This is a genomic window from Proteus sp. TSJ240517 (assembly GCF_047921575.1).
Taxonomy (GTDB): Bacteria; Pseudomonadota; Gammaproteobacteria; order Enterobacterales; family Enterobacteriaceae; genus Proteus.
In genome coordinates this window covers 173015-230685 of the sequence record NZ_JBLRMH010000003.1, presented here as the reverse complement: position 1 = coordinate 230685, position 57671 = coordinate 173015, and the positions used below count along the sequence as shown (strand labels likewise).

The window sequence follows — 57671 nt, the reverse complement described above, 5'->3', positions numbered from 1 at the left end:
AACAGAGCCAATTTCAATTAATTTATCCTGATGATGCTTCACTTAGTCAAAAAATCGAGATTGTTGCCAAAGAAGTTTATGGTGCAGGTAGTGTGACTTATAGCCAACATGCTCGTAAGATGTTAGAAAAGATAGAAAGTATGGGGTTTGCTCATTTCCCTGTTTGCATGGCAAAAACTCAATATTCACTCTCAGATGATCCCTCGTTATTAGGCCGACCGACTGACTTTACAATAAACGTTCGTGAAGTGTATGTTTCTGCTGGCGCAGGCTTTGTTGTCGCCTTAACAGGCTCTATCACAACGATGCCCGGATTACCGAAAACACCTGCTGCTATCGCTGTTAATGTTGATAATCAAGGCAAAATAGATGGGCTTATTTAAGTTCTAAAATAGGATATCTCTCTATTTTATTGAGTATAAAAAAATCCGTAATCGTTAAAAAATTACGGATTATTTATATAATAATAACAGCTAGTCTTTCTTTTTGGGTGAAAAACTCAGTAACGCTTTGATAGATCCATTATTGGTGAATTAACCAAAAATAGCATTAAACCAACCAGATACTGTTTTAACAACAAAATCCCAAATACGACTAAAGAAACCGCCTTCCTCAACCGCTTCTTTTACAACTAATGGGCGTTGTTCAATCACTTCATCATTTAATAAAAAGTTAACTGTACCTACAACCTGATTTTGCGTTAACGGCGCTTCTAATACAGGATTAGTTAAAGTAAAAGAGGCTTTCAGATTTTTCAATTCACCTTTAGGAATGGTAATTGAAGCATCGTTAGCAACCCCTAATGCTACTTCACCTTTATCGCCATACCACACTTTTTGAGTTGTCAGTGGTGTATCTGCTTTTACAGGTGTTACCGTTTCAAAAAAGCGGAAACCCCAGTCTAATAATTTTTCACTTTCAGCAAAACGCACTTTATCTGATGGTGTTCCTAAAACAACAGCAATTAAGCGCATATCACCTTCAGTTGCCGAAGAAACAAGATTGTACCCTGCTCCATTAGTGTGACCCGTTTTCACACCATCGACATTCATATTTTTATTCCACAATAAACGGTTACGGTTTGGCTGACGAATATTGTTGAATGTAAATTCTTTTTCTTTATGAATTTCATACTCAGAAGGAACATCGCGGATCATGGCTGCTGTCAGTAATGCCATATCTTGTGCGGTTGTATATTGTCCATCAGAATCTAACCCATGAACGGTTTTAAAGTGTGTATTTTTTAAACCGAGATTCTTAGCATAAGAATTCATTAAATCAACAAAGGTTTCCTGACTACCCGCAACATGTTCTGCTAATGCAATACTGGCATCATTACCAGATTGAATAACCATACCGCGGTTTAAATCAATCACTTTGACCTGATCCCCCGGTTTCAAGAACATCAATGATGATCCCTTCAATACCGGATTTCCCGTTGCCCACGCATTACGCCCAACAATAACCATATCGTCAGGAGACATACGACCTTCTTTGATAGCTTGCCCAACAACGTAGCTACTCATAATTTTTGTCAGGCTGGCGGGATCTAAACGCTCATCAGGTTTCTCTGATGCCAGAATTTTTCCGCTGTTGTAATCCATTAATACATAAGATTTTGCCTCTATTTGAGGAGGTACCGGATTATTTACTGCAAATGAAGGACTAGAAATAATTAGCAGTAAACCCATTCCCGCGGTAACCTTACCCAGAACAGATGGAATATTTTTTTTCATTACCGATCACCCTTTTATATCAATTTGTTAAAGCTTTCCTACTATATGGCTTTCTGGAATAAGACGCCAACATTGATATATAGAGATTTATCTTATATTCATATTTAGCGCCCTATAGAGGGAAATTTTATTACTTATCGTGGTTTAGGAGACCTTTATGTTAAAAGTCTGGGGTAGAAAAAACTCATCTAACGTTAAAAAAGTTCTTTGGTGCTTAAAAGAATTAAATGTTCCTTATGAACAAATCGACGTTGGTGGCCCTTTTGGTGGACTCAATGAAGCAAATTATTTAGCGATGAATCCCAACGCTTCTATTCCAACCTTACAAGATGATGACTTTGCTTTATGGGAGTCTAATACCATTATTCGTTATTTATGTACAAAATATGAAAATAATACCCTCTATCCCATTGATCCGAAACAACGAGCAAATGTAGAAAAATGGATGGATTGGTCAAATGGCAGCCTATTTTCTCCCATTCAACAAATGATGATCATGATTGTTCGCACGCCTAAAGAGCAGCAAAATCCTGAGATTGTTAACGCGTTGAAAGAGAAACTGAATAAATTAATCAAAATAGCTGACGACCAACTTGCAAAAACAACTTATTTCGCAGGAGATGCATTCTCTCTTGCCGATATGGCGATCGCACCATTGGTCTACCCGTGGCTTGAAGTTTGCAAAGATAGACCTAACTTCCCTCACATTGAGCGCTGGTTTGCACAATTAAGTGAAAGACCTATTTTCCGTGATATCGTGTTATTGCCTGTAAATTAAGTTAATTCATTGGCATTTTGTCGGGATCTGGATAATGGTAATGAAATCCAAGATCTCGACAGATCTCCTGACCATCAATTTCTCGTATTAAAGGCTTCTCTTCTTCAACAAATTCTGGCGGAATAAGATCGAGTTGATTCGACACTCTTGAGTAAAATTCTTTCTTTTTAGGGTGAATTGGAGCACATAAATTATATAAATGGCCACCTTCATTCTGCGCAAGAAGTTGTTCGACTGCAAAAATTACATCGTCTAAGTGGACTAAGTTAACGCATTGATGAGCGCCTTTTACCTGTTTTTTACCTGATAAAAAACGTCCTGCATGACGACCCGGCCCGACTAATCCTGCTAATCGAAGAATATCAACTGTAGTCAACGGTAAACGGTGTAGCCAGTTCTCAACTTCTGCTAACATTTTTGCTGATTGTGTTTCTGGTCGAATATCCATTTCTTCCGTGATATTACCTGTTTGATTGCCATATACAGAAGTAGAGCTAATGTAAATGACTCTCGTAACATGGCGAGACATTGCGCTATCCACCAGCGTCTGAATGGCTTCAACATAATCATAACCTCCACCAGCAGCACTGGGTGGTAACGTGATAATGAGAACGTCAGTTTCCATTAAGTAATCAAAATCATCTCTATCACATTCAATTGCGGGTGTTAAATTCACTAAACAGCAGTCAATGCCACTCATTCTTGCTGCTTCTACACCATCTTCAGTGGTTTTAGTCCCTTTAACTTGATAGCCTGCATCACGCAACGCAACGGCAAGTGGTAAACCTAACCAACCTAATCCTACGATGGTTATTCGTTTCATTTTGCTCCCCTACTTAAATGGCTTAGTCAAAGTATGCTATAAAATTTTAGTTTCGCCATTACTTATAAATACTACTTATATTTCGTGAACGTTTAGCATCTCCCTATATACTCGCCTACTTGTTCCATTAAGTAAATAAGAGAAATATTAAAATTACATTAAAAACAAAAGGTTACAAAATAATTAAATTATTATTAAAAAATAGGTTGCTTTCTGCTTTGTAAATCATGTAGGTTGAAAGGCAGACAAATTCTAAATGCAGGTTACTCAATATTGGTTACTAAATATTGGTTACTAAATACAGATTAACAGTAACGGGCATTATTAAATAACAAATAGTGTTATTAGCTAGGAAAATAATTATGTATAGCATTCAACTAAACCACCATCATCACCATCACCCTGACTAGTCTTTCAGGCGATGAGTGCTGGAAGACGTTTAAGAAACGCTTCCGGTGGTCTGAATGCAGATAACAACTAAAACCCCGGAAGGCAACTTCCGGGGTTTTTTTATAGCTAATTTTCATAACAAAAATATGGACAATGATAGGGTAATAATATGTTAGATAAAGCAAGATTAAGGATCGCAATGCAAAAATCAGGGCGTTTAAGCGATGATTCTCGTGCTCTTTTAGCACGTTGTGGCATCAAAATTAACTTAAATCAACAGCGCCTGATTGCTTACGCTGAAAATATGCCAATCGATATTTTGCGTGTTAGAGATGACGATATTCCAGGATTGGTAATGGATGGCGTTGTTGATTTAGGGATCATTGGTGAAAACGTTTTAGAAGAAGAGCTATTAAAGCGTCGTTCACAAGGTGAAAACCCAAATTATCTGACACTACGTCGTCTTGATTTCGGTGGCTGTCGCTTATCTCTCGCAACCCCTGTTGATTTCGATTATCAAGGTGTGGAATGCTTAAATAATACTCGTATCGCGACCTCCTATCCAAATCTGCTCAAACGCTATTTAGACCAAAAGGGCATCAAGTTTAAATCCTGTTTATTAAATGGCTCTGTTGAAGTCGCCCCTCGTGCAGGTCTTGCTGACTCTATCTGCGACTTAGTTTCTACTGGTGCAACATTAGAAGCCAACGGTTTAAAAGAAGTCGAAGTGATTTATCGCTCAAAAGCCTGTTTGATCCAACGCGATGGTGACATGGAAACCGATAAACAAGCACTTATCGACCGCTTATTAACGCGTATTCAAGGCGTTATTCAAGCTCGAGAATCAAAATACATTATGTTACACGCACCAAGTGATTGTCTTGAAGATGTCATTGCATTACTTCCGGGAGCTGAAAGACCGACTATTTTACCTCTGGCAGGTGACCAAAATCGCGTTGCAATGCACATGGTTAGTAGCGAAACCCTATTCTGGGAAACAATGGAAAAACTTAAAGCATTAGGTGCAAGTTCAATTCTTGTTTTACCAATTGAAAAAATGATGGAATAAGGTGAAATGATGAAAACGGGTTTTAATACATTAACTTACTGGAATAAATGCACTAAAGAACAGCAACAAGTGCTATTAACTCGCCCTGCTATTTCTGCATCAGGTTCAATTACAGAACAAGTTTCTAGCATCATTTCACAGGTACGCAATGATGGAGATAAAGCGCTTAAAGCACTCAGCCAAAAATTCGATAAGGCAGCGCCAGAAAGTGTTTTGGTGTCAAAATCGCAAATTGATGCAGCCTCATCAAGACTTGATAGCAAAATAAAACAGGCAATAGCACAGGCGATGAATAATATTCGTCGCTTTCATGAGGCTCAAATTCCTAACACTATCAACGTGGAAACTCAGCCGGGTGTATTTTGCCAACAAGTAAGCAGACCCATTGATGCGGTAGGGCTTTATATTCCCGGAGGTTCGGCACCATTACTCTCAACAGTAATGATGTTAGGTATTCCCGCCCGTATTGCAGGTTGTCGCAAAGTTATTCTTTGCTCACCGCCCCCTATTGCTGATGAAATTTTATATATTGCTCAACAAATTGGTATTGATGAAATTTTCCAAGTAGGTGGTGCACAGGCGATTGCAGCTATGGCATTTGGTACTGAATCTATTCCTAAGGTTGATAAAATTTTTGGCCCTGGTAATGCCTATGTCACTGAAGCCAAACGCCAAGCAAGTCAATCACTACAAGGTGCTGCAATCGATATGCCAGCAGGCCCTTCTGAAGTATTAGTGATTGCTGATGCGGATGCCAATCCTGCATTTATTGCCGCTGACTTACTTTCACAAGCTGAACACGGCCCTGATTCACAAGTTGTATTATTAACACCTGATGAAACACTCGCTAAAGCCGTTATTGCTGAAACAGAAACACAACTGGCGCTATTAAGCCGCGCTGAAATCGCTAAACAAGCACTTGCAGAAAGCCGCGTCATTATTACTCGTGATCTCGACCAGTGTATTGAAATTAGTAATAGCTATGGTCCAGAACACTTAATTATTCAAACTAATGATGCTGATAGTCGTGTTGATAGCATTACCAGCGCTGGATCTGTTTTTCTTGGTGCTTGGTCGCCTGAATCTGCGGGAGATTATGCTTCTGGTACTAATCACGTTCTACCGACTTATGGCTATACAGCAACCTACTCAAGCTTAGGTTTAGCTGATTTTATGAAACGTATGACAGTACAGAAACTCACAGCACAAGGTTTATCTGATTTAGCACAGACTATTGAAATATTAGCGCAAGCAGAACAACTCACCGCACACAAAAATGCTGTCACACTTCGCGTTAACGCTTTAGCTCAGGGGAAAAAGAGTGATGAAAACAGAATTTGATATCAATACACTTGCAAGAAAAAATGTACGAGAATTAACACCTTATCAATCTGCTCGACGCTTAGGCGGAAATGGTTCTGTGTGGTTAAATGCCAATGAATACCCTATCGCGCCTGACTTTACTTTTAATGAAAAAAACTTAAATCGTTACCCTGAATGCCAGCCTGTTAATGTGATCAATCGTTATGCTGCATACGTAGGTGTGAATGCGAATCAAGTCTTAGTTAGCCGTGGTGCAGATGAAGCGATTGAACTACTTATTCGCGCTTTTTGTGAGCCAGATAAAGATGCTGTACTTTATTGCCCTCCTACTTACGGTATGTATAGCGTTAGTGCTGAAACCTTTGGTATAGAGCAGCGTGTTGTCCCTACACTTGCTGATTGGAGCCCTGATGTTAAAGCAATAGCGTCACAGCTTGATAATGTAAAACTTATCTACCTATGCAGCCCAAATAATCCAACTGGAAATATTGTTAATCCTTCTCTTATTCGGGATGTATTAGCGTTGGCGAAAGACAAAGCGATTGTTGCAGTCGATGAAGCTTATATTGAATTTTGCCCACAAGCGTCAATTGTTTCATGGCTTGAAGATTATCCGAATTTAGTTATTTTGCGAACCTTATCGAAAGCTTTTGCTTTAGCAGGGCTTCGTTGTGGCTTTACGCTTGCCAACCCGCCGGTCATTGAATTATTACTAAAGGTGATCGCACCGTACCCACTTTCAACACCTGTTGCAGATATTGCTGCGCAAGCATTAACAGAAGCAAATATTGAGATAATGAAAAAGCGAGTGGCAGAAATTACACGTAACAGAAGCATTTTATCTGATAGGTTAAAAAAATTGCCTAATGTAGAACAGGTTTATAACAGTGAAACCAACTATATTTTAGTGAAATTCACTGATGCTAATCTGGTTTTCCGTACTTTATGGGAACAAGGGATTATTTTACGCGATCAACAGCGTCAATATGGGCTTAATGGCTGTTTGCGTATTTCTATCGGTACAGCAGAAGAATGTGATAGCGTGATTAATGCCATAAAAAATATTCAAACTGCAAACGTATAAAACATTAAAAACGATAACAACAAAAAATCGCAACTGAGGGATCTCAACCATGAGCAAAAAAATTCTTTTTATCGACCGTGATGGTACTTTAATCACGGAACCACCCACAGATTACCAAGTTGATAAACTCGATAAACTTGCCTTTGAAAACGGCGTGATCCCCGCACTGACTGCGCTACAAAAAGCAGGTTATAAACTCATTATGATCACAAATCAGGATGGGTTAGGCACAGAAAGTTTTCCTCAAGCAGATTTCGATCCTCCTCATAATTTAATGATGCAGATTTTTTCATCACAAGGGATCTCATTTGATGATGTTTTAATTTGTCCTCATAAACCTGAAGACAACTGCCCTTGTCGCAAACCAGAAACAGGACTTGTTACTCAGTATTTAGTTGATGGCGCACTAGATAAAGATAACAGTTATGTCATTGGTGATAGACAAACTGATATTCAGCTAGCTGAAAATATGGGTATCAAAGGCATGCTTTATAATGCCGATAAACTCAATTGGGCGGGCATTACAGAACAACTGACGAAAAAAGATCGCTACGCTCACGTTGAGCGAAAAACAAAAGAGACACAAATCGCCATTGATATCTGGCTAGATCGCGAAGGTGATAGTCAGATCAGCACTGGTGTTGGTTTCTTTGATCACATGCTTGATCAAATTGCCACACACGGCGGTTTTCGCATGAATATCAATGTAAAAGGTGATTTAGTTATTGATGATCACCACACAGTGGAAGATACCGGTCTTGCTTTGGGTGAAGCATTACGTGAAGCATTAGGTGATAAGCGAGGTATTGCTCGCTTTGGTTTTACATTACCAATGGATGAGTGCCTTGCAAGTTGTGCGTTAGATATTTCTGGTCGTCCACACCTTGAGTACAAAGCCGAATTTAAATATCAACGCGTCGGTGATTTAAGTACAGAGATGATTGAACACTTTTTCCGTTCCCTCTCTTACACCATGGGTTGCACGTTGCACCTGAAATCAAAAGGCAAAAACGATCACCACAAAGCTGAAAGCTTATTTAAAGTCTTTGGTCGTACATTGCGCCAAGCCATTCGTGTTGAAGGAAATACGTTACCAAGCTCAAAAGGTGTTCTGTGATGAAAGTGGTTATTCTTGATACGGGTTGTGCCAATTTAGCCTCTGTCGCTTACGCCGTTAAGCGACTCGGTTATGATCCAATTGTGTCCTATGAAAAAAACGTGGTGTTATCTGCGGATAAACTGTTTTTACCCGGAGTAGGAACGGCTAGAGCGGCAATGGAACAACTCAAAGCTCGTGAGTTAATTCCTTTAATTAAAGCCTTAACACAACCTGTTTTAGGGATTTGTTTAGGTATGCAAATATTGGCTTCACTAAGCGAAGAAGGTAAAGATATTCCTTTATTAGGTTTAGTTGATGGCACCATAGATAAGCTTGATACAGCGGGTTTACCATTACCCCATATGGGTTGGAACCAAGTATTAGCAAAACCAGGACATCCTCTTTTTCGTTCACTTGATGACAATGCTTGGTTCTATTTTGTTCATAGCTACGCTCTAGCGCTCAATGAATCGACGATTGCGGAAACTGAATACGGCTCTCGCTTTAGTAGCGCAATTCAAAAAGATAATTTTTATGGAGTGCAATTTCACCCAGAACGTTCAGGGAAAGCGGGCGCTCAACTTATCAAGAATTTTTTGGAGATGTAACCCGTTATGATTATTCCAGCATTAGATTTAATTGATGGGAAAGTGGTTCGTCTTCATCAGGGTGATTATGCAAAACAGCGTGATTATGATGATAATCCGCTGACACGCTACCAACAATATGAAAAAGATGGCGCAAAGCTACTTCACCTAGTGGATTTAACGGGTGCAAAAGATCCGTCTGCTCGCCAAATTCCACTGTTAAAAAAGCTTGTTGCTTGTGTCAATGTGCCTGTACAAGTGGGTGGAGGTATTCGCACTGAAGATGATGTGAAATCACTATTAGAAGCAGGTGCAAGCCGTGTTGTTATTGGCTCTACCGCAGTCAGTCAGCCTGAAATGGTGAAAACATGGTTTGAGCGCTATGGTGCAGATGCCATTGTATTAGCTCTCGATGTTCGCATTGATAAACAAGGCAAAAAGTGGGTAGCTGTCAGTGGGTGGCAAGAGAACTCTCCCTATACTCTTGAAGATATCATCAAGCTTTATCAAAGTGTGGGTTTAAAGCATGTGTTGTGTACCGACATTTCTCGTGATGGCACATTAGCAGGTTCTAACGTTGAACTGTATAAAGAAATTAGCCAGCGTTTCCCTGATATTTTATTCCAAGCTTCGGGCGGTATTGGTGATTTACAAGATATCGCAGATCTTCCAGCATCTGGTGTTGCCGGTATTATTGTTGGTAGAGCATTATTAGAAGGCAAATTTACATTAAAAGAGGCGATATCATGTTGGCAAAACGCATAATTCCTTGTCTTGATGTTCGTGATGGGCAAGTCGTTAAAGGTGTTCAATTTCGTAATCATGAAATCATTGGTGATATTGTCCCTCTTGCTGAACGCTATGCCAAAGAAGGCGCTGATGAACTGGTATTTTACGATATTACCGCCTCTTCTGATGGCCGTGTGGTTGATAAAAGCTGGGTGTCACGCGTTGCTGAAGTGATTGATATTCCATTTTGTGTTGCTGGTGGTATTCGCTCTATTGAAGATGCTGGGAAAATTCTCTCTTTTGGTGCAGATAAAATATCAATTAATTCACCTGCACTTTCAGATCCCTCTCTTATTTCGCGTCTTGCTGAACGTTATGGTGTGCAATGTGTTGTTGTGGGTATTGACACTTGGTTTGATGAAAAAACAGGTGAATATTTAGTTTATCAATTCACAGGTGATGAAAAACGTACTCAGCAAACACACTGGAAAACCCTTGATTGGGTACGTGAAGTTCAGCGATTAGGTGCAGGTGAAATTGTTTTAAATATGATGAATCAAGATGGTGTCAGACAAGGTTATGACTTGAAACAATTAGCTCAAGTACGCCAAGTTGCAGATGTTCCTCTTATTGCCTCTGGCGGTGCGGGTGAAATGTCACACTTTCTTGATGCATTTAAATTAGCCAATGTTGATGGCGCTCTTGCAGCCTCTGTTTTTCATAAACAAATAATTAATATCAACGAATTAAAACAGTATCTTGCAAAGAATGACGTTAAGGTAAGAATATAATGAATAGTGAAACATTAGCGCAACTAGATTGGAAAAAAGTCGATAATCTCATGCCTGTGGTTATCCAAAATGCCATTTCAGGTGATGTATTAATGCTAGGTTACATGAACAAAGAAGCATTAAATGTCACTCTAGAAAGTGGGAATGTTACCTTCTATTCACGCACTAAACAGCGTTTATGGACAAAAGGTGAAACCTCAGGCAACTTTCTCAAATTAGTCAATATTTATCCTGACTGTGATAACGATACTTTACTTATTTTAGCCAATCCGATTGGCCCAACTTGCCATAATGGCACTGAGAGTTGCTTTGCGCCTGCACAAAGCCAGTGGGGATTCCTCTACGAGCTTGAAAATTTATTACGTGAACGTAAAAATGCCTCACCAGATAGCTCTTATACTGCCCGCCTTTATGCCAGTGGTACAAAACGAATAGCGCAAAAAGTGGGCGAAGAAGGTGTAGAAACAGCGCTGGCCGCAACTGTTAATGACAGAAAAGAGCTAAAAAATGAAGCCTCAGACTTGCTCTATCACTTAATGGTATTACTGCAAGACCAATCATTATCACTCACTGATGTTATCGGTTGCCTACAAGAACGCCATAAAAAAGCAGAGTAATTGATATCACCTTAATAAAGATGAAAAAAGCCGATACAAAATAAAGTATCGGCTTCATTTTTAAGAAAAATAAAAAGTAATAGCTTAATTAGCTTTTTATTTTCTAAGCATTACATTGCTTGGCGGAATAACTCGATAACATCACTTTCAGAACCCTGAACTGGGTTAGTGATTGCACAAGCGTCTTTCAGCGCATTTTCAGCTAATGTTTTGAAATCTTCTTCTTTCACGCCTAATTCTTTCAGACCAGCTGGAATACCAACATCTTTAGCCATTTTACGAATTTCTTCGATACACGCTTTCGCGCCTTGCTCATCGCTCATTGCAGAAACATCAACACCCATAGCTTGTGCGATATCTTTTAAACGACCTGCTGCTGCTTGAATGTTATAAGCTTGAACATGTGGTAATAAAACCGCATTACACACACCATGAGGTAAGTTATAGAAACCACCTAATTGGTGAGCCATAGCATGTACATAACCTAAAGAAGCGTTATTAAATGCCATACCTGCTAAGAATTGAGCATAAGCCATGTTTTCACGCGCTGTTGCATCACCACCATTATCAACAACTTTACGTAAAGATTCGCTGATCATAGCAACTGCTTTTAATGCACACGCATCAGTGATTGGATTTGCAGCAATTGATACATACGCTTCAACAGCATGAGTTAATGCATCCATACCTGTTGCAGCGGTCAAACCTTTTGGCATACCAATCATTAACTCTGAATCATTTACAGATAAGATTGGTGTCACGTTTTTATCAACGATAGCCATTTTGATATGACGCGCAGTATCTGTGATGATACAAAAACGTGTCATTTCTGATGCTGTACCTGCTGTGGTATTAATTGAAATCAGTGGTAATTGCGGTTTAGCTGAACGGTCAACACCTTCATAATCTGCAATTTTTCCACCATTAGAAGCCACTAACGCGATACCTTTAGCACAATCATGTGGTGAACCACCACCTAAAGAAATCACACAGTCACATTGATGTTCTTTCAGCAGAGCTAAACCCGCTTCTACGTTTTCAACAGTAGGGTTCGGTGCAGTACCATCATAAGTAACGCTAGAAATACCAGCCTCTGTCAGTAACTTACTTACTTTATCAACAACACCTAGTTGATTTAAAATGCTATCAGTGACGATCAACGCTTTATGAAAACCGAAGTCTTTCATTGAATTTACAGCATCAGCAAGGCAACCAGCACCAATTTTATTTACAGAAGGGATATAGAATGTTGAAACTGCCATTATTGACTTCCTTTTTAGTAATTAAATCTACGTTTTAATATGTTCTATTCTTTTTGTTCTTAAATTGATCATCATCAAAATAATGAATAAATATCAATTTGTTTATCATTTTATTACAGGTAATTAAATAAAGAAGCCCAATTACCCTATTAATTCAATAGGATAATACTATTAACATATTATCATTTGTAACAAAATAATTTGAAAAGCTTATCAAAATAATCAAAACCAGCCGTGAACATCACAGCAGAATATTTTTTTTAAAGTCGTATAATGACATCAAAGAAATAACTTATTAAATTCAGGAGTCATTGATGTCTTTGACTATTTTTGAGCAACTTACTGCTTTATTAGATAAAAACCACGCTACTTACCGTGTTATGGAACACCCTACCGCAGGTCGTTCTGAAGAAGTTGCAAAAATCAGAGGAACACAATTAGGACAGGGAGCAAAAGGACTTGTTTGCCATATAAAAGGTAACGGCGTTAAACAACATGTTCTTGCAATATTACCCGCCGATAAACAGGCTGATCTGTCAAAACTCGCTCACCAAATTGGTGGAACAAGAGCATCGCTGGCAAGCCCTAAAGAAGTGGATGATCTTACTCAATGCGTATTTGGTGCAATTCCCCCTTTTAGTTTTCATCCTGCGTTGAAGCTTGTCGCTGACCCTTTGCTTTTTGAACGCTTTGATGAGCTAGCTTTTAATGCGGGCACATTAGAGCGTTCTATTATTCTGAATACGCAAGATTACAAACGCATTGCACAACCTGAATTAATCTCTTTTATTCGTGATGAAGAAAACGAATAATAAAAACAGCTAACTTATATTTAACAATTACCCTAGAGATAAATTTAGCCAAGGGTAATTGTTAGTATGATAACAATTCTTGCTGTATGTATATATTTACACACTTAAAAGTAATATTAGATAATCTAATCCAAAGCGCAAGTAGCACTTAACACCAAAAATAATCAAAAAGTCAGAATAACCCCCATAAATTCCACATTACCTTAGCTATAACACTATAAAATGTACCAAGCAGAAAATTTAAATTATTTTTTTCGATTCAGCACTCAATAATTAACTAAATAGATTTTATTTTATTGACCTGATTTAGTAGTACATTTAAGTTAGCATCAATAAAAATACAATAATGTAAAATTTTATTTACAACTCAGTTATTTTCTAACATACAAATAAATATATAAACAATGTACCAATAGGTGCAGGGAAATCTTCATGCAAACTTCAACTAAAAAACAACCGCTTTATAAAGTGCTTTATGTGCAAGTTATCGTTGCCATCTTACTTGGTATCTTGCTCGGGCATTTTTACCCTGATTTGGGTGAATCCTTTAAACCACTTGGTGATGGATTTATCAAAATTGTAAAAATGATCATCGCACCTGTTATCTTCTTAACAGTAGTAACGGGTATTGCAGGTATGAATAATATGAAAGCGGTAGGTACAGTTGCGGGTAAATCCATGGCTTACTTCCTGACTTTCTCTACGATTGCATTAATTATTGGGTTAATCGTTGCAAATGTTATTCGCCCAGGTGATGGTTTAAATATCTCTCCTGCTTCATTAGATGCGAGCAAAGTAGAAAGTTATGTCGCAAAAGCCCATGATTCTTCTATTGTTGGTTTCTTAATGAATATCATCCCTGATACTGTTGTCAGCCCATTAGTTAACGGCAATATTCTGCAAGTACTGTTTGTTTCTGTGGTCTTTGGTATCGCATTAGCCTCTATAGGGGCTCGTGGCGAGCCAGTTCTTAAGTTCTTACAAAACTTCTCAGAGCCAGTATTCAAAATGGTCGGTATGCTAATGAAATTAGCACCTATCGGCGCTTTTGGTGCCATGGCCTTTACCATTGGAAAATACGGTATTTCATCAATCAGTAACTTAGTATTGCTTGTTCTGACTTTCTACATTACTTCATTATTGTTTGTTCTTGTCGTGTTAGGCGCTGTTGCAAAATATAATGGCTTCTCTATTCTCTCTTTAATTAAATATATTAAAGATGAACTTTGGTTAGTATTAGGTACTTCTTCTTCAGAAGCAGCTTTACCTAGCTTAATGCGTAAAATGGAAAATGTAGGCTGTAAAAAATCAGTCGTCGGCTTAGTTATTCCAACGGGTTACTCCTTTAACTTAGATGGTACTAACATCTATATGACCATGGCTGCTCTATTTATTGCACAAGCCACAGGTATTGAGCTTTCATTAACAGAACAAATCACTCTACTCTTAGTCGCAATGATAAGTTCAAAAGGTGCTGCGGGTGTTACTGGCGCTGGCTTTATTACTTTAGCGGCAACCTTATCCGTTGTACCTAGTGTTCCCGTTGCAGGTATGGCATTAATTCTAGGGATTGACCGCTTTATGTCAGAGTGTCGCGCATTGACCAATCTTGTTGGTAATGCTTGTGCCTGTATTGTTGTTGCTCGCTGGGAAAATGCCTTAGATAAAGAAAGAATGAATGATGTCTTTAGTGGTAGAGCATCAAGCGAATTTGTTGAAGATGCTCCATTAGCTCCTATTAACATTGAGTCTGATAACTCAATTAAGATCCCAGTAAAATAAAAATCATTTTCTACAATCCATAAAAGAGCGCTTATGCGCTCTTTTATTTTCAAAATAATTCAATAAAAACAATCCATTGCCTTATATTTCTTTTCTCACCACTTACCTTTCATATTTTTTTACATTTAAACTATTTTATTCACCAAAAAACAAAGCTAAATACACATATTGTTAAATAAATACAATAAATTAAAACAAAATATAATTTCATTAACTTATTGATTTAAGAAAAATAAATTCTACAAATAGTAATAAATTGAAATTAAATCTAATTTTTTAGATGAAGAGCACAATATTTGATAAAATCAACTTTATTTTATTGACCTGATTTACTCATACCTTTAAGTTACCTGTCACAACAAAATAAATGTAAATAATAATTTACATCATAATTTCTTTTTTATTTAGTCAATATCTTTCAGTTACAGGGAAATTTTATGCAGATTTCATCCCGCAAGCTCCCCTTTTATCGTGTGTTATATGTCCAAGTGATTATCGCTATCATTCTAGGTATTTTGCTTGGTCATTTTTATCCTGATGTGGGTGAATCCTTCAAACCGCTAGGTGATGGTTTTATCAAAATCGTCAAAATGATTATTGCACCTGTGATTTTCTTAACCGTCGTCACCGGTATTGCTGGCATGAACAATATGAAAACAGTAGGAAAAGTAGCGGGTAAATCAATGATTTACTTCTTAACTTTTTCAACTATTGCGCTGGTTATTGGATTAATAACCGCTAATATTATTCGCCCTGGTGATGGCTTAAATATCTCTCCTGAATCATTAGATAGTAGTCGAGTAGAAATGTATGTCACACAAGCACACAGCTCTTCTCTTGTTAGTTTTCTAATGAATATCATCCCAGATACTATCGTTAGCCCATTAGTTAACGGTAATATCTTGCAAGTATTGTTTGTTTCTGTGATTTTTGGTCTAGCATTAGCATCAATAGGCTCACAGGGTGAACCTGTATTAAAATTCTTACAGCATCTTTGCGACCCCATCTTTAAGATGGTTGGTATGCTAATGAAGTTAGCACCTATTGGTGCCTTTGGTGCCATGGCTTTTACCATAGGTAAATATGGTATTTCTTCTATTGGCAATTTAATGTTGTTAGTGATTACTTTTTATCTTACTGCATTACTTTTTGTTCTCGTGGTATTAGGTGCGGTTGCCAAATATAACGGCTTCTCCATTATCTCTTTAATTAAATACATTAAAGACGAGTTATGGTTAGTATTAGGTACCTCTTCATCTGAAGCTGCACTCCCCACATTAATGAGTAAAATGGAGCAACTGGGCTGTAAAAAATCTGTCGTGGGTTTAGTTATTCCTACAGGTTATTCCTTTAATTTAGATGGCACCAATATCTATATGACTATGGCAGCTTTATTTATCGCTCAAGCAACAGGCGTTGATTTGTCGTTAACAGAACAAATTACGTTACTGTTTGTTGCCATGATCAGCTCAAAAGGTGCAGCGGGTGTCACTGGCGCGGGCTTTATTACCTTAGCAGCAACGCTATCGGTTGTACCTAGTGTTCCAGTCGCAGGTATGGCGCTTATCTTAGGTATAGATCGCTTTATGTCAGAATGCCGTGCATTGACCAATATTGTCGGTAATGCTTGTGCTTGCATTGTTGTCGCTCGTTGGGAAAATGCATTAGACAAAGAGAGAATGAATGATATTTTTAGTGGCAAAATATCCAGAGAAGACTTTGCTAATGATAATTTAGTCTCTGATAATGTAAATGAAGAACCTCATTATGTGAAAGGCTCTGAGCAATAGATTGGAAAAATCTCGACCTTATTTAGGGTGGGTCACTTCTATAAAAAAGGTGCTCTATTTGAGCACCTTTTATTTGTTATATTTCGATTAAAATAACCGAATATTTAATCTTATTTATTCCATCCACTCGGTATGGAATACGCCATCTTTATCAGTACGTTTATAAGTATGCGCACCAAAGTAGTCACGTTGAGCTTGGATTAAGTTTGCTGGTAACACTTCTGCACGATAGCTATCGTAGTAAGAAATAGCCGCAGAGAATGTTGGAGTAGGAATACCTGCTTGTACACCATAACAAACAACATCACGCAGAGCTTGTTGGTAATCGTCAGCGATTTGTTTAAAGTATGGTGCTAACAGCAGATTTGCAATACTTGCATCTTCGTTATAGGCATCTGTAATTTTTTGCAGGAATTGAGCACGGATGATACAACCCGCACGGAAAATCTTCGCGATTTCACCGTAGTTTAAATCCCAGTTATATTCGTCTGATGCTGCTTTCAGTTGCTGGAAGCCTTGAGCATAAGAGACAATTTTACCTAAATACAGTGCACGGCGAACATTTTCAATAAAGGCTTTTTTATCACCTGAGAATGCTTTAGGTGTTGGGCCTGATAATACTTTAGATGCAGCAACGCGTTGATCTTTTAATGAAGAGATATAACGAGCAAACACAGACTCAGTGATAAGAGTAACTGGCACACCTAAGTCTAAAGAACTTTGGCTAGTCCATTTACCTGTACCTTTATTTGCCGCTTCATCAAGAATAACATCTACAAGATATTTACCTTCGTCATCTTTTTTACGGAAGATATCAGCTGTAATTTCAATTAGATAGCTGCTTAACTCACCTTTATTCCACTCGGTGAAGGTTTCTGCTAATTCTTCATTAGTTAGGCCTAGTGAGTGTTTTAATACTGAATACGCTTCTGCAATCAGCTGCATATCGCCATATTCGATACCGTTATGAACCATTTTCACATAGTGACCCGCACCATCAGCACCGATATAAGTTACACAAGGTTCACCTTCAGCAACAGCCGCAATTTTTTCAAGGATAGGAGCAACTAATTCGTAAGCTTCTTTTTGTCCGCCAGGCATGATTGAAGGGCCTTTTAATGCACCTTCTTCACCACCAGAAACACCTGTACCGATGAAGTTAAAGCCTTGCGCTGATAATTCACGGTTACGACGAATAGTATCTTTAAAGAAAGTATTTCCGCCATCGATAAGGATATCGCCTTTATCTAAATGCGGTGTCAATGCAGCAATTGTTTTATCCGTTGCTTCACCCGCTTTTACCATTAATAAAATACGGCGCGGTTTTTCTAACGAATCAACAAACTCTTCAATAGAATAATTCGGAACCAGTTTTTTACCTGGATTTTCAGCGATAACTTCGTTGGTTTTATCGCTTGAGCGGTTGTAAATAGATACAGAATAACCACGGCTTTCAATATTTAGCGCAAGGTTACGTCCCATAACTGCCATACCAACCACGCCGATTTGCTGTTTGGACATGAAAATAACTCCCGTCTGAAAATAAACCTGCCAGTATCAATGTACTGACAATTTGTTAACCTGATCACATAGTAACTCACTCTCTCACTTGGTGGTAGTTATTGATGTAATTGGTATCACAATCTTTTAGACAAAATGAAATTATTCCCCTGTTACTGATAATAATTTATTGAAAAATTCCTTCAAATTGCTCATTATTCTCAAGTCGGCATATGCCGTCTTTATAGAAGGTAAAACAAACTGTATGGAATGGATCTTAGATCCGACAATCTGGGTAGGACTCTCCACCTTAATTGTTCTCGAAATCGTACTTGGTATTGATAACCTTGTTTTCATTGCTATTCTGGCAGATAAACTCCCAGCAAAACTAAGAGATAAAGCACGTATAACAGGCTTATTGTGTGCCCTTGTTATGCGAATTGTGTTGTTATTTAGTCTCTCTTGGCTTATCACTCTGACAAAACCTCTTATTACACTGTTTGATCATCCTTTCAGTGCAAGAGACTTGATCATGCTTCTCGGAGGGATATTCTTGCTGTTCAAAGCCACAATGGAGCTTAATGAACGGCTAGAAGGTAAAGATCACAACGAAGGGAAACAACGCAAAACGACCAGCTTTTGGTCTGTCGTTGCACAAATTATCGTGCTGGATGCGGTATTCTCGCTTGACTCAGTGATAACCGCTGTGGGTATGGTTGATCATTTAGGCGTTATGATTGCGGCTGTTACTATTGCAATGTTCTTGATGATCCTTGCAAGTAAGCCTCTAACAAATTTCGTCAATAACCACCCAACTATTGTTATCTTGTGTTTAAGCTTCTTGCTGATGATTGGTTTTGCATTAGTTGCCGAAGGCTTTGGCTACGCCATTCCAAAAGGTTACCTATATGCAGCTATTGGCTTCTCTATCATGATAGAAGTCTTTAATCAGCTTGCACAATTTAACCGTCGCCGTTTCTTATCGGCTTCTCGCTCTTTGCGTGAACGTACAGCAGAAGCGGTTCTACGTATTATTAATGGTAAACCTGAATCTTCTGAATTAGATCCTCACACATCTGATTTAGTCTCCAGTTCAGAAGAAGTGTTTGATCCTCAAGAACGCCAAATGATTGTACGTGTGCTTGGTTTAAGCCAACGTAATGTTAACAGTATCATGACGTCTCGCCATGATGTTGAATACGTAGACTTAAATGCAACACAAGATGATATTCGCCAATTATTGGAAAAGGATCCTCACTCTCGCCTAGTGATCACAGATGAACAATCTGGTGATGAACCTGTCGGTGTTGTTAATGTTATTCAACTACTGAATCAACAGTTGCGTAATGAACCTCTAAACTTACGTTTATTGGTCACTCAACCTTTGATTTTCCCTGAAGGTTTATCTTTACTGCAAGCGTTAGAACAGTTCCGCAGTGCTCACACTCACTTCGCTTTTGTTGTAGATGAATTTGGTTCAGTAGAAGGGATCGTGACGCTGACTGACGTTATGGAAACTATTGCAGGTAACTTACCTGTCAGTTCTGAAGAAAACGATTCACGTCATGATTTGGTTCAAAACGAAGACGGTTCATGGACTGTAAACGGTTTTACACCACTTGAAGACTTAGTGCTTTATATTCCAATCAAACTGGATGAAAAACGTGAGTATGAAACCTTAGCAGGCTTATTAATGGAGCATTTACAACGTGTTCCAACTGTTGGTGAGAAGATCCTTATTGATGGCATTGAATTTGAGCCGTTAGAAGTGAACAACCATCGAATTAATAAAGTTCGAATTGTTGAACCTACACCAGAAGACGAAGAAAACGTTGACGAAGCGTAATCCCTGTCAAAATAGCAAAATATCCGCCTTTAAGGCGGATATTTTTTATCTGCATTTTATGTACCATAAAAAACGAGCTTTGTTTTCACACAAAGCCCGCCAATAAAATTTAAAATAATAATTTATTATTAATTCAATGAGTTAATAATTAACCTAATGTACTTGGTACAAGAATTTCAGTTGCAACAATAACAATAACCAGCCCTACTAATACGGGTACAGAAACACGCTTCATCACTTCAAAAGGTGAAATTTTTGCCATACCCGATACGGCAACGACAACACCAGAAACTGGTGATAATGTACGACCTAGGTTTGAAGCTTGTAACATTGGGATGGTTAAATAAGCTGGGTTAACACCCATATTGCTTGCTAAACGAGGAATTAACTCAACGAATGCATAGAATGGCGCATTACCAGAGCCTGTGGTCATTGCCGCTAACATGGTAATTAATACCAGTGCAATCATCATCACAATGGCACCTGAGCCTAATGACTGAGCACCTTCAATTAACGCATTGATAAAGCCAACGGTTGTTAAACCTTGAGCGAATACCCCAGCAGCGACTAATAACATCACAACTTGTGCAAATGCATCTGCCATACCACGGTAAGCCACTTCTAAGCCTTCAAAAACTTGTTTTGCACTGAAACTACGAATAAATTCGATAACAGCCGCTAAAATCATACAGATAATAATAATGGCAACAATATGAAGTTCTGGTAACCATTTACCATCAAAAACGAGAACACCGATAATTGGCGTGAAAGGCAAAATTGCATAGAAACTTGGTGCGTGAGTTTTGATCTCATTCACGTCTAACATTTCTGTTTCGATATGCTCTTTACGGTCAAGATAACGCTGCCAGAAGAAGTGAGCGATACACATACCCATAATTGCAGCAATAGAGATAGGCAATGTGGTTTTAAATGCGAAATCAATCAGCGGCATTTGAGATGCTTCAGCAGCTAAAATAACATCACCTGATGTTGGCGCTAAGATAATAGAAGCTGGAGACGCACAGATTGCAGCAGCAGCTCCGCGGCTAATTCCCATATTCACCATAACAGGGAACAGCGTTGCCATTAATAACACACCTAAACCTGTTGCTGATGAAACAGCCAGTGACATCAAACATGCAACAATGTAAGCCGCAACCATCAGCAGATAAGGTGAGTTAATCATTTTCAGTGGGCGTGATGCTAATTTTACAACAACATCATTAGCGCCAATGTGCGTCATATAAGCAGCGAAACCACAAAGTATCATGATCATCATACCTAAATCGCCACCACGGCTCATTAGTAGATTTTTCACATACTCGACAATATCAATTAAGCCATAGCCTGTTGCAGTCGCACTCGCAGGTAAAACAGCCCTTCCCATAATTACGCTGATGATCAGTAATAACAGACCACCCGTCATTAAGACACCTGTTGCTGAATAGCCTTTTACGATATAACGTCCAACACCTACGGCAACGAAGGCGCCGATAAGAATTTCGATCATTTATTTATCCTGTCTAAAATAGTCATTTATAAAATGAAGTTTTTTATTTTTATCATCATTTTTGCGTTTAGTGCGATTGACACACTCTGCCCAAAGGCAACGTTGCAGTGTATGACATATATCAAAAAAAACGACTATTTTTTTACATATACATAGCACGAATGCTTACTTTTCATTCAAAACATAAATTAAATGATAGATATAAAGCAAAAAGCACACAATTATAAAAATAGTGTGCTTTTATTAAGAATGTGATGAAGTTAAAAATCGTGAAACTAGATTTTCTTCAATAGCTGATTAAGTGCTTTTACTTCAGGGCTTTCGGCATCTTGTTTATTTAGCCAATTATCGATAGCTTGCTTGGCTTTTTGCTGTAATTGATCGCGCAATAATTTTTCAATATTAAGTTCATATTGAATAGCATTCCAATCACCATAGAGTCTTAATGGAATTTCAATTTTAGCCAATTGACGGATAAATTCATTTTCTTTACCCCAACCTTTTTTGATATTAACAAGTAACATCACATCAAGATCATGGCGTTGAAGATCCACTTTGCCCTGCCCTTTAATTTGATAAGCCTCTGCTTGAGCATCAAGTGAATTAACGGTTACTTTTCCTTTTGACGCTAACTTAAATTGGGCAATCACATTATCTGCTTGGGTATAACTTTCAATATCTTCAGGGTAAATCACTTTATCCGTCGCTTGAGCGACTGATTGCTGAATAACCTGTGGTACATTTAATCCCTGCATTTTAAATTGGGTAACAGAGGTATTAAGTGTACCTTGCCAATAACGATAAAAAGCTTTTCGGTTATATCCCGTTCCTTCTAAATTCCCTTTTGCTGAAATTAATCCACTGAAATTTTCAGGTTGATTAAAGACACGCAATAGTGGCTCTAATGGAATATTGTTCATTGTGATATCCATGCTGATATGCGCAGGCACAATGCTTGTTGAGATAACCGTTGGCAGTGAAAAATCACCTTGAAGGATTTGCCCTGTTAAGGTTTGAATATTCAGTGAATTAGGGTTATTTAATGCATCAAGTTTAAAATTATTAATCTCTAAATCTTTATAGAGAAGCTTATTCAGGGCTAATTTCAGTGTAAACTCAATATCACCCCAACTCGTTAGATCATATTCTTTATTTTCAATGGTAACTGAAGTAATAACCGGTTTTGCCATAATGGTGGCATTCGGTGCGGGTGCCGCATGGGCTGTACTAAATAATGAAAATGAAGGAGGTATATGATTATCAGTCGTTGGCACTAATAACGCATTTTCTGATACGTTAGCTGTTGCTAATTCTGGCAATAAAGTATTTAAATTTAGCATTTCACTTTTTAAATCAACTTGATAGCGAGTAGCATCTGCAAATTCTGCACTGATATTACCTTGCAATTGACTATCATTAGCTGTGAGATTTAAGTTCTCAAGTGAAACTTTTCTTACGCCCTCATTTTGGATCGTAAAATCTGAAGTTAAACTTCCTACAATTCCATTTTCAGGGATCTCGACTCCTGATAAAGCGTAATCTAACTGTGTGATCTTACCCGTAACTTGGTAAGGATAGCTGTTCATATCCACATCAGCAGCAACATTTAGCGTGATCTCACGACGGTCACGATTCACTTTCGTGCTCATCTCAAGACTAACTTGTTTTTTCTCGTCTGTTTTCAACGATAAATCAATATCACGTAAATTAAGTTGCTCACCGTCTTTCATTTGCCAAATAATTAAGCTGTCTGAAATTTTTACTTTGGCGATATTCAACTGCCAATTATTGGCTCTAGGTTCGACAACTGGGTGAGAAATATCTCGAGGAGTAGAAGGTGGTGATATTTTAGGAATAGCTTTACTTTCAGGTGTTTGGCGAACTACGGCACCTTTAAGCATGACTTCTTTTACTTCAAGTTGATGAGAAAGTAGCGGTAATAACTCAACATCAAGACGCATATTATCGGCAGTAATAAAAGGCATTTCAGCACCTGGTGCTGTCAATGACATTTTACCACTGATAATGCTTAACTTTGGCCACACATGCCAACGCATATCATCTTGTAATGTGAGTTTATAACCGCTTTGTTTTTCGACCCTTTCAACAAGGTATCCACGGAAATCATTCGGGTTAATGAGTAAAACTAACGCTGTTAAGCCTGCCAAAATAACCACAAGCAAGATAGCCAGTGTTGTCAAAAACCTTTTCATATAATTACCCGCTTAGTGAACATGATAATGATGATTATAAAGATAGTTAATCTTCACTAATCCGACTACCAACAGCACCTTGTTGATTTTTATATTTTGCATCTTGACGACGATTATAAGGTCTATCAGCAGAACCAGACATAGGTTCAAAGCTTAATGCACCAATAACCATACCTGGTCTTAATGCGAGAGGAAGTTTACCTGAATTAAAAAATTCTAATACGATTTGTCCATGCCAGCCGGGATCAATACGATGAGCGGTAACATGTACCATTAAACCTAAACGGGCTAATGATGAGCGTCCATCTAACCATCCAACAACATTATCAGGCAAAGTGACTGACTCAAGTGTCACCGCTAACGCTAATTCACCCGGATGTAAGAAAAATGCTTCACCTTCAGGTAACACAATTTCATCACTCATTACACGTTCTAGCGCAGCGTTCACTTCAGCCTTAGGGCCACTCAAATCAATATAAGCAGCAGTATGACCTTGGAAAACACGAAATTGATTTCCTAAGCAAACATCTGCTGTTGCGCCGTTAATTCGCTCGACGGGCGGGCGGGGTTCAATGACTAATTTACCTTCATCCAGCCACTGAATAATATCACGGTCGCATAATCGCATTTTATTTCCTTCTTCAAGTTAAACAGGCAGTTTCATCATGCATGAAAGCTGCCCACAAATGAACCTATTATTCGCAGAACTGCCCAATTTTTGCTTTCAGAATATCAATCGCAACGCGGTTTTTCCCCCCTCTAGGTACAATAATATCGGCATATTGTTTAGAAGGTTCAATAAACTGGAAGAACATAGGACGAACGGTTTTATTATATTGTTCAATGACTGAGTCTAAGCTACGTCCACGTTCATTCACATCACGTTTAATTCTACGCATTAAGCAAATATCTAATGGCGTATCAACAAAGATAGAGAAATCCATCTCTTCACGCAGGCGTTTATCTGTTAATAACAAGATGCCTTCAATGATAATAACTTTTTTAGGTTGAAAAGGAATGGATTCTGTTTTGCGAGTGTGAGCAACGTAGTCGTATTGAGGGAGTTCGATGGTTTTTCCTGCTTTTAGTTCACACAAATGCTGATATAAAAGTGCGTGATCCATCGAATTTGGGTGGTCATAATTGACCTTATATCGTTCTTCCATCGTTAAATCACTTTGGTCACGATAATAACAATCTTCTGGTATCACCCCGATATTATGATCACCTACTTGCGCTCTTAATTCGCGGTAAAGTGTACTTGCAATAAGACTTTTACCCGAAGCAGAAGCTCCAGCGATACCTACAATTGTGCACTGATGTGCTGTGTCAGCCATAATCAAAAACCTGGTTTGAAATAAAAAGAGGGATAACGTAATAATATGTAAATATTACGCTAGCGCAGATTATAGTTTTGAAATCACTCTGGTTCCAGCGTAAAACCAGAAATCTATTCGTTTTTTATCAAAAACAGTCGGAAATCGCATGTAAAAAATGGAAAGCCAAATAGCTCTCCATTTAAATCAGCAAATAACTCAACGTATTATTTTACTGTCATTACACTGCGCGGAAAGAAATTTCCGTTGGGATTGCATCGCCATCCCAATACATTTGAGCAGACACTGTTGATGCGATTTCGCGATAAATATCAGCAAATTCGCCTTCAGGATCACGCATCACTGTTGGTTGCCCGCGGTCTAAGTCTTCACGTAAAGAGATATGAAGAGGAACTTGACCTAATAATTGGCAATGATATTTCTCTGCCAATTTCGCCGCACCACCAGTACCAAAGATAGGTTCAAGGTGACCACAGTTACTACAAATATGCGCGCTCATGTTTTCAATAATACCTAATACAGGTACATTGACTTTCTTAAACATGACGATCCCTTTCATTGCATCCACCAGCGCGATATCTTGTGGTGTTGTTACCACAACCGCAGCGGTTACAGGGATATTTTGAGATAAGGTTAATTGGATATCACCTGTTCCCGGCGGCATATCGATAACGAGATAATCCAAATCAGGCCACAGCGTATCTTGGAGCATTTGCATTAATGCTTTGCTCGCCATAGGACCACGCCATACCATTGCATTATCATCTGTAACTAAATAACCGATAGAGTTAGATGCTAAACCATAAGCCATAATAGGTGCCATATGTTGTCCATCAGGAGACGTTGGACGCTCCATTGTGGTACCCAACATATTCGGAATAGACGGTCCATAAATATCAGCATCAAGAATACCTACTTTAGCACCTTCTTGTGCAAGAGCTAATGCAAGGTTAACTGCTGTACTTGATTTACCAACGCCACCTTTACCAGAGCTCACAGCAAGAATATTACGCACACCATTAACGCCTGGTAGATCATTTGCACGGCGTAAGGTTGAAATATTGTGCTTGAGTTTCCATTCAATGGCTTTTGCACCAGTGATGTTGCGAAGTTCAGCTGTTTTTTCTTCGATTAGGACTTGGAAAGGTTTTTTCCAAACAAATGGCATCACTAACTCGATATGAAGAACATCGTCAATCATCGCACATTGATGTAATGCTTTTAGAGAAAGCAGATTACGCTTCAATGTCGGGTGTTCAAAAGTAGACAAGACACCTGAAACTTTTTCGTTCAGAATCTCAGGGGTGGTCTGCTCGGGGGATTTATCACTCATCCCGGCTCCTCTCGTTTTCATTATTTATTAAATATATGAGTGCATCTATCATATCAGATAGTAGATGACTACGTTAATGCCTTACCTCAATTTGCCAACTGAAATTTCTCTTGCAAAAACTCGATTATTGCCCTAGCGACATCATGACGGATCGGTTAACATCAAAGTCCCTTTTATTAATTTTATGGAAGTAAGATCCTTACTATGTCTCACGTCGCGAATAAATTATTGGTAACCTGCGCGTTACCTTATGCTAACGGTTCAATTCATCTCGGTCATATCCTTGAGCACATTCAGGCAGATATCTGGGTCCGTTATCAACGAATGCGCGGCAAAGAAGTTCATTTCATCTGCGCTGATGACGCTCACGGCACTCCAATTATGCTGAAAGCTCAACAACTGGGTATTACGCCAGAAGCCATGATTGAAGAAATGAGCAAAGAGCATCAACAGGATTTTGCTGGTTTTAATATCAGTTACGACAATTATCACTCTACACACAGTGAAGAGAGTCGCCAATTATCGACTAAAATTTATCTTGCACTGAAAAAAAATGGTCACATCAAAAGCAAAACTATTTCTCAGCTTTATGATGAAGAAAAAGGCATGTTTTTGCCTGACCGCTTTGTAAAAGGCACTTGCCCTAAATGTAAAGCGCAAGACCAATATGGTGATAACTGTGAAGTTTGTGGCTCAACTTACAGCCCAACAGAATTAATTAATCCACGCTCTGTTGTATCAGGTTCAACACCTGTTATGCGTGAAACTGAACACTATTTCTTCGACTTACCTGCATTTAGCAACATGTTACAAGAGTGGATCCGCTCTGGTGCTCTGCAAGAGCAAGTTGCGAATAAAATGCAAGAGTGGTTCGACAGCGGTTTACAACAGTGGGATATCACTCGTGACGCACCTTATTTTGGATTTGAAATCCCAGATGCACCGGGTAAATATTTCTATGTATGGCTAGATGCACCAATCGGCTACATGAGCTCTTTCTTAAACTTATGTGAAAAGCGTGGTGATTTAAGTTTTGATGAGTTCTGGAATAAAGACAGCAAAGCAGACCTTTATCACTTTATTGGTAAAGATATCGTCTATTTCCACAGCTTATTCTGGCCTGCCATGTTAGAAGGCAGCGAATACCGCAAGCCAACCAACCTGTTTGTTCACGGTTATGTCACTGTCAATGGCGCGAAGATGTCAAAATCTCGTGGCACCTTTATTACAGCTCGTGCTTACCTTGATCATTTTGATGCAGATTGCCTGCGTTATTACTATGCGGCAAAACTTTCCTCACGCATTGACGATATTGACCTAAACTTAGAAGACTTTGTTCAACGTGTTAACAGCGATATTGTTAATAAAGTCGTTAACCTTGCATCACGTACAGCGGGTTTTATCAGCAAGCGTTTTGATGGCAAATTAGCTGATTCTTTAGATGATGCTAAGCTTTATCAACACTTTGTTGATATGAAAGAAACTATCGCACAGTCATTTGAAAATCGTGAGTTTGGTAAAGCAGTTCGTGAAATCATGGCATTAGCGGATGAAGCCAACCGCTATATTGATGAAAAAGCGCCGTGGGTTGTAGCAAAACAAGAAGGTCAAGATGCACAGCTACAAGCTATTTGTACAATGGGTATTAACTTATTCCGTGTACTGATGACATATCTGAAACCTGTTTTACCTTCATTAACAGAACGTACAGAAGCCTTCTTGCAAACTGAATTAACATGGGATGCGCTTGAGAAACCACTGTTAAATCAAGATATTACAAAATTCAAAGCACTGTTTAACCGCATTGAAATGGATAAAGCTAATGCAATGGTTGAAGCATCTAAAAGCACCATTGCACCAGTAAAAGAAGTGACTGGTCCATTAGCAGATGACCCAATTCAAAAAACCATCAACTTTGATGATTTTGCGAAAATCGATATGCGTATTGCTGAAATTAAACAAGCTGATTTTGTTGAAGGATCAGACAAGTTGCTGAAACTAATTTTGGACTTAGGCGGTGAAACTCGCCAAGTATTCTCTGGTATTCGTACAGCATACCCAGATCCAAAAGTGTTGGAAGGTCGTCTAACCGTTATGGTAGCAAACTTAGCACCTCGTAAAATGCGTTTTGGTATTTCGGAAGGCATGGTAATGGCAGCAGGCCCTGGTGATAAAGATATCTTCTTACTCAGCCCAGATTCTGGTGCAAAACCGGGTCAGCAAGTGAAATAACAACCAAGATTCATTTGCCAAATAAATAAATGGCGGGGTTCTATAAGAGCCCCGCTCTTTTTTTATTGTGATCCATAGCACACTTTCAAAATCGGTGTATGATAAATCTGTTAGTTGATTTGGGACACTTACTTATGAAATCTAAACGGGCACGAGTGCAGATTACACTTTGGCACTATCTACGATCTTTTTTGGTACTTTATCTTTGTCTTTTTGCAGGTAATCTTATTTCAGCCCTTTTGCCCTTTGCGGTTCCAGGCAGTATTGTTGGCTTACTGATCCTTTTTGGTTTACTTGCTTTCCAGCTTATTCCATTACGCTGGGTAAAACCGGGTGCCAATATTCTATTAAAAAATATGACATTACTCTTTATTCCTATCGGGGTAGCCGTCATGAACTATTATGATTTATTAAGTCAGCAACTCTTCCCGATTGTTTTAGCCTGTATAGTCAGTACCTTTGGTGTAATGGCATTGGTTGCTTATTGTTCACACTACGTTCATCGTGAACGCATTATTGTTGGTGCAAAACCAGACCAAGTTGAAGATGTTGTTGTAGCAAAAGAAAAAGACGACGATAAAGCGTTAAGTGAGAAGAAAAAATGTTAATGTTAATGAATATCTGGTGGTCACTTCCTCTCACCATAATCGTCTTTTATTTATCACGTAAACTTGCGGCTCGTTATAAATTACCAATATTAAACCCGTTGCTTATTGGTATTGCAGTTATTATTCCCATTCTATTAATCACGCACACACCTTATGAGCATTATTTTGCAGGTAGTCGTATTTTAAATGACTTACTGCAACCTGCTGTTGTCGCTTTAGCGATACCGCTTTACCAGCAATTACACCAAATTCGCGCACAGTGGAAATCGCTGATCAGTATTTGCTTTATTGGTAGTATTGCCGCAATGGTCAGTGGTACTGCAATTGCCTTATGGGCAGGAGCAACACCCGAAATTGCTGCATCAATTTTACCTAAATCAGTGACAACGCCTATCGCAATGGCTGTCGCAGATTCCATAGGTGGTATTCCTGCAATCAGTGCTGCATGTGTTATTGCAGTAGGTATTTTAGGTGCCATTTTTGGTCACACACTCTTTAAAATACTGCGTATTCCTACTCACGCATCTCGTGGTTTAGCTATGGGAACCGTTTCTCACGCAGTGGGAACAGCAAGAGCGGCTGAAGTCGATTATATTGAAGGTGCTTATAGCTCACTGGCATTAATGACCTGTGGGATTATTACTTCCCTTACAGCGCCATTTATCTTCCCTATTATTTTGCATCTTTATAGTTGATACCTTTCTTATTCTCCATTCTTAAATCCTCGATTTAATTAAATTTATTTCGGGGATTTTTACTATAAATTTGAGATACATCTCTCAATTAATGAATTTGTTGCAATTGTTTCATTGAAAATATGATTTTCATCACATATAAGAATGGGTAAAGATGCCTAGAATCTTATAATACAGAAAGATTAATGGGAGACTCATGTATGCATACTCGTTTTCAGGCAATTTGGTCAGATTTATCCCCTCAGTTACAACAAGCACTTGCTCCTTATCTTGAGCAGGATGAATTCCCTGCAATGTTTACGGCAGAACAGGTCAATGCCATAAAAACACAGTTACAATGTAATGATGATGCCTTAGCCCTAGCACTTTTACCAGTTGCCGCAGCTTGTGCTGTCGCGCCAATCTCTAATTTCAAAGTGGGTGCGATTGCTCGTGGCGAAAGTGGTAATCTCTATTTCGGTGCCAATATGGAATTTGCTGGCGCACCGCTACAACAAACGGTTCATGCTGAACAAAGCGCCGTGACTCATGCATGGTTACGTGGTGAATCTCGCTTAATCTCAGTCACCGTTAACTATACACCTTGTGGTCATTGCCGCCAGTTTATGAACGAATTGAACAGTGGCACCCATATTCAAATTCAGTTGCCGGGTAGAAAAATGGCAACATTAGGCGATTATTTACCTGATAGCTTTGGCCCGAAAGATCTCAATATCACCTCTTTATTAATGGACAAAGTTAATCACGGTTACAAAATTGATAACCCTAGTGAATTAGCACAACAGGCACTACAAGCTGCCAATCGTAGCCATGCTCCTTATAGTGGATCGCACAGTGGTATTGCTGTTCAAATGAAAAATGGCAAAATTTTCCAAGGTAGCTACGCTGAAAATGCCGCATTTAATCCAAGTTTACCGCCATTACAAGCAGCATTAATTTTATTAAATATGGCAGGTGAGTGTGTGATGGATATTGAATCTGCTGTCTTAATTGAAAAAGCAGAGACAATTTTAACGCAATGGGATGCAACACAAGCAACATTAACTGCTTTAGGTTGCCGCCAAATGCAACGCATCACTTTGTAAAAAGTTTTAACTTATTCCTCTAAAAATCTCTCCTAAAAAAAGCATCAACATGTAAATTTTGCTGATGCTTACCAGAAAAAGTTGTAACAACCGTATCTATCTCTCATTTCCAAGCATAAAAATCATAAAAAAATAACATAAGCTGTACATATTTTTATTATTTTGTAGGATCTACAATTGTCATGTGACTAACTGCCTTACAAGAGTATTTTTCATGGAACTGGAACACGAAAGTAAACGCCCTCTCTACATCCCGTATGCAGGCCCAATCCTGCTTGAATTTCCCCTGTTAAATAAAGGTAGTGCTTTTAGCGATGAAGAACGCAGTACCTTTAACTTACATGGTTTACTGCCTGAAGCAGTAGAAACCATTGAAGAACAGGTTGAACGCGCTTATCGCCAATATCTTGATTTCAAAAACGATAACGATAAACATATTTACCTAAGAAATATTCAAGACACTAACGAAACTCTATTTTACCGTTTATTAGAATCTCACCTCACTGAAATGATGCCAATCATTTACACACCAACAGTGGGTGAAGCCTGTGAACATTTCTCCGATATTTATCGTCGCGCTCGCGGTTTATTTATCTCTTACCCTAACCGCGCCAATATCGACGATATGCTACAAAATGCCACTAAACAAAACGTAAAAGTGATTGTTGTGACTGATGGCGAACGTATTCTTGGTTTAGGTGATCAAGGTATCGGTGGTATGGGCATTCCTATCGGTAAACTCTCTTTATATACCGCGTGTGGTGGTATTAGCCCCGCTTACACCCTGCCTGTTGTGCTAGATGTGGGAACGAATAATCCACAACGCTTAAACGATCCACTGTATATGGGATGGCGTCATCCTCGTATTACAGGTGATGAATATAACGAGTTTGTCGATGAGTTTATCCAAGCTGTTAAACGTCGCTGGCCAAATGTTTTACTACAATTTGAAGATTTCGCACAAAAAAATGCGATGCCTTTATTAAATCGTTATCGTGATGAATTATGTTGCTTTAATGACGATATTCAAGGTACAGCGTCGGTCACTTTAGGTAGCCTAATTGCAGCAAGTCGTGCTGCGGGTCGCCAATTAAAAGATCAAACTGTCACTTTCTTAGGCGCAGGTTCTGCGGGTTGTGGTATTGCCGAGCAAATCATCGCCCAAATGAAATCTGAAGGTTTAAGTGATGAGCAAGCGCGTGAACGTATCTTTATGGTTGACCGTTTCGGCTTATTAACAGACAAACTGCCAAATTTACTTGATTTCCAAAGCAAACTTATCCAAAAAAGCGAAACTATTGCTGATTGGCAAACCGAAAGCGATGCTATTTCACTACTAGAAGTGGTTAAGAATGCAAAACCAACTATTTTGATTGGTGTTTCAGGACAAGCAGGCTTATTCACTGAAGAAATTATTCGTGAAATGCACAAACACTGTGAACGCCCTATCGTAATGCCATTATCTAACCCGACGTCTCGTGTAGAGGCGCGTCCTGAAGATATTATCAACTGGACTGATGGACAAGCTTTAGTGGCAACAGGTAGTCCATTTGCACCAGTTAAATACAAAGATAAAGAATATCCAATTGCACAGTGCAACAACTCTTATATCTTCCCAGGTATTGGATTAGGTGTTATCGCATGTGGTGCAAAACGTGTTACTGATGCCATGTTGATGGTGGCAAGTCGCGCATTAGCAGATTGCTCACCAATGGCAAAAGACGGTGATGGATCTCTGTTACCTTTACTGGCTGATATTCAAAAAGTTTCGCGCTATATCGCAAAACAAGTTGCAAAAGAAGCACAAGTACAAGGTGTTGCTACTGTTACTTCTGATTCAGCATTAGAAGAAGCAATTGAACGTAACTATTGGTCACCAGAGTACCGTATTTACAAAAGAACCTCGTTCTAAGTAGTTTGAAACACTAAGTACCATTCCGAAAAGCGCGTCATTACTTAATATGAGGCGCTTTTTTCTTGCTTCCCTATCGCCGCTCAAGTAGCCTTAACTATTATGAAAGTCATTCGTTATTTGCGTCATTAAGGCAAGGACATGCTAAAACGCCTCATTTATCTTTTTCTCACAATTTTTATTCTACTTGCAGTCACCTTGATTGCCTGCGATCGCTGGATCGGGTGGAAAACCAATCCCTATATATTTGAAGACGTGGATACATTACCTGCTAAAAAAGTGGGCATGGTGTTAGGCACATCAAAGTACTATACCAGCGGTTATATAAATCAGTTTTATCAATACCGCATCCAAGGCGCTGTAAATGCTTATAATAGTGGCAAAATTCAGTATTTATTGCTCAGCGGCGATAATGCAAAACATAGTTATAATGAACCAAATACGATGCGTAAGGATCTCATTAAAGCGGGCATTCCTGCCTCTCGTATTGTGATGGATTTTGCAGGCTTCAGAACACTTGATTCAGTAGTACGAACAAAAGAGGTATTTGGTACAGATGGATTTACCATTATTACTCAGCGTTTTCACTGTGAACGAGCTGTTTTTATCGCATTAGAAAAAGGAATTGATGCACAATGCTTTGCGGTTGCATCGCCTAAAAGCATGTTTAAAGTACGTGTACGTGAAGTATTTGCCAGAGCAGGTGCAATGATTGATGTTTATATTCTAAACCGCGAACCACGCTTTTTAGGGCCGCCAGAAACGATTCCCGCAATACAATCTATTCCTGAAGGCATTAAAGGTTATCCTGCGGTTTCACCAGAGGAAGTCGAATCACTTCCTCTAAATGAAAATAATCATGAAAAAAGCTAAAAGAATTGCGCTAATTTCGAGGCTGATTTACGCCAAATCCACTCTATTGGCCCTTGTGGAAAATAACGTAACCAAATCACAGCAAAAGCAATATTGATTGCCCAAATGACGGCAACAAAAGGCATCAGTTCAGGTAGAGTAAATTGATTAAATAGCCCCATACGCTGAAATAAATAAATACCGATAACACTTTGCATTAAATAGGTTGTTAACGCCATTTTGCCAACACAACGTAAAGCATAGGCAAAATAAGAGTGTTGAATAATATTCCAGCTCCAATAAAACAGCGCAATATACCCCAAACTTTGCATCACTTGGATCAACATGGTTAAAGGTTGTGCCCAAATAGCCGCCCAGCGGTAATCCCAATCAAGATAATAATCCACCAGCACAATAACCGTTTGTAAGCTTAAACTAATTGTGAGGAAATAAAGTGCCACATGACCATAATGAGCGCGACTAAATTTCTGCTGCAACCACCCTGATGCCATTAATGCAGAACCCATCAACATCGCACCAAACAAAAACCAACTGTATTGACGTACTAGATTAAAAACAAAAAGACTTAGTTCATTCAAACGATAATAAACACTATTTAAATAAGGCCCTGTTTTCCAATCTGATTCAGACAATTGAGAATATGGCGTGCTATACCAAACGGTATCAATAAAATCACGATAATAGTAAAACAGCGCACCTAAAATCAGTGCGCCACAAAAATAGAGTATCACTCCTAATATAAATTGGTGCTTTGTTGCGATTGATTTGATAAACGCAAAAACAAATAAACCACATATACTATATGGAAATAAAATATCACCTTCCCAAATAAATAATGTGTGAATAACACCAATTAATGCCAGTACAACTAATCGCGATAAATTAAAACGAGTTCCTTTATACAAAAGGAGATAAAGCGTACCACCAAATAGCAGCGCAAAAATAAAGAGGAATTTTCCTTGAGCAAATAGATTTAATGCCATCCATGTTATACGATCACCAAAAGAGGCTTCTCCCGAATGTAATGGATTAAATGAAGCCACTCTTAATAATGCAAAACCTGAAATATTGAGCAATAAAATGCCAAGGATCGCCATTCCTCTCAACGCATCGAGGGCTTCAATACGTTGATGAGACGATTCATTCATTTTTATTTAAATCTCAAAGATGACGAACAGCGCGCAGAAACTCCTGACGCGTATTTTGACTAGATTTAAATAACCCGCCTAATGAAGTTGTTGTTGTTGCACTAGTTGCATCACGAATACCACGAGCTTTAACACAATAGTGAACCGCATCAATAGAAACAGCTACATTTTTTGTGCCTAGTAACGTTTGTAATGCGATAAGGATTTGCTGTGTTAAGCGCTCTTGAACTTGAGGACGCTGAGCAAAGAATTGCACAATTCGATTAATTTTAGATAACCCAATCACTTTATCTTTCGGGATATAAGCCACAATAGCTTTACCATCAATGGTGACAAAGTGGTGTTCGCAAGTACTTGTTAATGTGATATCTCGTACCGTCACCATTTCATCAACTTGCATTTTATTTTCGATTAGTGTGATTTTGGGGAAATTGTGGTAATCCAGCCCTGAGAAAATTTCATCAACATACATTTTAGCGATACGACGAGGAGTTTCAGCTAAACTATCGTCGCTTAAATCTAGATTTAACAGCTTCATCACTTCTGTCATATGATGTTCAATTTGCTGTTTGCTCTCACTTGGAGAGAGTTTCGGTTCACGAAGAGGCGTTTCCAAACCGCGTTCAACTAACGCAGCGTGCACCCATTGCGCCTCTTTACTTAATGATGACATTGGACTCTCCGATAAACACATTAATTAAGTAGCCGTTATCGCTCTTAGCAACAACAGCCTACACTTTAGATGACCTCAATCACATTATCCAGCAATACCGCATTTTTCGTTATGAAATTATTGCATTTTTGTATGAGCTATTTTTAGTTTAAGCCTGATTTTTTTCTTTTAAACACACCAGAAAACCACCGATTATCAATACAATAAAAGCGACATAAAGAGCAGGTTCTAATTTTCCCGTCAATGCTGTTGAAAGTGAAGAAATTACGGGGCCAACTAATTGCCCGATGGCATAAAAAGTGGTGAGTAAACCCGCCATATAACGCCCATGTTGAGGCGCTAATTCACGACCTCGTAAAAACGCCAGTTGTACTGCACACATTAAGCCACCACCAATTAAAAATGCCCCTATCGCCAACCCAGTAATGGTAGGAACCCACAGCGCAATCAGTATGCCTAACGCTTGTAACCAAAGCGTAATGGCTAAACGTAACTGCGTGTTTAATACATTACGCGTGAAAATAGTGATCCCAATACATAATGCCGCAGAAGCACCAAAAACAGGCCAAACAAATTGCGCAATTAAGCTCCCTGGAAAGCGTTCTGCTGCCATTTGAGAAAGAAAAGTTGCGGGTAAAATATAGCCAAACCCAGCAAAGGTATAACCCCAAATCAGCCTTTTTATCGCTGGCGTAAGCGTTAAAGAGGTAACTTTTACTTCCTCTCTGCTCATTGTCCAAGGCTTTGGAAGATGGTAGCTCACATATATGGCACAAATAAAAGCAAGAGAACCATAAATTAACCACCCTGCCACTGCACTCATTTGCCATTTCATAATTAACACAGCAAGAATACCGCTGATAAATATACCAGCACCCGTTCCTGCATAAACAGCCACACTTAATGCAGGTCGATTAAGGCGAGCCAGTAACTCGTTAGCCCATGAAGCCACCAGCACTAATGTCCAACCACTTGCCCAACCAATAAAAAAACGTGCAATACTATGTGTAAAAGCATCATTTAAAAAAGCAGACAACAGCGTGATTATCACCGCCCCCCAAAGACCCGCCCACAAGCGATACCCCACACCTTTAACAGCTTTCATCGCATCATAGGAGCCTGCAAGATAACCAAGATAATTAAATGCAGCGACAATTCCCGCACTTGTTAACGTCAATTGATATTCTGCAATCATCAACGGCACTTGCGGTGTAAAGGTAAAGCGCCCTATTCCCATTGCAACCACTAAAGCAAGAAACCCGCTAAACGCGATATGAAAAGCTTGCGCTGAATGACTTTGGTGATTTGAAGTATTCATGGATATCCATTATTTTGTTTTATCATTTTAAATGTGCTACTCATTAATAACAGAACAAGCAACATATTAACTCCAATCAGTTAACATTTTTGCAATAAAAAGTTTCATTTCTTTCTATTCACAAGATGATCTCTGACATGATGATGTTCATCGTGATAGATTAGTATCATGAAATAAAACAGAACATTTCGATAGATCTTGGAGTATATGATGAGTCAATGTCACGTTAGCGGTTTATTATCTCTTGATGAAGCGCTAGAAAAACTACTTGAAAAACCGCTGGCAATTACCAATACCCTTAACATTCCATTAAATAACGCCGCAGATTATATTCTAAGTGAAGATATTACCTCTCCACTGAATGTGCCACCGTTTGATAATTCGGCAATGGATGGTTATGGACTTCGTTACGCTGACTTAGAAGCTCAAACTCCACTTCCTGTTGCTGGTAAATCGTTCGCGGGTATTCCTTTTGAGGGAGAACTCCCAGCTGGGCAATGTGTACGCATTATGACAGGAGCTATGGTTCCTGCTGGTGTTGATACTGTCATTATGCAAGAAGAAGCCGAAGTGACCGAACATGGTGTCCGTTTTTCACAGCCTGCTAAAAAAGGCCAGAATATTCGCCGTATTGGTGAAGATATTAAAGAAAACGATATTGTATTACCTGCTGGCACGAAGCTTTCAACAGCGCAATTACCTTTAATTGCCTCTTTAGGTGTAGCAACAGTACAAGTTTATCGTCGTTTAAAAGTCGCTGTTTTCTCAACGGGTGATGAATTACAAACTATTGGTCAGCCATTAAAAGCGGGACAAATTTATGATACCAACCGCTTTGCGGTACGTTTAATGCTTGAAAAACTAGGATGTGAAGTTTTAGATTTAGGCGTTATTCCTGATTCACCAGAAAAACTGCGTGAAACCTTTAAAAAGGCTGATCAAGAAGCAGATTTAGTCATCAGCAGTGGCGGTGTTTCTGTAGGCGAAGCCGATTATACGAAACAAATTCTTGATGAAATTGGCGAAATTGGTTTTTGGAAATTAGCCATTAAACCGGGAAAACCTTTTGCTTTCGGTCGCTTACACAATGCATGGTTCTGCGGTTTGCCGGGTAATCCCGTGTCAGCCACAGTGACATTCTATCAATTGGTTCAACCGTTAATTGCACGCCTATCTGGTTTTAGCCATTGGAAAGCACCGCAACGTTTCCAAGCTATTGCACAATCTCCATTGAAAAAATCAGCGGGTCGTCTTGATTTCCAACGTGGTATTGCCAGTATTAATGCCGAGGGCGTATGGCAAGTCGAAACATCTGGGCATCAAGGTTCCCATGTTTATAGCTCTTTTAGTGCCGCTAATTGCTTTATCGTTTTAGAGCGTGAACGCGGTAAAGTTGCAGCTGGCGAAACTGTTACTATCGAGCTATTTAATTCTCTATTAAAAAGCGAATAGCCTTTATGAGTATTGAATTAACGGATGAAGAAACACTACGTTACAATCGCCAGATTGTATTAAGGGGCTTTGATTTTGATGGTCAAGAGGCGCTGAAAAATGCCTCTGTACTGATAGTTGGTGCAGGTGGCTTAGGATGTAGTGCCTCACAATATCTTACAGCAGCAGGTGTAGGAAAACTCACTTTATTAGATTTTGATACGGTTTCCCTTTCTAATCTTCAGCGACAAATTCTTCATCGCGACGCCACGATTGGTCAACCCAAAGTACTATCTGCGAAAGCAACATTAGAAGCAATTAATCCTCATGTCACAATAGAAACCGTTGATGCATTACTTGAAGATGAAGCTTTAGCGGAGCTTATTAGCCACCATAACCTTGTTATGGATTGCACTGATAATGTGACAGTGCGTGAGCAACTTAATCGCCTCTGTTTTCATCAGAAAAAACCGCTCGTTTCTGGTGCGGCTATTCGGATGGAAGGTCAAATCAGCGTATTCACCTATCGAGATGATGAGCCTTGCTATCGCTGTTTAAGTCATCTTTTTGGTGATAACGCTTTAAGTTGTGTTGAAGCTGGCGTAATGGCGCCTGTTGTAGGCACTATTGGTACTTTACAAGCCGTTGAAGCTATCAAACTGCTTACAGGGTATGGTGAACATTTACATGGCAAGGTGTTGATGTTTGACGCAATGCGAATGCAATTTCGTGAATTCAAATTACCTAAAAATCCACATTGCGAAGTGTGCTCAACCAATTTACCAGACAATTAACCACGCTGATGCTTGAATAAGGTAAGTCTATATTCTTTAAGCTTACCTTATTTCACTCAATCTCTAAGTTGTATTCATATTCATCATTAAGTCGATGTAACAAGCTTGTAGTATTCACTCTGATTTAATTCTACTATGACCGCCCGCGTCAAAACGCAACAGGATGCCCTATAAACAAAATAATCATTTAAGCACGCATTCTACGTGCTAAAAAAGCAATACAAGGTAGAAGAATGACATTTCAAATTGCAGACACTCTCTATTACAACGGACTTATTTATACCGCTGATCATAATGACACTATTGTTGATGCTATCGCGATCAGCCAAGGTGTGATTATTGCTTCAGGTAAAAAAGAGGGGTTACTTTCTTACTGTAATGAAAATACTGAGCAGATTGATTTACAGGGAAGAATGGTCATGCCGGGCATTATTGATGCACATATGCACCCATTCTGGGGAGGCGCAACACTAGCGGGTTGCCATCTTGATTATCAATCACTCTCTATCGATGACATTTTATTACGTATTCAGAAATACCTTGATGAAAACTTTATTGATAGTGATACCGAATGGTTAAAAGTTTCCGCATGGTATCGTGAAGGTATGCAACCTGAAGGTGTGCAAATGACACGTTATCACCTTGATACCTTAAATACGACTCGCCCTATTTTGCTCTTTTCTAGCGATTGTCATAGTGTTCTTGCTAATTCTCGCGCTTTAGAACTGTTAAATATCACCACTGAAACGCCCGATCCACCTGATGGAAATATTGAACGTGATGGTGATAGAACACCGATTGGCATTCTTGAAGATGCGCCAGCAATGCAAGCCATTGATAGCTTGCCCCCATTAACTGAAGATCAAAATTTACAAATAGCTCGCCATGTTCAAAAATTATTAAATGAACAAGGCGTAACCACGATTATGGATGCTCGTGTGGGTGAGCCTCAATTACGCGCCTTCAACACGTTAAGACAAGCAGGTGAATTAACCCTGCGCATAGAGAATGCCGTTGAAATCACGCCAGATGATGTACCTTGTATTGAAGATATTCCAAACGCTGTATGCCATGCTGTCACTCGCTTTTCGCAATGGCATCAAATCAGCGAAGGTGCTCAACCCAGTGTTGCGATCCGCCATATCAAACTTTTCCTTGATGGTGTATTACAAGCGCCGATTATGACAGCGCGCTTGCACTCACCTTATCGTATTAACGTTGGCACTGATGATACGCCACACTGGCAAGACTCTGAACATATTGGCGATCTCTATTTCTCGCCTGAAATTTTAACACCGTTAGTCACAGAAATTGCCCGTGCGGGTTATCACCCTCATATTCATACTGTTGCTGAAGGTGCAATTAGTACGGCACTTGATGCTATTAGTGCAATGCGCAAAGCCTTACCTGAAAAAGACATAAGACCGGGGCTTGCACATAATGAATTGATGTGTGAAAAAGATTATGCCCGTTTTACACAACTAAAAGCCTTCCCTTTCCTCTCCTTCCAATGGGCAGCAGCAGAACAGAGCAATATCGAAAAAGATATTGAAATGCTAGGTAAATCTCGCTGTGACTATTTAGAGACTGCTGGCAAGTTTATTGATGCTGGCGTTACTGTTGCTTTTGGTAGCGATTGGCCAATTGACCCACTTAATGAATGGTACGATTTTAAAGTTGCGATGACTCGCCAAAAAGATGCAGCAAGCCCACGCCTTGATAATGATCGTAACCTTACGTTAATTGAAGTCCTACGTGCTGCTACCATTAATGCCGCTCAAGCATTAGATATGGATAAACAAATTGGATCATTAGAAGTCGGAAAATTTGCCGATTTAATCGTATTAGATAGAAACCTGTTTGAAATATCGGCAGAAGATGTTGAAAATGTCAGGGTATTGTGTACGATCATTGCGGGGAAACCCACAATTTAGCTGAATAATATAATTAATAAACCCGCTTAAAAAGCGGGTTTATTTTTATAATCGCACTTAATCTTATGAAAAATAAGATAAATTTAATAGAATTATAAAGCAATTCCCATCATTGTGCTGACTTCTTTTAATCCTTCTCGCTCATAAAAACGTTTAGCGGCACCATTTTCAGCTAATACAGACAATTCGAGATGCGTCATTTTTTCTGATTTTGCCCACTCTTTCATTGCGGTCAACAATAAACGGCCTACGCCTTGGCTACGTACCGTAGGATCAGTAACGATATCGTAAATATAAGCATATTTACGTTGAACCAAGCAGTTAAACATAGGTGTTTCTTGAATTTGCGCTATGCTAAATCCAACCACTTTGCCATCTAAATCTGCAACCAAAAGATGAAACTTATTATTTTTTATTCCATTAATAATAAATGCTTCATCTTGCTTACCCGGCTTTAATCTTTCTGGCTGTAATGTTGCCATTTCATCAAATAAATGGATATAAAGAGTATTAATTTCTTCTACATCAGACAATATTGCTTTTCTTATGATTACCATTTTTTACCTTTATTTGTTATAGGTTTTTACTGGAGGTGCAATATATGTTTCAAATTTATCTAATAATTGAATAGGGCATTGTTCCACAATCGCCATATGGCGATATTTTTCATGTAGGAATTGTTCATCCGCCATTTTATCAATCATCATCAAAAGCGGATCGTAAAATTGATTAATATTAAGTATGCCCAATGGTTTTTGGTGCAAACCAATTTGGCTCCATGTAAAGACTTCACTAAACTCCTCTAATGTACCGAAACCACCGGGTAAAGCGACAAAACCACCAGCCAGTTCTATCATTTTATTTTTACGTTGATGCATTGTTTCAACAACATGCAGTTCGGTCAGATTTTTATGCGATATTTCACGCCCTTCTAATAGTGTAGGAATAACCCCTATCACCTTTCCGCCTTCAGCTAATACAGTATCAGCGAGAGTGCCCATAATACCGACACTGGCACCACCATAAACTAAGGTAATATTACGTTTAACTAGCTCTTTGGCAAAAATAATTGCTTGTTCTTTATAAATAGGTGAAGCGCCTAAACTAGAACCACAATACACTGCGATAGATTTTATTTTACTCATTTCTTTATTCTCTTTTAGCTAGTTAAATCGAGCTTGGAATTATACTGAAGGTATTTTTAATAAAAAAGGTTAAAAAAAGTGTTTTTACGCTTTTTATTTCACATATATATTTAATCATTATTAATGCTTATATTTATGAGACGTCATTTTTTATTTTATTAAAAATAAATTAAGTTATATTTTAGCTAATCGCACTCAACTAAATTAAAATAAAAAATATTTATTAATGAATAGCTATATTAAAGTCGGTGATTTTATTTTATATTATGCGATCCTTTGTTATCTGCTAACAGAGAACACATAACGATTGATTATTGACGAGGTTTTATAGGATGTTGTCAGCCAGACACTCAGCTAAATTACAGGTGTTTTACCCTGTGCTTCTTTTGCTTCTCTCCATGCTTTCAATTCAAAGCGGCGCATCCCTTGCTAAAAGCCTATTTCCTGTTATTGGTGCCCCAGCTGTAACGGCGTTACGTCTATTATTGGGTACTTTGATCCTCTTTTTTATTTTTAAACCGTGGCGACTCAAATTTACTCGAAAATCAATTATGCCACTGTTTCTATATGGTTTATCTTTAGGAGCAATGAATTACCTTTTCTACCTTGCTCTTGAAACTATTCCTTTAGGAATTGCTGTTGCCCTTGAATTTACAGGCCCTTTAGCTGTTGCTATGTTTTCATCGCGCAGAGCCATCGACTTTTTATGGATAATTTTAGTCATTGCAGGCTTAGGATTATTGCTACCTATTGGCGATAATATTCATGGATTAGATCCTCTAGGTATTCTTTATGCACTGGGTGCTGGTGTAGGTTGGGCGCTATATATTGTATTCGGACAACGTGCAGGTAAAGGCTACGGTGCGGCAACAGTTTCAATTGGCTCATTAGTGGCTGCCTTTATTTTCGTTCCTATTGGTATGTTACAAAGTAGCCCTGACATTATGTTTAGCTGGTCAATTTTACCAGTTGCATTAGCCATTGCAATTTTATCAACTGCATTTCCTTACACCTTAGAAATGATTGCGCTTACACGTTTACCCGCTAAAACGTTCGGTACTCTAATGAGCTTAGAGCCTTGTATGGGTGCCTTTATTGGTATTATTTTCTTACACGAACATTTGACACTAATTCAATGGATTGCCCTTGCCTTTATTGTATTAGCCTCTATAGGTTCAACAGCAACCATGAAAAATAAAACCAAAATTGAAGAGGTTAAATAATTACTTAACCGTATTTTCTTATAAGAAATAAATATTTATTTAAAAAGGATCTTATGATCCTTTTTTCTTATTCAATAATAACTTTACTGACCTATCATTGCTATTTTGCGCTCATTGTCTTACCCTAAATAGACTATATTCGATAGATTAGATTTTTTTAATAGATGACCTATCAATTTAATAGTATCAATCGATAAGACTAACCATTAATAATTCACTATCATCATTAACAGAAATTAAGATATTGAGTTATTAATTATTTAGGGAGAACGATTATGAGTACTGCTAAATTAGTCAAATCCACACCTTCAACTCTGCTTTATACCCGTAATAACCTCGATGACAGCGTAAAACTGCACGCTATTGAATTATTGCAACAGATGGTGACGCAGTTTATCGACCTATCTCTCATCACAAAACAAGCGCACTGGAATATGCGTGGCAGAAACTTTATTTCTGTTCATGAGATGGTTGATGGCTTCCGCGATACCATTAATCAGCACACTGATGAGTTCGCAGAGCGTATTGTTCAGTTAGGTGGCACAGTATTAGGCACCGCGCAAGTTGTCGGTAAAAAAACACCACTGAAAGCTTATCCACTGGATATTCATGATGTGCAAGATCACCTAAAAGCACTGGCTGATCGTTATGCTGTTGTTGCTAATGATATTCGTAAAGCCATTGACGAAGTTGAAGACGAAGATACCGCCGATATGTTTACTGCTGCATCGCGTGATCTTGATAAATTCCTATGGTTTATTGAAGCCAATATTGAAAATTAATCTACGTGTAAAGAGACATGATTAATATCAAAAAAGGCTGCCATGTAAGGCAGCCTTTGTCTATTTTCTGATTGAATTAAAATGTATACACCACACCCGCATTAACACTAAAACCATTCCCAGGGAAAAGTAAGGCATCATTCTTTTTCACTGTTGGATTGGCCAAAGTGCTTGCTGCATAGCGTTTATTCGTAATATTGTCTAAATTCAAATAAGTAGACCACTGATTATCATATTGATAATGTGCATTAAATCCTAATAATGCATAGGGTTTACTCTTTTGAATATTAAGATGGTTACCATGATCAACAGCAACATTTGTGGGTGACCAATACAGTGTAGGACCAAATCTCAATCCATTTAATTGATAGTTAATTTCACCCGAAATAAGGTTTCTAGGAATACCTGCAATATATTTTCGATTATATTCCCCGCCCATAAAACGAAAATCATTATACGTCCATGTTGCGCGATAGAGAAAATCACCAACACGAAGCGGTTGAATCGCATTGATACTGAATTCAACACCTTGATGGCGAGTTTTTGCAGGATAATTATAAATATCAACAATATTCCCATTTTGATCGTGGGATGTAATATATTCATCTTTAATAAAACTGCGATAAAGCACCGTACTTAAACTGATATTATCTGTTAATTCAATATCACTACCAATTTCAAAACTGGTTGCTTTTTGAGGTGAAAGTTTTAACAGATTGACCTTATTTAACGGCGCTTTAGGATTAATAATATCATTAAAGGAAGCCGGCTCTTGGCTCATACTGACATTAGCAAATAAGCGTGCATTGTAATTAGGATACCAAATCAGCCCAACTTTAGGTGTTAAGAAATTAAAGGACTGTTCAAGAGAATTATGGCTCGAAAATACATCTCTTTTCGCATGAGTTCCTTTTACATCCAGATTAAACAACACACTGTTACTAATATGTATACCCGCCCCTAAAGACGCATAGATATTTTCAGCTCGTCCATCATATCGTCCTAGCCAGCCTTTGGGATTTTTCTCGATATCATCTTTCATTATCGAGTGATCCCAAGCTAACGCGGCACGATAACTAATATGCTGAGTTTCTAATTTATAATTAAATTGAGCGCCTTTAGTATAGTAATTCACAAATTGGTAATGGCTGGGTGTTTTGAAATTATCATGTGTTTGTGAATACCACCATCCAAATTGAATATCGTGAGCACCACTATTCCATGTCGATTTATTGGCTATACGTAATTGTTCGACATTTCTATGGGGATCTTTTTTCTTAATTGCAGGTAATACCGCTTTAGGATCATTCTCAACCATTTGTAAGGTTGCTGGGCCAGGAACATCAAAACGCAGATCAGTCCAATTAATCCATGTTCTATTTTCAAAGTTGTCTGAAGTATACCCGAGTGTTGAGCGCATTGTTTTACGTTGAGAAGCAGAGTGCTCTCGATACCCATCATAATGGTCATAACTTAGACTTATTCTGGCATCAATAGGATGATCATCACTATAACCGCCTAACGCCATTTGTAGACCTTGACGTCCAAAAGAACCTTGCTCATAACGCAATTGATTTTGATTATTTCGTCCTGTATAGGTGATAAAATCAAGCTCTCCCCCTAAGTTATTGCTTTGCAATTGTGTACTATTTGCACCGCGGCGAATGCTAATAAATTGTGCATCTCGTACATCAATCATACTTGAGTGAAAGCTACCATCGGCTTCATTAAGAGGCAGTCCGTCTTGGAGTAATAATACTCCTCTAGAAAGTGGCGCACTTTGAACACCTGAGCCTCGAATACTTAAACGAGGTTGATCTAATCCACCAAATAAACTTTGTATCACGATACCAGGTTGATCCTTTAAGGCATCATTCAACGTTAATAAGCGATTTTCATGATCAACCGTAATTAAATTAGTTCCCCCTGCTATATTGCTTATTTTTTCAGCTTCAATGTTATAAATACGATTTGACGAATGACCTTCTTTTTGTCCACTGACAATAATATGTTCTGGTTTATTTTCATTCGCTTGGGAATAACTCAATATTGGTGTAATCGAAAGCAAAGAGGAAGAAATAAACCACAAGGATTTTTTTAAAATAGGCATATTTATCGTTCTATTTATCATTAATAAAAGAATAAAAAAGAGTATTTTCTTGGTTTTATTTATAAAAAATGCCCAATTAAATTGGGCATTAAGTTAATTAATGTTTGTCGTCTTCATGTTCAATAATACGGAAGTTTTCACAGATAAATAAATAAGCGAGCGCTCCCATTGAAACTAGACCAAGAGTGATAGTTAATTCTGGTAGCGATGGCCAATAAGAGACACCCGTTGATGTCACCATACCTGTCACCACAACGTTATAACGGTTTAAAATAACCCCCGAAGCGACTAGCGCACCAAAGGTTACCAGCCAGCCTCGACGTTTTATTAATGGTGAGAAACAGATAATTAACGGCACAATAACGCCAAAACCAACTTCAATCCAAAAGAATAAAGATTCAAAGCTGCCTTCGAAAAGGTAATGCACTTTACCTTCTGCAATAATACTGCCGAATTTCAACGCTAAATAAACCAGCATTGCATAACCTGAAATTCGAACTAATCCGCTTAATACCGACATTGGCACTTTGTGATTAAACGCTCGGCCTGCTAATGCAGTTTCAACTGCGATCATTGCAGGGCCAACAAAAAACGACGAAATTAAAAATTGGAAGAAAATAATTGGCGACCACCATAATGGATGCAGTTTATCGACCATTAATAAATAAAGCGCCCCAAGTGATGATTGATGCATTGATGGAATTGCAATACCAATGACTAACAATACTGGTAATATTTTACGGAAAAAATTATGGTATTTTCGTCCAACTCGTTCAGTTGCCACTTCTCCAAATTCAATTAATTGCACACTGGTATAAACAGAGACGCAAATAAAGACTTCAAAAAGCACTGAGCTATGCCCTTGAGAAACTAATGGACGCCAGAAATTCCACCACTGCCCAATATCAAGGAAAAGCCCGACCATCACCAATAAATAACCAATTAATGACGTTAATGCTGCACTTCGAGCAATACTTGAAAATTGTTCTTGTTTAAATACGTAAACAATTAACGCAGTACCATACCCACCCCCAGCTAACGCCACACCGCACATCACATCAAAAGAGATCCAAAGCCCCCAAGGCCATTCATCATTAAGATTGGTCACTAATCCCAATCCTGTGACTAAGCGAAATAAGATAAGCCCTACGGCAATCAAACTGATAGCAACAAGCACCCAGCGCACTGGTGTCATAGGAAAACGCCACTTACCAAAGTGGGTCGAATTATCGATAACACTCATTCTGATCTCCTTGTTTCTTCATCAGTACTATTCTGGTTATGATCTAGATGCTGATGGGATTGCTCATCGCGGCTCACTTTATCTTTTCTGTGATTAAACATGGCAATACCACCCAAAATCACAGCCCAAGTAGCGCCTGCTATCGGCGTATATTTCATAAAATCAGAGGTATAAGAAGAGAGTGGTTTTTCCGTTAATCCCGTTTTAAAGCCAAGCTGTTCAAATGGCACATCAGAAATATAGAGCCATTCAGTCCCCCCTACTTCTTTCTCACCATAAATATGTTGAACATATTCTGGATTATTCGTGATGGTTTCTCTGGCTTTTTCTAATAAGGTTTGTCGCTCACCAAATACCAAGGCTTGAGTAGGACATACTGCAACACATGCGGGAGATTGCCCTTCTTCCACACGAGATGAGCACATCATGCATTTAGTGACATAAGGAAGTGACTTTTCCCACTCATATTTAGGAATATCAAACGGGCATGCCACCATGCAATATCGGCAACCCACACAGAGATCAGGATAATAAACCACTGGCCCTGCGGGTGTTTTTTGAAAGGCTTTTGCAAAACATGCTGAAGCACAAGCGGGATCAATACAGTGAAAACATTGCTCTTTAACATAACGCCAAACCGCTTTATCTTCTTTCTCAACCGTGACTGTTTTGATAACTGTCCAGTTTTCATCCGCGAGTTTGGCATTCTCACCACTTGCGGGTTGTCTGTCTTCTATCCATTTATTTTCGTTGTACATTTTGCATGCAACTGTACAACTACCGCAGCCGATACACTTTGTAAGATCGACTAATACACCTTTAGACATAATGTGTTTCCTCAATCTTTAAGCTTTCTTTTTGTTAAAATGAATACTGCGATCTTGGTAATGCGTATGAAGCAATTGATGAGCACGTTCACCACAAGGTTCACCTAAAAATTGTTTATAGATACTTTGAATTTCACTGTTTTCATAACTCAAGCGGATTGTGGCGCGTTCATCTTTGCTATAAAGCGCTTTCATGCGTAAAGCACGTATTTCATCAGAAGGCGGTAATGCCGAACGAGGCTGTCCTCCTCCCGCAATACACCCACCAGGACATCCCATAAATTCAACGAAGTGCCACTGTTTTTCCCCTTTTTGAATTGCTTCTAAGACAGGACGCGCATTTCCCATACCTGAGCAAACTGCCACGCGAATTTCCCCCACTCCCGGAATATCCAGAGCGGCTTCTTTAATACCTTCTAATCCACGTACAGGTTGCAAATTAAATAAAGGCTCTGGTGGTCTTTCACCTGTAATAAAGTAGTAACTGGTTCTGACCGCCGCTTCCATCACGCCCCCTGTCACGCCGAAAATAGCACCAGCACCACTGTATTCAGACATTAAGCGATCATAATTTGCGGGTTGAAGAGACGTTAAATCGATATTGTGACTTTTAATTAATCTGGCGAGCTCTCTTGTTGTTAGCACGATATCAACATCACGAAGATCAGGTTTTTCCCATAACACGCTAGCGCCATTCATTTCAGGGCGTGCCGCTTCTGATTTTTTAGCGGTACATGGCATAATGGCAACAGAGATAATTTTGGTAGGATCGATATTTTGCTCTTTGGCATAATAGGTTTTTATCATCGTTCCCAACATTGTCATGGGTGATTTTGCTGAAGATAAATTAGGTATTAATTCAGGATAAAACATTTCACAGAATTTAACCCAACCCGGCGAGCACGATGTAAATTGTGGTAATACGCCATTATTTTGAATTCGTTGCAGTAATTCTGTCGCTTCTTCCATAATGGTTAGATCAGCAGAAAAGTTCGTATCAAAAACTTTATCAAAACCCAGTTTTCTCAGTGCAGCAACTTGCAGTAACTCAATATCCTTACCTGGTTGCATACCAAACTCTTCACCCAAAGCAACGCGCGTAGCGGGCGCAGTTTGAACAACAACATGCAGTGTTGGATCTAATAACGCCCTAATCACCTTATCCGTATCATCAACTTCTGTTATCGCACCTGTTGGACACCAAAGCGTACATTGCCCACAATCAATACAAGGAACGCTATCAATTAACGGTAAATCGTAATTTCCCATCACCGTTTGTACTTTTTCACACACCTCAACACATTGACCACATAAAATGCATTTTTTATCATCACGACAAATTGCCACATTATTAGGATCAATAGGAATTCGGCCTCGGACTTGTACAGGAAAAGTACCTTTTGCATTGTATTGCTCGGGAACCCAGCCAGTACCTCCAGAAATATTACCATCACATCCCGCCGTTACAGCGGTTACCCCTGCCGCAAGACTCATCTTTCCAGCAAATGAAAAGAAAGAACGTCGAGATAATAATTTCTCGTCACTCTCTTCTTTTGTAGGGAGAATAGATTTCATTTTTTACAATGCTCCTGCTTTAATATATAAATAAAACTACCGTTTAAAAGTAGTAATATATAAAGGATTAAAACTTATTTTTGTTAAATATATTTATATGATTTTATTAATAAAAAGATCAATACTTAAAATAAGTATTAACCTTAAAGAACCTAGTTTATTTGAGAAAAAACACCCTATCAGCAATCATCGTTTCATTTAAGAAAATCAGGAGAGATTTTTTAATTCAATAAGTGATAGGGTGTTTATGAGATATATTGTACTGAAGAGAAATTAAAAAAAAACAGCTTACAACCTTATTAATTAAATATATTTAATTTTATTGATACATATCAAAATAGAAATAAAACAATAAAAATAACTCTATAAAAAAACGAGAAAACAAATATAAAAAATTAAAACAAATCATATAGTTAAAACGAATGTTATTTTTTATAAATTTATTGAGCATTTATCTTAACTAAATAAAAAAAGATTATCGCATACTATTTAATATAAAATAAATAATTTAAAAAAACATCAGACTGATAATTTCTAAATAAAGTATTCACTTTTTCTAAATTAATAAAAATAAGAGCATTACAATATAATTGTTTATTTTGTTATAATTATATTAATTTATGTAAAATAATTATTTAATTTTAAATATAAGATATTTTTATTTTTTAATTATTAATAAGATTCATAAAAAATACAAGTTAATAATACCAGATGGAATCTTAAATAAAAATAAAACGAAATGATTAAATATATTTAACCATAAGATGACTTGTATTATTTTAAACAAAAAAACAATTTTTCTTTTATTAAGAATAAAAACTTATAGTAAATAGCCTATATTTATTAATAACACATTAATAAATATATCAAAGTAAGTTAGAGAAGCATAAATCACTAACAAAAGTAAAATCTCTATAATATAATAGAAAATCACTTCTCTTTAGGCATATCTGGTTGATAAATTGGAAAAACTGGCAGTGCAGTTAATAAGCGTGAACCGTAGTTTTTTGTTAATAAACGTCTGTCATAAATGACAATTTCACCATGACAGTGATGACTACGAATAAGGCGCCCAACTTGCTGAATTAAATTAAACGATGCACTGGGTAAGCTTTGCACTTCAAAAGGATAACGTTTGAGTGATTTTAACCACTCTCCCTCAGTTACAATCACCGGATCAGTCACCGGAGGAAAGGCAATTTTATGGATATGTACCTGCGTTAAGTAATTACCTTTTAAATCTAGACCTTCAGCAAAAGATTGTAAGCCAATTAATACACTATTATCACCCGCATCAATACGCTTGCAATGTGTTTCAACTAATCGATAGCGTGGCTGATCCCCTTGTACTAATAAGCATAAACGCAAATCTTTCACTTCTTCTAAAAAACCATCCATTGCACGTTGGCTGCTAAATAAAACCAATTGCCCTCGATGATTATTCTCTTCCATTTCTTGGCGAAAATAACGAGCCATCTCTTTTAAATGCTCACGTTCATGGTGCATAGTTGGCTCATAGTGCATTTTGGGGATCACGAGTTTGCCTTGCTTTTGATGCTCAAAAGGCGAAGACAATGTAATAAAGCGATCATCAAATTGCTCGCTTAATCCCGTCAATTCTTGAATACGAGAATAGCTATTTAATGAACGTAATGTTGCAGACGTAATAACCACATGAGGAATGTTTTTCCATAATAATTGCGTCAATTGCTCACTAACCCGAATGCCAGCACAATGAAAATAGAGATGAGACTGTTTTTTATCGTAACGACGAGTTAACCATTTGGATACTGGTGCTTTTGAGGTTTGCTCTAATGTGGCTAAGCGCCAAAGTTTCGCCATATTTTCTAAATAACCCACCATCCTACTGGTAGTTAAAATGGCACGATGTAAACGCACAACATCTTCTTTCGCTGTCCGTTCTGTTAAATCGTTTAAAATAGCTTCGCCCAGCATTTTTAAACCATCCGTTAGCTTAAATAATGTCTGGCAACTTAACAGAAGTTGTTCAGGTAATTCACCTAACGGGAAGAGATATTCATCTTGTTCACTACGTTCTGGTAATAGTGCTCGCGTGAATGTATCAACCTCTTGATAGGCTTCACGTAACTTAGCAATATGAGCATCAAAACGAATAGGATCAGCCAATTTAGGCGGTCTTACAGGAATAAATTGCGCTAAATACTGACTAACATGACGAGTGATATTATCAAGCTGATTATTAAGGGAAACTAAGGTTATTTCCCCTTCGACTTCAAGTGCATCTCGCGCAACATCAGGAATATGATGCCCTTCATCAAGTACCAAAAGTAGATTTTTAGCATCAGGTAACACGGATTCACTTTCCATAGCTGCCATGACTAAAGCGTGATTGGTAATAACCACATCGACTTCATCAATTTCACGGCGCGCAATAAAAAAAGGACAACGATGATAATATTGGCAATTACGCCCTAAACAATTCATTTTATCCGTACTGATTTTACGCCATAAACTATCGGTTAATGCTCGTTTATGGTGATCGCGTAATCCGTCCCAGCCGAAACTAGTGAAATCATTTTTGAGCTTTTGGCAAATTTCTCTTTCTGCACTGGTCGCCACATCCACTTTATCTTCAAGCAAAAACATTAAGTCAATTTGCTCGCCTTCAGTGGCACAAATCGCATCTAAATTGCGAGGGCATAAATAGCGGCCACGACCAAAAGCGCCTGTGAACGTAAGATCAGGAATGATTTTTTTAAGTAATGGCAGATCTTTGCTGTAGATTTGATCTTGCAGTGCCACATTCGCCGTACTGATTATCAGCGGTTTTTTCTCATCACGACTAATTGCAATCCCCGGAATAAGATAAGAGAGTGTTTTACCCACCCCAGTAGGGGCTTCAATAACAAGATGGCGCCCCATTTCATCAGAAAAAGTCTTAGCTACCTCAGCAATCATTTCACGCTGTGGGGCACGCGGAATAAACCCTTCGATATGCTCTGGTAGGGCTTTATACCACTGACTTATTTGATTTTTAACGGATTGAGAAAGGGACATAACCACTCTGTAACTGATTTTAAGAAAGGCGTCATTGTCTCATAACACTGTATAAAAATCAGTAGTTACCTTTATTTACTCTCTTTTTCATCAAAGAATGGATAACTTCTCGAAATTATTGCTCTTTGTTATGGATTATTCATTCAACTCTTCATAGTATGAGTAACATCCAAAATAGTCTTATAAAAATATTTTTCTTTTGTTTTATTAAGCACAACAACACCAGTTAAGAGATATCTATAATGACTTCCGCAAAACGCCCTATTTTTAACTTAGAACTTGATTTACTTCGAACCTTTGTCGCCGTTGTCGATGGAAATACCTTTGCTGCAGCGGCGGAATCCGTTTGCCGAACACAATCCGCCGTTAGCCAACAGATGCAACGACTGGAGTCTCTACTTGGAAAAGAGCTATTTGCTCGCCAAGGTCGAAATAAAACACTGACAGAAGCGGGTACACAACTGCTTAATTACGCTCGCCGTATTTTACGCCTTAACGATGAGGCATGCCTTTCACTAATGCATGAAGAGATTGACGGCATTTTAAAAATTGGTTCTCCCGATGACACCGCAAACACGATTTTACCTGAACTTCTCGCTCGTTTTTCAGGCGCTTATCCTCGCTTAATTATGGAAATTATTGTTAAACGTAGTCCGTTTTTAATGTCTATGTTAGAAAACAATGAGCTAGATTTAGCCATCTCTACTGAAGAGCATGTGGGTTATCCTAAAATCGTATTACGCGTTTCACCTTCATTATGGTATTGCGGAAAACATTTTAGATTTGATCTTGATGAGCCGTTACCTCTCGTGGTGCTTGATGAGCCAAGCACTTACCGCGATATGATGATAAATCATCTTGATCAGCAAGGTATTCGTTGGCGAATTGCTTATATTGCAACCACACTTTCTGGTGCAAGAGCGGCAGTACGAGCTGGTTTAGGGATTATGGCGCGTTCAATTGAGCTTTCAGGTGATGATTTACGTATATTAGGCGAAAAAGAAGGTTTACCTGCTTTACCTGCGATCCGTTATAACCTTTATTTTAATTCTAATAGCCCAGGGAAAGCGGCACAAATTCTGTTTGATTCATTGAAAAATGAACAAAATGAAGTGATTAATCATGCAGATATCACGCTACAACAAGAATAACCAAAAAAATAAATTATTTCGATAACTCATCAAAAAATGAGAAGTAACAAAGACTGGATTTTTCCTATTCTGGTCTTTGTTATCCACTTAACCCAAATTTCTTAGCTAAAACATAGCTCAATACTGTACCATATTGAATAAGAATGGAATAATAGCCACCTTTATTGTAAAAAGCCTATTTGTTCTATCATCATAACGAGGAGAAAATATATGCCCATTTCCATCAGTGAAATAATGGAAATATTGCCTCATCGTTATCCATTCTTATTAATTGATCGCGTTATTTCTGAGCCAACTGAGCTTGCCAGTGGCAAATTAACAGCCATCAAAAATGTCACAACCAATGATACCGTTGTTTTTGGCGAGTTCTACCCACCTTTATTACTTCTTGAAAGCATGGCTCAAGCTTCGGGCATTCTTGCACATTACTACCTTTCACCTATGAGTGAGGATCAGCAATGTTATTTTGCCAGCATAAAGAATGCTCGGTTTTATGATGCGGTAAAAGCAGGCGATCAGCTAGTTATTGAGATCCAATTTCGCCGACAGCGACGCACTATTGTTAGCTTTTCAGGTACGGTGAAAATTGGGGAAAAGATAGTTTGTACATCTGAATTTATGTGTGCAAGGCAATAGATAAAGGATTGGCAGATAAAACCAATCCTTCACACAATAATCTTGTTTATACTATTTCAGCTTAACCTTCTATTTTTTAACACGTAATAATTGTGTTATTTCTGAAATAGTTACATTGTCGAAATGCAGTATTTTCTCAACTAATTGTGCCGATTGTTCAGCTTCTATCACCAAAGATGCATTATCGTAAAACTTACTGATCACATCTTTATCTGTCATTGGATTCTTCGGGTTACCATACTGAATATCTAATCTCTCCGTGATCTTTTCGCCATTTTTTAATGTCACGAAAATTAACCCGGGAAAATAAGTAGGAAATGGAATTTCTCCTTTTTCGGGATAACGATAACTTACACGCTTCGCTAACGATTGAATATCTTCCCGTTGGAGGTTTTCAGGTAATAATGAAGATAGTGTTAATGCATTATCTAAAAAACCCGCAGCAAATAACCACGGTAAACTAAATTTAGCGCCATAAGCTGTTTGAGGTGCCCATTTTGTTTCAGGTGGCTCACAAATCAAAGCAGCAGCTACTGGATCGACAACGCACTCGACACTCTCGATATCATCAGCGGTGATCCCTTTTTTCAGCAAATTACGCCCACAATCAACCGTTGCATGAGCAAAATGGCACACCGGATAAGGCTTAATAGAAACATTTAAAAATTCCCATACTTCACCTAATCCCAATGCAACTTGTTCTGGTTGCGCTTGCTCTCGAATACCATGGGTTTGATAAAGGCTATACCGACCTTCAAATATTGTTTCAGGGCCTGTCATTCCACCTTTTGCTAATGATGCGGCGATAATACCTGATTGTGCAGCCCATCCCGCATGAAAGCATTTAGAAGATGAGCTATTAGTAAGATATTCAGCTACTCCTGCTGCTTGGCTTCCTGTTAACCCTAATGCATTCACAGTTTGTTCAGGCGTCAATTTTAATAGCGAAGCAGCACAAGCCGTTGCGCCAAAAATACCAGCAATTGCGGTGGCATGAAAACCACGCTGATGAAATCCACTATGGCTTGCTAAGCCTACTCTTGCCGCGACTTCCCAGCCAATCACCCACGCCGTTAAAATATCTTGTGATGATGCACCGATAGATTCACCCAATGAAAAAGCAATCGGTGTTAATACTGCACTACCATGTGTAATGGAATCGGTATGTGTATCATCAAAATCTAAAGCATGTGCTGCAATTCCATTGGCAAGAGCTGCCACGGTTGTACTTGCCGTTTGTGAACTTCCCCAAATAGGGATATCACCTTGGCTATCAGGTAAAAAAGCAACGCCTTGTCGCCCTTGAATTGCACTTTGCTGCACACTGCCAGCCAAAGCGACACCTAATGTATCTAATAAATGAATTTTAGCTCGGCTAACAACTTGAGCAGGTAAATCAGAAAATGTGGTTGTGGTAATAAATTGGGCTAACTGCTGACTCAATGTCATAAACACCTCGAAATTGATAAGAAAAAGCCAGCAATATCACCGGCTTTTAGATAATAAGAAGGTTGGAGGTAATTAATTCACTTAGTCATTTAACCAGCCAGAGGCTTTGGTTTGTGCGACAACACGATCAACCTGAGCTGGCGCATTACCCACATAAGTCGTTGGATCTAACAAAGCATCAAGTTCTTCTTGCGTAATATGATCACGAATACGTGTATCACGATTAATTGCTTCTACGAAGGTAATGCCCTCTTCTTGCCCTGACATTGATGCTTCATACACAATTTCATGTGCCGTTTGTTTACCTGCTTTATCAGATAATGCAAACATCACGCGTTCAGCCAGCATAAAGCCACCCAAAATATCCATATTTTTGCGCATTTTTTCAACATGAACATTTAACCCGCCTAATACTGTTTTCATATTATCAAAAATAACAGACAGCATCAGACACAGTTCTGGCATGATTTTCCATTCCATTTTCCAGATTGCACCATCACGCTCGTGTTGATGTTTCATCATATCGGTTAAAACAGAAAGGTTTGCTTTTAAGGTATTGCTAACACAAGCGGCATTTTCAACAATAGCTGGATTGCGTTTATGAGGCATCGTTGAAGAACCGACTTGTCCTTTGCTGAAAGGCTCTGATAATTCATCAATTTCGTTATGTGCTAATATCAAAATTTCATTGGCAATTTTACCTAATGTACCGCTAATTAAGCCAATCAACATGCCGTATTCGCTAAATCTATCACGTGCAGGTTGCCATGAAATTTCAGGCACACCTAAACCTAAACGTTTTAATACACGCGCTTCTAATTCATCAGCCTTATCACTTAAAGAGGCTTTTGTGCCCACCGCTCCGACGACACTTCCCACAAATAAACGTGGTTCAATTTCTTTAAGACGTTGATAATGACGGGCCAATTCTGTTAACCAAATTGCAGTTTTATGACCAAAAGTGATTGGCAGTGCTTGTAATGCTAATGTGCGCCCTACCATTGGGGTATTTCGGTGTTTTTCACTTAATGATAATAATGAACGACCTAATATTTTGATATCACGAAGGAAAGTATGATGAGCATCTTTAAGTTGCAGTACAAGACCTGTATCAATCACATCTTGTGTGGTTGGCCCAAAGTGAACATATTCACCATAATGTTCAGGGCAAGCATGTTCTAAACCACGAATAGTTGGCACTAATGGATGGCGAGTCAAACGCACTTGTTCTAATACATAATCCATATCGAGCTTTTCAAGCTTTGCGGTGTCTGCAATAACGTTTGCCGCCTCTTTTGGGATCAACCCTAATTCTGCTTGTTCTATGGCTAATGCCGCTTCATAATCAAGCCAATTTTGCATTCTCGTTTTATCAGA

Annotated in this window: 48 protein-coding genes and 1 other annotated feature (2 of these 49 running past the window's edge); of the genes, 27 read left to right on the top strand and 21 right to left on the bottom strand. The window is 38.5% G+C overall.

Annotated elements, in window-relative coordinates; translation table 11 throughout:
* On the top strand, positions 1-383 hold the final stretch of the coding sequence (locus tag ACNARN_RS07355) for a formate--tetrahydrofolate ligase (RefSeq protein ID WP_198632265.1). It extends 1288 nt beyond the left edge of the window; 383 of the gene's 1671 nt are visible here — the last part of the coding sequence; the start codon falls outside the window, past its left edge; it ends in the stop codon at positions 381-383.
* 150 nt (positions 384-533) lie between these two features.
* Here the strand turns inward: ACNARN_RS07355 and ACNARN_RS07350 are convergent, their stop codons facing one another.
* The gene (locus tag ACNARN_RS07350) at positions 534-1736 is read right to left on the bottom strand and encodes a serine hydrolase (RefSeq protein ID WP_416304298.1); all 1203 of its coding nucleotides are present in this window, start codon (positions 1734-1736) and stop codon (positions 534-536) included.
* Between the two features lie 157 nt (positions 1737-1893).
* Here ACNARN_RS07350 and ACNARN_RS07345 point away from each other — a divergent pair, with 157 nt between their 5' ends.
* Entirely contained in the window at positions 1894-2514 is a 621-nt protein-coding gene (locus tag ACNARN_RS07345) for a glutathione S-transferase family protein (protein WP_198620478.1), read from the top strand.
* A gap of 1 nt (position 2515) precedes the next feature.
* Here the strand turns inward: ACNARN_RS07345 and ACNARN_RS07340 are convergent, their stop codons facing one another.
* A complete protein-coding gene (locus ACNARN_RS07340; protein ID WP_109373485.1) occupies positions 2516-3337 on the bottom strand; it encodes an SDR family oxidoreductase in 822 nt (273 codons plus the stop codon).
* A gap of 385 nt (positions 3338-3722) precedes the next feature.
* Positions 3723-3852: a sequence feature (His leader region), on the top strand.
* 44 nt (positions 3853-3896) lie between these two features.
* On the opposite strand from ACNARN_RS07340, the gene hisG reads away from it, so the two are divergent.
* From hisG to hisIE, 8 genes are read left to right on the top strand one after another with little or no spacing between them, the layout of a single operon-like run.
* Positions 3897-4796 carry an ATP phosphoribosyltransferase gene (gene hisG / locus ACNARN_RS07335; protein ID WP_109373484.1) on the top strand — a complete coding sequence of 300 codons (900 nt, stop codon included), beginning with the start codon at positions 3897-3899 and terminating at the stop codon, positions 4794-4796.
* A gap of 6 nt (positions 4797-4802) precedes the next feature.
* Positions 4803-6137, top strand: coding sequence for a histidinol dehydrogenase (gene hisD, locus ACNARN_RS07330; RefSeq protein ID WP_416304297.1), 1335 nt, complete (start codon positions 4803-4805; stop codon positions 6135-6137).
* Positions 6121-7203 carry a histidinol-phosphate transaminase gene (gene hisC / locus ACNARN_RS07325; protein ID WP_198626150.1) on the top strand — a complete coding sequence of 361 codons (1083 nt, stop codon included), beginning with the start codon at positions 6121-6123 and terminating at the stop codon, positions 7201-7203. The genes hisD and hisC overlap by 17 nt, the downstream gene beginning before the upstream one ends.
* 49 nt (positions 7204-7252) lie before the next feature.
* Entirely contained in the window at positions 7253-8320 is a 1068-nt protein-coding gene (gene hisB / locus ACNARN_RS07320; RefSeq protein WP_416303797.1) for a bifunctional histidinol-phosphatase/imidazoleglycerol-phosphate dehydratase HisB, read from the top strand.
* A complete protein-coding gene (hisH, locus tag ACNARN_RS07315) occupies positions 8320-8910 on the top strand; it encodes an imidazole glycerol phosphate synthase subunit HisH (RefSeq protein ID WP_109373480.1) in 591 nt (196 codons plus the stop codon). The genes hisB and hisH overlap by 1 nt, the downstream gene beginning before the upstream one ends.
* A gap of 6 nt (positions 8911-8916) precedes the next feature.
* Positions 8917-9654: a 1-(5-phosphoribosyl)-5-[(5-phosphoribosylamino)methylideneamino]imidazole-4-carboxamide isomerase gene (gene hisA / locus ACNARN_RS07310; RefSeq protein ID WP_198620474.1), complete on the top strand. Its 738-nt coding sequence runs from the start codon at positions 8917-8919 to the stop codon at positions 9652-9654.
* On the top strand, positions 9636-10409 hold the full coding sequence (hisF, locus tag ACNARN_RS07305; protein ID WP_109373478.1) for an imidazole glycerol phosphate synthase subunit HisF: 774 nt from the start codon (positions 9636-9638) through the stop codon (positions 10407-10409). The genes hisA and hisF overlap by 19 nt, the downstream gene beginning before the upstream one ends.
* Positions 10409-11026 (top strand): bifunctional phosphoribosyl-AMP cyclohydrolase/phosphoribosyl-ATP diphosphatase HisIE, encoded by a 618-nt coding sequence (hisIE, locus tag ACNARN_RS07300; protein ID WP_416304296.1) that lies wholly within the window; start codon positions 10409-10411, stop codon positions 11024-11026. Before hisF ends, hisIE begins: the two co-directional genes overlap by 1 nt.
* A gap of 110 nt (positions 11027-11136) precedes the next feature.
* Here hisIE and yiaY read toward each other — a convergent pair whose 3' ends face one another.
* Positions 11137-12288: an L-threonine dehydrogenase gene (gene yiaY / locus ACNARN_RS07295; protein WP_198620472.1), complete on the bottom strand. Its 1152-nt coding sequence runs from the start codon at positions 12286-12288 to the stop codon at positions 11137-11139.
* Between the two features lie 314 nt (positions 12289-12602).
* Here yiaY and ACNARN_RS07290 point away from each other — a divergent pair, with 314 nt between their 5' ends.
* From ACNARN_RS07290 to ACNARN_RS07280, 3 genes are all read left to right on the top strand, one after another.
* Entirely contained in the window at positions 12603-13100 is a 498-nt protein-coding gene (locus tag ACNARN_RS07290) for a YbaK/prolyl-tRNA synthetase associated domain-containing protein (protein WP_100159528.1), read from the top strand.
* Positions 13101-13532: 432 nt separating this feature from the next.
* Complete coding sequence (locus tag ACNARN_RS07285; RefSeq protein ID WP_198629727.1) at positions 13533-14882, top strand: dicarboxylate/amino acid:cation symporter; 1350 nt, start codon at positions 13533-13535, stop codon at positions 14880-14882.
* 437 nt (positions 14883-15319) lie between these two features.
* Positions 15320-16672: a dicarboxylate/amino acid:cation symporter gene (locus ACNARN_RS07280; protein ID WP_416304295.1), complete on the top strand. Its 1353-nt coding sequence runs from the start codon at positions 15320-15322 to the stop codon at positions 16670-16672.
* Between the two features lie 114 nt (positions 16673-16786).
* On the opposite strand, the gene gndA is transcribed toward ACNARN_RS07280, so the two are convergent.
* Positions 16787-18193, bottom strand: a complete 1407-nt coding sequence (gene gndA / locus ACNARN_RS07275) for an NADP-dependent phosphogluconate dehydrogenase (protein WP_023581264.1) — start codon at positions 18191-18193, stop codon at positions 16787-16789.
* 244 nt (positions 18194-18437) lie between these two features.
* Here gndA and ACNARN_RS07270 point away from each other — a divergent pair, with 244 nt between their 5' ends.
* Entirely contained in the window at positions 18438-20018 is a 1581-nt protein-coding gene (locus ACNARN_RS07270; protein WP_109373472.1) for a TerC family protein, read from the top strand.
* A gap of 148 nt (positions 20019-20166) precedes the next feature.
* Here the strand turns inward: ACNARN_RS07270 and dcuC are convergent, their stop codons facing one another.
* From dcuC to apbC, 5 genes are all read right to left on the bottom strand, one after another.
* On the bottom strand, positions 20167-21528 hold the full coding sequence (gene dcuC, locus ACNARN_RS07265; protein WP_198620469.1) for an anaerobic C4-dicarboxylate transporter DcuC: 1362 nt from the start codon (positions 21526-21528) through the stop codon (positions 20167-20169).
* A gap of 275 nt (positions 21529-21803) precedes the next feature.
* Entirely contained in the window at positions 21804-23741 is a 1938-nt protein-coding gene (gene asmA, locus ACNARN_RS07260) for an outer membrane assembly protein AsmA (RefSeq protein ID WP_416304294.1), read from the bottom strand.
* A 46-nt stretch (positions 23742-23787) separates the two neighbouring features.
* Positions 23788-24369: a dCTP deaminase gene (gene dcd / locus ACNARN_RS07255; RefSeq protein WP_006537532.1), complete on the bottom strand. Its 582-nt coding sequence runs from the start codon at positions 24367-24369 to the stop codon at positions 23788-23790.
* A 67-nt stretch (positions 24370-24436) separates the two neighbouring features.
* Positions 24437-25078: a uridine kinase gene (gene udk / locus ACNARN_RS07250; protein WP_109373469.1), complete on the bottom strand. Its 642-nt coding sequence runs from the start codon at positions 25076-25078 to the stop codon at positions 24437-24439.
* 220 nt (positions 25079-25298) lie between these two features.
* A complete protein-coding gene (gene apbC, locus ACNARN_RS07245; protein ID WP_036912151.1) occupies positions 25299-26411 on the bottom strand; it encodes an iron-sulfur cluster carrier protein ApbC in 1113 nt (370 codons plus the stop codon).
* A 204-nt stretch (positions 26412-26615) separates the two neighbouring features.
* Here apbC and metG point away from each other — a divergent pair, with 204 nt between their 5' ends.
* The 6 genes from metG (at position 26616) to sanA (ending at position 33816) form a co-directional block, all read left to right on the top strand.
* Positions 26616-28643 carry a methionine--tRNA ligase gene (gene metG / locus ACNARN_RS07240; protein WP_416304293.1) on the top strand — a complete coding sequence of 676 codons (2028 nt, stop codon included), beginning with the start codon at positions 26616-26618 and terminating at the stop codon, positions 28641-28643.
* 134 nt (positions 28644-28777) lie between these two features.
* Positions 28778-29251: a CidA/LrgA family protein gene (locus tag ACNARN_RS07235; protein WP_198620466.1), complete on the top strand. Its 474-nt coding sequence runs from the start codon at positions 28778-28780 to the stop codon at positions 29249-29251.
* A complete protein-coding gene (locus ACNARN_RS07230) occupies positions 29251-29946 on the top strand; it encodes a CidB/LrgB family autolysis modulator (protein ID WP_100159648.1) in 696 nt (231 codons plus the stop codon). Before ACNARN_RS07235 ends, ACNARN_RS07230 begins: the two co-directional genes overlap by 1 nt.
* A 200-nt stretch (positions 29947-30146) precedes the next feature.
* Positions 30147-31031, top strand: coding sequence for a cytidine deaminase (cdd, locus tag ACNARN_RS07225; RefSeq protein WP_198620465.1), 885 nt, complete (start codon positions 30147-30149; stop codon positions 31029-31031).
* A 214-nt stretch (positions 31032-31245) separates the two neighbouring features.
* Positions 31246-32943 (top strand): NAD-dependent malic enzyme, encoded by a 1698-nt coding sequence (locus ACNARN_RS07220; RefSeq protein WP_196533004.1) that lies wholly within the window; start codon positions 31246-31248, stop codon positions 32941-32943.
* A gap of 141 nt (positions 32944-33084) precedes the next feature.
* On the top strand, positions 33085-33816 hold the full coding sequence (gene sanA, locus ACNARN_RS07215) for an outer membrane permeability protein SanA (RefSeq protein ID WP_198620464.1): 732 nt from the start codon (positions 33085-33087) through the stop codon (positions 33814-33816).
* On the opposite strand, the gene yeiB is transcribed toward sanA, so the two are convergent.
* From yeiB to ACNARN_RS07200, 3 genes are all read right to left on the bottom strand, one after another.
* Positions 33813-34964 (bottom strand): DUF418 domain-containing protein YeiB, encoded by a 1152-nt coding sequence (gene yeiB / locus ACNARN_RS07210; protein WP_198620463.1) that lies wholly within the window; start codon positions 34962-34964, stop codon positions 33813-33815. The genes sanA and yeiB overlap by 4 nt on opposite strands.
* A 13-nt stretch (positions 34965-34977) precedes the next feature.
* A complete protein-coding gene (gene folE, locus ACNARN_RS07205; protein ID WP_023581251.1) occupies positions 34978-35637 on the bottom strand; it encodes a GTP cyclohydrolase I FolE in 660 nt (219 codons plus the stop codon).
* 148 nt (positions 35638-35785) lie between these two features.
* A complete protein-coding gene (locus ACNARN_RS07200) occupies positions 35786-36955 on the bottom strand; it encodes a YbfB/YjiJ family MFS transporter (protein ID WP_416304292.1) in 1170 nt (389 codons plus the stop codon).
* A 210-nt stretch (positions 36956-37165) separates the two neighbouring features.
* On the opposite strand from ACNARN_RS07200, the gene moeA reads away from it, so the two are divergent.
* From moeA to ACNARN_RS07185, 3 genes are all read left to right on the top strand, one after another.
* On the top strand, positions 37166-38407 hold the full coding sequence (gene moeA, locus ACNARN_RS07195) for a molybdopterin molybdotransferase MoeA (protein WP_196533001.1): 1242 nt from the start codon (positions 37166-37168) through the stop codon (positions 38405-38407).
* Between the two features lie 5 nt (positions 38408-38412).
* On the top strand, positions 38413-39180 hold the full coding sequence (moeB, locus tag ACNARN_RS07190) for a molybdopterin-synthase adenylyltransferase MoeB (RefSeq protein WP_416304291.1): 768 nt from the start codon (positions 38413-38415) through the stop codon (positions 39178-39180).
* Positions 39181-39413: 233 nt separating this feature from the next.
* Positions 39414-41114 (top strand): amidohydrolase, encoded by a 1701-nt coding sequence (locus ACNARN_RS07185; protein ID WP_368927143.1) that lies wholly within the window; start codon positions 39414-39416, stop codon positions 41112-41114.
* 92 nt (positions 41115-41206) lie between these two features.
* Here ACNARN_RS07185 and ACNARN_RS07180 read toward each other — a convergent pair whose 3' ends face one another.
* Positions 41207-41671: a GNAT family N-acetyltransferase gene (locus ACNARN_RS07180; protein ID WP_198620459.1), complete on the bottom strand. Its 465-nt coding sequence runs from the start codon at positions 41669-41671 to the stop codon at positions 41207-41209.
* Positions 41672-41680: 9 nt separating this feature from the next.
* Positions 41681-42259, bottom strand: a complete 579-nt coding sequence (locus ACNARN_RS07175) for a TIGR00730 family Rossman fold protein (protein ID WP_196573867.1) — start codon at positions 42257-42259, stop codon at positions 41681-41683.
* 332 nt (positions 42260-42591) lie between these two features.
* Between ACNARN_RS07175 and rhtA the strand changes: the two genes are divergently transcribed.
* Together rhtA and dps are read left to right on the top strand one after the other, a co-directional pair.
* Positions 42592-43482, top strand: coding sequence for a threonine/homoserine exporter RhtA (rhtA, locus tag ACNARN_RS07170; protein WP_100159509.1), 891 nt, complete (start codon positions 42592-42594; stop codon positions 43480-43482).
* 275 nt (positions 43483-43757) lie between these two features.
* Positions 43758-44264: a DNA starvation/stationary phase protection protein Dps gene (dps, locus tag ACNARN_RS07165; protein ID WP_100159508.1), complete on the top strand. Its 507-nt coding sequence runs from the start codon at positions 43758-43760 to the stop codon at positions 44262-44264.
* A 76-nt stretch (positions 44265-44340) separates the two neighbouring features.
* Here dps and ACNARN_RS07160 read toward each other — a convergent pair whose 3' ends face one another.
* The 5 genes from ACNARN_RS07160 to dinG all read right to left on the bottom strand — a co-directional run bounded on the left by ACNARN_RS07160 (position 44341) and on the right by dinG (position 53058).
* Complete coding sequence (locus ACNARN_RS07160; RefSeq protein WP_416304290.1) at positions 44341-46374, bottom strand: TonB-dependent receptor domain-containing protein; 2034 nt, start codon at positions 46372-46374, stop codon at positions 44341-44343.
* Between the two features lie 97 nt (positions 46375-46471).
* Positions 46472-47617, bottom strand: a complete 1146-nt coding sequence (gene nrfD, locus ACNARN_RS07155) for an NrfD/PsrC family molybdoenzyme membrane anchor subunit (protein ID WP_109373455.1) — start codon at positions 47615-47617, stop codon at positions 46472-46474.
* Entirely contained in the window at positions 47614-48444 is an 831-nt protein-coding gene (locus ACNARN_RS07150) for a 4Fe-4S dicluster domain-containing protein (protein WP_416304289.1), read from the bottom strand. Before ACNARN_RS07150 ends, nrfD begins: the two co-directional genes overlap by 4 nt.
* A gap of 18 nt (positions 48445-48462) precedes the next feature.
* On the bottom strand, positions 48463-50019 hold the full coding sequence (locus ACNARN_RS07145) for a [FeFe] hydrogenase, group A (protein WP_416304288.1): 1557 nt from the start codon (positions 50017-50019) through the stop codon (positions 48463-48465).
* A gap of 930 nt (positions 50020-50949) precedes the next feature.
* Entirely contained in the window at positions 50950-53058 is a 2109-nt protein-coding gene (gene dinG / locus ACNARN_RS07140) for an ATP-dependent DNA helicase DinG (RefSeq protein ID WP_416304287.1), read from the bottom strand.
* Between the two features lie 242 nt (positions 53059-53300).
* Between dinG and ACNARN_RS07135 the strand changes: the two genes are divergently transcribed.
* Complete coding sequence (locus tag ACNARN_RS07135) at positions 53301-54209, top strand: LysR family transcriptional regulator (protein ID WP_109373451.1); 909 nt, start codon at positions 53301-53303, stop codon at positions 54207-54209.
* Positions 54210-54419: 210 nt separating this feature from the next.
* A complete protein-coding gene (gene fabZ / locus ACNARN_RS07130) occupies positions 54420-54845 on the top strand; it encodes a 3-hydroxyacyl-ACP dehydratase FabZ (protein WP_198620449.1) in 426 nt (141 codons plus the stop codon).
* Between the two features lie 69 nt (positions 54846-54914).
* Here fabZ and ACNARN_RS07125 read toward each other — a convergent pair whose 3' ends face one another.
* Complete coding sequence (locus ACNARN_RS07125) at positions 54915-56294, bottom strand: MmgE/PrpD family protein (protein WP_198626141.1); 1380 nt, start codon at positions 56292-56294, stop codon at positions 54915-54917.
* Positions 56295-56375: 81 nt separating this feature from the next.
* Positions 56376-57671, bottom strand: partial view of an adenylosuccinate lyase gene (gene purB, locus ACNARN_RS07120; protein WP_160230094.1) — the 3' portion only. The gene runs 72 nt beyond the window's last position; only the last 1296 of its 1368 coding nucleotides appear in the window; its start codon lies off the right edge, out of view; it ends in the stop codon at positions 56376-56378.

Excerpts from the sequence above, each read along its gene's own strand:
- cdd (WP_198620465.1), top strand. The coding sequence starts at position 30,147 with ATGCATACTCGTTTTCAGGCAATTTGGTCAGATTTATCCCCTCAGTTA.
- metG (WP_416304293.1), top strand. The coding sequence starts at position 26,616 with ATGTCTCACGTCGCGAATAAATTATTGGTAACCTGCGCGTTACCTTAT.
- hisB (WP_416303797.1), top strand. The coding sequence starts at position 7,253 with ATGAGCAAAAAAATTCTTTTTATCGACCGTGATGGTACTTTAATCACG.
- hisC (WP_198626150.1), top strand. The coding sequence starts at position 6,121 with ATGAAAACAGAATTTGATATCAATACACTTGCAAGAAAAAATGTACGA.
- ACNARN_RS07290 (WP_100159528.1), top strand. The coding sequence starts at position 12,603 with ATGTCTTTGACTATTTTTGAGCAACTTACTGCTTTATTAGATAAAAAC.
- dinG (WP_416304287.1), bottom strand. The coding sequence starts at position 53,058 with ATGTCCCTTTCTCAATCCGTTAAAAATCAAATAAGTCAGTGGTATAAA.
- fabZ (WP_198620449.1), top strand. The coding sequence starts at position 54,420 with ATGCCCATTTCCATCAGTGAAATAATGGAAATATTGCCTCATCGTTAT.
- moeA (WP_196533001.1), top strand. The coding sequence starts at position 37,166 with ATGAGTCAATGTCACGTTAGCGGTTTATTATCTCTTGATGAAGCGCTA.
- ACNARN_RS07270 (WP_109373472.1), top strand. The coding sequence starts at position 18,438 with ATGGAATGGATCTTAGATCCGACAATCTGGGTAGGACTCTCCACCTTA.
- hisG (WP_109373484.1), top strand. The coding sequence starts at position 3,897 with ATGTTAGATAAAGCAAGATTAAGGATCGCAATGCAAAAATCAGGGCGT.
- ACNARN_RS07180 (WP_198620459.1), bottom strand. The coding sequence starts at position 41,671 with ATGGTAATCATAAGAAAAGCAATATTGTCTGATGTAGAAGAAATTAAT.
- ACNARN_RS07125 (WP_198626141.1), bottom strand. The coding sequence starts at position 56,294 with ATGACATTGAGTCAGCAGTTAGCCCAATTTATTACCACAACCACATTT.
- dcuC (WP_198620469.1), bottom strand. The coding sequence starts at position 21,528 with ATGATCGAAATTCTTATCGGCGCCTTCGTTGCCGTAGGTGTTGGACGT.
- hisD (WP_416304297.1), top strand. The coding sequence starts at position 4,803 with ATGATGAAAACGGGTTTTAATACATTAACTTACTGGAATAAATGCACT.
- ACNARN_RS07350 (WP_416304298.1), bottom strand. The coding sequence starts at position 1,736 with ATGAAAAAAAATATTCCATCTGTTCTGGGTAAGGTTACCGCGGGAATG.
- hisH (WP_109373480.1), top strand. The coding sequence starts at position 8,320 with ATGAAAGTGGTTATTCTTGATACGGGTTGTGCCAATTTAGCCTCTGTC.
- ACNARN_RS07235 (WP_198620466.1), top strand. The coding sequence starts at position 28,778 with ATGAAATCTAAACGGGCACGAGTGCAGATTACACTTTGGCACTATCTA.
- gndA (WP_023581264.1), bottom strand. The coding sequence starts at position 18,193 with ATGTCCAAACAGCAAATCGGCGTGGTTGGTATGGCAGTTATGGGACGT.
- sanA (WP_198620464.1), top strand. The coding sequence starts at position 33,085 with ATGCTAAAACGCCTCATTTATCTTTTTCTCACAATTTTTATTCTACTT.
- ACNARN_RS07145 (WP_416304288.1), bottom strand. The coding sequence starts at position 50,019 with ATGAAATCTATTCTCCCTACAAAAGAAGAGAGTGACGAGAAATTATTA.
- ACNARN_RS07340 (WP_109373485.1), bottom strand. The coding sequence starts at position 3,337 with ATGAAACGAATAACCATCGTAGGATTAGGTTGGTTAGGTTTACCACTT.
- dps (WP_100159508.1), top strand. The coding sequence starts at position 43,758 with ATGAGTACTGCTAAATTAGTCAAATCCACACCTTCAACTCTGCTTTAT.
- ACNARN_RS07175 (WP_196573867.1), bottom strand. The coding sequence starts at position 42,259 with ATGAGTAAAATAAAATCTATCGCAGTGTATTGTGGTTCTAGTTTAGGC.
- yiaY (WP_198620472.1), bottom strand. The coding sequence starts at position 12,288 with ATGGCAGTTTCAACATTCTATATCCCTTCTGTAAATAAAATTGGTGCT.
- moeB (WP_416304291.1), top strand. The coding sequence starts at position 38,413 with ATGAGTATTGAATTAACGGATGAAGAAACACTACGTTACAATCGCCAG.
- ACNARN_RS07230 (WP_100159648.1), top strand. The coding sequence starts at position 29,251 with ATGTTAATGAATATCTGGTGGTCACTTCCTCTCACCATAATCGTCTTT.
- hisF (WP_109373478.1), top strand. The coding sequence starts at position 9,636 with ATGTTGGCAAAACGCATAATTCCTTGTCTTGATGTTCGTGATGGGCAA.
- nrfD (WP_109373455.1), bottom strand. The coding sequence starts at position 47,617 with ATGAGTGTTATCGATAATTCGACCCACTTTGGTAAGTGGCGTTTTCCT.
- ACNARN_RS07285 (WP_198629727.1), top strand. The coding sequence starts at position 13,533 with ATGCAAACTTCAACTAAAAAACAACCGCTTTATAAAGTGCTTTATGTG.
- folE (WP_023581251.1), bottom strand. The coding sequence starts at position 35,637 with ATGTCATCATTAAGTAAAGAGGCGCAATGGGTGCACGCTGCGTTAGTT.
- ACNARN_RS07345 (WP_198620478.1), top strand. The coding sequence starts at position 1,894 with ATGTTAAAAGTCTGGGGTAGAAAAAACTCATCTAACGTTAAAAAAGTT.
- ACNARN_RS07135 (WP_109373451.1), top strand. The coding sequence starts at position 53,301 with ATGACTTCCGCAAAACGCCCTATTTTTAACTTAGAACTTGATTTACTT.
- yeiB (WP_198620463.1), bottom strand. The coding sequence starts at position 34,964 with ATGAATGAATCGTCTCATCAACGTATTGAAGCCCTCGATGCGTTGAGA.
- dcd (WP_006537532.1), bottom strand. The coding sequence starts at position 24,369 with ATGCGATTATGCGACCGTGATATTATTCAGTGGCTGGATGAAGGTAAA.
- ACNARN_RS07185 (WP_368927143.1), top strand. The coding sequence starts at position 39,414 with ATGACATTTCAAATTGCAGACACTCTCTATTACAACGGACTTATTTAT.
- udk (WP_109373469.1), bottom strand. The coding sequence starts at position 25,078 with ATGGCTGACACAGCACATCAGTGCACAATTGTAGGTATCGCTGGAGCT.
- apbC (WP_036912151.1), bottom strand. The coding sequence starts at position 26,411 with ATGAGTGATAAATCCCCCGAGCAGACCACCCCTGAGATTCTGAACGAA.
- hisA (WP_198620474.1), top strand. The coding sequence starts at position 8,917 with ATGATTATTCCAGCATTAGATTTAATTGATGGGAAAGTGGTTCGTCTT.
- rhtA (WP_100159509.1), top strand. The coding sequence starts at position 42,592 with ATGTTGTCAGCCAGACACTCAGCTAAATTACAGGTGTTTTACCCTGTG.
- ACNARN_RS07200 (WP_416304292.1), bottom strand. The coding sequence starts at position 36,955 with ATGAATACTTCAAATCACCAAAGTCATTCAGCGCAAGCTTTTCATATC.
- asmA (WP_416304294.1), bottom strand. The coding sequence starts at position 23,741 with ATGAAAAGGTTTTTGACAACACTGGCTATCTTGCTTGTGGTTATTTTG.
- ACNARN_RS07150 (WP_416304289.1), bottom strand. The coding sequence starts at position 48,444 with ATGTCTAAAGGTGTATTAGTCGATCTTACAAAGTGTATCGGCTGCGGT.
- ACNARN_RS07220 (WP_196533004.1), top strand. The coding sequence starts at position 31,246 with ATGGAACTGGAACACGAAAGTAAACGCCCTCTCTACATCCCGTATGCA.
- ACNARN_RS07160 (WP_416304290.1), bottom strand. The coding sequence starts at position 46,374 with ATGCCTATTTTAAAAAAATCCTTGTGGTTTATTTCTTCCTCTTTGCTT.
- hisIE (WP_416304296.1), top strand. The coding sequence starts at position 10,409 with ATGAATAGTGAAACATTAGCGCAACTAGATTGGAAAAAAGTCGATAAT.
- ACNARN_RS07280 (WP_416304295.1), top strand. The coding sequence starts at position 15,320 with ATGCAGATTTCATCCCGCAAGCTCCCCTTTTATCGTGTGTTATATGTC.